At 69.3% G+C, this 55,707-nt stretch carries 59 protein-coding genes and 1 riboswitch (2 of these 60 running past the window's edge); of the genes, 25 read left to right on the top strand and 34 right to left on the bottom strand.

All coding sequences use genetic code 11. The annotated features are described in order from the left end of the window. Positions 1 to 797: the 3' portion of an NAD(P)-binding protein gene (locus tag LOK44_RS07995; protein WP_237569445.1), read on the top strand. The gene continues 604 nt to the left of window position 1, outside the view; only the last 797 of its 1,401 coding nucleotides appear in the window; its start codon lies off the left edge, out of view; the stop codon is at positions 795 to 797. Here the strand turns inward: LOK44_RS07995 and LOK44_RS07990 are convergent. Beyond that, on the bottom strand, positions 786 to 2,408 hold the full coding sequence (locus tag LOK44_RS07990; RefSeq protein ID WP_237569789.1) for an AMP-binding protein: 1,623 nt from the start codon (positions 2,406 to 2,408) through the stop codon (positions 786 to 788). The two genes, LOK44_RS07995 and LOK44_RS07990, sit on opposite strands and share 12 nt — an antisense overlap. Before the next feature lie 29 nt (positions 2,409 to 2,437). Next, complete coding sequence (locus LOK44_RS07985) at positions 2,438 to 4,135, bottom strand: AMP-binding protein (protein WP_237569444.1); 1,698 nt, start codon at positions 4,133 to 4,135, stop codon at positions 2,438 to 2,440. Between the two features lie 57 nt (positions 4,136 to 4,192). On the opposite strand from LOK44_RS07985, the gene LOK44_RS07980 reads away from it, so the two are divergent. Next, complete coding sequence (locus tag LOK44_RS07980) at positions 4,193 to 5,008, top strand: helix-turn-helix transcriptional regulator (RefSeq protein ID WP_237569443.1); 816 nt, start codon at positions 4,193 to 4,195, stop codon at positions 5,006 to 5,008. Positions 5,009 to 5,056: 48 nt separating this feature from the next. Here LOK44_RS07980 and LOK44_RS07975 read toward each other — a convergent pair whose 3' ends face one another. The 7 genes from LOK44_RS07975 to LOK44_RS07945 all read right to left on the bottom strand — a co-directional run bounded on the left by LOK44_RS07975 (position 5,057) and on the right by LOK44_RS07945 (position 13,237). Next, the gene (locus tag LOK44_RS07975; RefSeq protein WP_237569442.1) at positions 5,057 to 5,395 is read right to left on the bottom strand and encodes a hypothetical protein; all 339 of its coding nucleotides are present in this window, start codon (positions 5,393 to 5,395) and stop codon (positions 5,057 to 5,059) included. A gap of 135 nt (positions 5,396 to 5,530) precedes the next feature. Next, positions 5,531 to 7,351, bottom strand: coding sequence for an ABC transporter ATP-binding protein (locus LOK44_RS07970; protein WP_237569441.1), 1,821 nt, complete (start codon positions 7,349 to 7,351; stop codon positions 5,531 to 5,533). After that, complete coding sequence (locus tag LOK44_RS07965) at positions 7,348 to 9,159, bottom strand: ABC transporter ATP-binding protein (RefSeq protein ID WP_237569440.1); 1,812 nt, start codon at positions 9,157 to 9,159, stop codon at positions 7,348 to 7,350. The genes LOK44_RS07970 and LOK44_RS07965 overlap by 4 nt, the downstream gene beginning before the upstream one ends. Then, complete coding sequence (locus tag LOK44_RS07960; protein ID WP_237569439.1) at positions 9,156 to 11,033, bottom strand: ABC transporter ATP-binding protein; 1,878 nt, start codon at positions 11,031 to 11,033, stop codon at positions 9,156 to 9,158. The genes LOK44_RS07965 and LOK44_RS07960 overlap by 4 nt, the downstream gene beginning before the upstream one ends. A 107-nt stretch (positions 11,034 to 11,140) precedes the next feature. Continuing rightward, positions 11,141 to 11,686 (bottom strand): chromate transporter, encoded by a 546-nt coding sequence (locus tag LOK44_RS07955; RefSeq protein ID WP_237569438.1) that lies wholly within the window; start codon positions 11,684 to 11,686, stop codon positions 11,141 to 11,143. Beyond that, on the bottom strand, positions 11,683 to 12,243 hold the full coding sequence (locus LOK44_RS07950; RefSeq protein WP_237569437.1) for a chromate transporter: 561 nt from the start codon (positions 12,241 to 12,243) through the stop codon (positions 11,683 to 11,685). The genes LOK44_RS07955 and LOK44_RS07950 overlap by 4 nt, the downstream gene beginning before the upstream one ends. Continuing rightward, positions 12,236 to 13,237, bottom strand: a complete 1,002-nt coding sequence (locus tag LOK44_RS07945) for a phospholipase D-like domain-containing protein (RefSeq protein ID WP_237569436.1) — start codon at positions 13,235 to 13,237, stop codon at positions 12,236 to 12,238. Before LOK44_RS07945 ends, LOK44_RS07950 begins: the two co-directional genes overlap by 8 nt. Before the next feature lie 115 nt (positions 13,238 to 13,352). Between LOK44_RS07945 and prrA the strand changes: the two genes are divergently transcribed. Beyond that, positions 13,353 to 14,072 carry a two-component system response regulator PrrA gene (prrA, locus tag LOK44_RS07940; protein ID WP_198339363.1) on the top strand — a complete coding sequence of 240 codons (720 nt, stop codon included), beginning with the start codon at positions 13,353 to 13,355 and terminating at the stop codon, positions 14,070 to 14,072. 9 nt (positions 14,073 to 14,081) lie between these two features. Further along, positions 14,082 to 15,434, top strand: a complete 1,353-nt coding sequence (locus LOK44_RS07935; protein ID WP_237569435.1) for a HAMP domain-containing sensor histidine kinase — start codon at positions 14,082 to 14,084, stop codon at positions 15,432 to 15,434. On the opposite strand, the gene arfC is transcribed toward LOK44_RS07935, so the two are convergent. From arfC to LOK44_RS07915, 4 genes are read right to left on the bottom strand one after another with little or no spacing between them, the layout of a single operon-like run. Next, on the bottom strand, positions 15,431 to 15,844 hold the full coding sequence (gene arfC / locus LOK44_RS07930; RefSeq protein WP_237569434.1) for a channel accessory protein ArfC, sunset domain variant: 414 nt from the start codon (positions 15,842 to 15,844) through the stop codon (positions 15,431 to 15,433). The genes LOK44_RS07935 and arfC overlap by 4 nt on opposite strands. Further along, the gene (arfB, locus tag LOK44_RS07925) at positions 15,841 to 15,996 is read right to left on the bottom strand and encodes a channel accessory protein ArfB (RefSeq protein ID WP_237569433.1); all 156 of its coding nucleotides are present in this window, start codon (positions 15,994 to 15,996) and stop codon (positions 15,841 to 15,843) included. Before arfB ends, arfC begins: the two co-directional genes overlap by 4 nt. 9 nt (positions 15,997 to 16,005) lie before the next feature. Next, positions 16,006 to 16,599: a channel-forming protein ArfA/OmpATb gene (arfA, locus tag LOK44_RS07920; protein ID WP_237569432.1), complete on the bottom strand. Its 594-nt coding sequence runs from the start codon at positions 16,597 to 16,599 to the stop codon at positions 16,006 to 16,008. A gap of 12 nt (positions 16,600 to 16,611) precedes the next feature. Beyond that, entirely contained in the window at positions 16,612 to 16,923 is a 312-nt protein-coding gene (locus LOK44_RS07915) for an FKBP-type peptidyl-prolyl cis-trans isomerase (protein WP_237569788.1), read from the bottom strand. 87 nt (positions 16,924 to 17,010) lie between these two features. Here LOK44_RS07915 and LOK44_RS07910 point away from each other — a divergent pair, with 87 nt between their 5' ends. Beyond that, positions 17,011 to 17,259 carry a DUF2630 family protein gene (locus LOK44_RS07910; protein ID WP_237569431.1) on the top strand — a complete coding sequence of 83 codons (249 nt, stop codon included), beginning with the start codon at positions 17,011 to 17,013 and terminating at the stop codon, positions 17,257 to 17,259. Positions 17,260 to 17,272: 13 nt separating this feature from the next. Then, positions 17,273 to 18,817: a phytoene desaturase family protein gene (locus LOK44_RS07905; protein WP_237569430.1), complete on the top strand. Its 1,545-nt coding sequence runs from the start codon at positions 17,273 to 17,275 to the stop codon at positions 18,815 to 18,817. Between the two features lie 22 nt (positions 18,818 to 18,839). Here the strand turns inward: LOK44_RS07905 and LOK44_RS07900 are convergent, their stop codons facing one another. The 7 genes from LOK44_RS07900 to pdxH all read right to left on the bottom strand — a co-directional run bounded on the left by LOK44_RS07900 (position 18,840) and on the right by pdxH (position 25,511). Next, positions 18,840 to 19,259 (bottom strand): MarR family winged helix-turn-helix transcriptional regulator, encoded by a 420-nt coding sequence (locus tag LOK44_RS07900; RefSeq protein WP_237569429.1) that lies wholly within the window; start codon positions 19,257 to 19,259, stop codon positions 18,840 to 18,842. Then, positions 19,249 to 20,709: an MFS transporter gene (locus LOK44_RS07895; protein ID WP_237569428.1), complete on the bottom strand. Its 1,461-nt coding sequence runs from the start codon at positions 20,707 to 20,709 to the stop codon at positions 19,249 to 19,251. The genes LOK44_RS07900 and LOK44_RS07895 overlap by 11 nt, the downstream gene beginning before the upstream one ends. A 110-nt stretch (positions 20,710 to 20,819) precedes the next feature. Next, positions 20,820 to 22,121, bottom strand: coding sequence for a citrate synthase (locus LOK44_RS07890; RefSeq protein ID WP_237569427.1), 1,302 nt, complete (start codon positions 22,119 to 22,121; stop codon positions 20,820 to 20,822). Positions 22,122 to 22,183: 62 nt separating this feature from the next. Further along, a complete protein-coding gene (locus LOK44_RS07885) occupies positions 22,184 to 22,864 on the bottom strand; it encodes a TetR family transcriptional regulator (RefSeq protein WP_237569426.1) in 681 nt (226 codons plus the stop codon). After that, the gene (locus LOK44_RS07880) at positions 22,857 to 23,525 is read right to left on the bottom strand and encodes a TetR/AcrR family transcriptional regulator (RefSeq protein ID WP_237569425.1); all 669 of its coding nucleotides are present in this window, start codon (positions 23,523 to 23,525) and stop codon (positions 22,857 to 22,859) included. The genes LOK44_RS07885 and LOK44_RS07880 overlap by 8 nt, the downstream gene beginning before the upstream one ends. A 34-nt stretch (positions 23,526 to 23,559) precedes the next feature. Further along, complete coding sequence (locus LOK44_RS07875; protein ID WP_237569424.1) at positions 23,560 to 24,834, bottom strand: MFS transporter; 1,275 nt, start codon at positions 24,832 to 24,834, stop codon at positions 23,560 to 23,562. A gap of 2 nt (positions 24,835 to 24,836) precedes the next feature. After that, a complete protein-coding gene (pdxH, locus tag LOK44_RS07870; protein ID WP_237569787.1) occupies positions 24,837 to 25,511 on the bottom strand; it encodes a pyridoxamine 5'-phosphate oxidase in 675 nt (224 codons plus the stop codon). Between the two features lie 104 nt (positions 25,512 to 25,615). Between pdxH and LOK44_RS07865 the strand changes: the two genes are divergently transcribed. The 4 genes from LOK44_RS07865 to LOK44_RS07850 all read left to right on the top strand — a co-directional run bounded on the left by LOK44_RS07865 (position 25,616) and on the right by LOK44_RS07850 (position 28,161). Beyond that, complete coding sequence (locus LOK44_RS07865; RefSeq protein WP_237569786.1) at positions 25,616 to 26,734, top strand: citrate synthase 2; 1,119 nt, start codon at positions 25,616 to 25,618, stop codon at positions 26,732 to 26,734. Further along, a complete protein-coding gene (locus LOK44_RS07860; protein WP_237569423.1) occupies positions 26,734 to 27,339 on the top strand; it encodes a maleylpyruvate isomerase N-terminal domain-containing protein in 606 nt (201 codons plus the stop codon). Before LOK44_RS07865 ends, LOK44_RS07860 begins: the two co-directional genes overlap by 1 nt. Before the next feature lie 46 nt (positions 27,340 to 27,385). Further along, positions 27,386 to 27,634, top strand: a complete 249-nt coding sequence (locus LOK44_RS07855; RefSeq protein ID WP_237569422.1) for a hypothetical protein — start codon at positions 27,386 to 27,388, stop codon at positions 27,632 to 27,634. Between the two features lie 71 nt (positions 27,635 to 27,705). Beyond that, positions 27,706 to 28,161, top strand: a complete 456-nt coding sequence (locus tag LOK44_RS07850) for a VOC family protein (protein ID WP_237569421.1) — start codon at positions 27,706 to 27,708, stop codon at positions 28,159 to 28,161. Here the strand turns inward: LOK44_RS07850 and LOK44_RS07845 are convergent. From LOK44_RS07845 to LOK44_RS07835, 3 genes are all read right to left on the bottom strand, one after another. Continuing rightward, on the bottom strand, positions 28,156 to 30,822 hold the full coding sequence (locus tag LOK44_RS07845) for a family 1 glycosylhydrolase (RefSeq protein ID WP_237569420.1): 2,667 nt from the start codon (positions 30,820 to 30,822) through the stop codon (positions 28,156 to 28,158). The genes LOK44_RS07850 and LOK44_RS07845 overlap by 6 nt on opposite strands. 74 nt (positions 30,823 to 30,896) lie before the next feature. After that, complete coding sequence (locus LOK44_RS07840) at positions 30,897 to 32,555, bottom strand: FAD-dependent oxidoreductase (protein ID WP_237569419.1); 1,659 nt, start codon at positions 32,553 to 32,555, stop codon at positions 30,897 to 30,899. Positions 32,556 to 32,565: 10 nt separating this feature from the next. Further along, entirely contained in the window at positions 32,566 to 33,606 is a 1,041-nt protein-coding gene (locus LOK44_RS07835; protein ID WP_237569418.1) for an AurF N-oxygenase family protein, read from the bottom strand. A gap of 246 nt (positions 33,607 to 33,852) precedes the next feature. On the opposite strand from LOK44_RS07835, the gene serC reads away from it, so the two are divergent. After that, on the top strand, positions 33,853 to 34,965 hold the full coding sequence (gene serC / locus LOK44_RS07830; protein ID WP_237569417.1) for a phosphoserine transaminase: 1,113 nt from the start codon (positions 33,853 to 33,855) through the stop codon (positions 34,963 to 34,965). Between the two features lie 89 nt (positions 34,966 to 35,054). After that, on the top strand, positions 35,055 to 35,852 hold the full coding sequence (sepH, locus tag LOK44_RS07825; protein ID WP_237569416.1) for a septation protein SepH: 798 nt from the start codon (positions 35,055 to 35,057) through the stop codon (positions 35,850 to 35,852). A 7-nt stretch (positions 35,853 to 35,859) separates the two neighbouring features. Here the strand turns inward: sepH and LOK44_RS07820 are convergent, their stop codons facing one another. The 3 genes from LOK44_RS07820 to LOK44_RS07810 are packed head-to-tail and all read right to left on the bottom strand — an operon-like array spanning position 35,860 to position 37,459. Further along, positions 35,860 to 36,132 carry a DUF2537 domain-containing protein gene (locus LOK44_RS07820; RefSeq protein WP_237569415.1) on the bottom strand — a complete coding sequence of 91 codons (273 nt, stop codon included), beginning with the start codon at positions 36,130 to 36,132 and terminating at the stop codon, positions 35,860 to 35,862. After that, a complete protein-coding gene (locus LOK44_RS07815; protein WP_237569414.1) occupies positions 36,132 to 37,031 on the bottom strand; it encodes a TrmH family RNA methyltransferase in 900 nt (299 codons plus the stop codon). Before LOK44_RS07815 ends, LOK44_RS07820 begins: the two co-directional genes overlap by 1 nt. Continuing rightward, a complete protein-coding gene (locus tag LOK44_RS07810; RefSeq protein ID WP_237569785.1) occupies positions 37,028 to 37,459 on the bottom strand; it encodes an Rv0880 family HTH-type transcriptional regulator in 432 nt (143 codons plus the stop codon). Before LOK44_RS07810 ends, LOK44_RS07815 begins: the two co-directional genes overlap by 4 nt. Positions 37,460 to 37,565: 106 nt before the next feature. On the opposite strand from LOK44_RS07810, the gene LOK44_RS07805 reads away from it, so the two are divergent. Both LOK44_RS07805 and LOK44_RS07800 read left to right on the top strand, forming a co-directional pair. Beyond that, positions 37,566 to 37,841 (top strand): DUF2530 domain-containing protein, encoded by a 276-nt coding sequence (locus tag LOK44_RS07805; RefSeq protein ID WP_237569413.1) that lies wholly within the window; start codon positions 37,566 to 37,568, stop codon positions 37,839 to 37,841. 23 nt (positions 37,842 to 37,864) lie between these two features. Continuing rightward, a complete protein-coding gene (locus LOK44_RS07800) occupies positions 37,865 to 38,320 on the top strand; it encodes an SRPBCC family protein (RefSeq protein ID WP_237569412.1) in 456 nt (151 codons plus the stop codon). 8 nt (positions 38,321 to 38,328) lie between these two features. Here the strand turns inward: LOK44_RS07800 and LOK44_RS07795 are convergent, their stop codons facing one another. After that, entirely contained in the window at positions 38,329 to 39,156 is an 828-nt protein-coding gene (locus tag LOK44_RS07795) for a DUF3027 domain-containing protein (RefSeq protein WP_237569411.1), read from the bottom strand. Positions 39,157 to 39,226: 70 nt separating this feature from the next. On the opposite strand from LOK44_RS07795, the gene LOK44_RS07790 reads away from it, so the two are divergent. Both LOK44_RS07790 and LOK44_RS07785 read left to right on the top strand, forming a co-directional pair. Beyond that, entirely contained in the window at positions 39,227 to 40,948 is a 1,722-nt protein-coding gene (locus LOK44_RS07790; RefSeq protein WP_237569410.1) for an MFS transporter, read from the top strand. Positions 40,949 to 40,958: 10 nt separating this feature from the next. After that, a complete protein-coding gene (locus LOK44_RS07785; protein WP_237569409.1) occupies positions 40,959 to 41,459 on the top strand; it encodes a DUF2771 domain-containing protein in 501 nt (166 codons plus the stop codon). Between the two features lie 10 nt (positions 41,460 to 41,469). Here LOK44_RS07785 and LOK44_RS07780 read toward each other — a convergent pair whose 3' ends face one another. After that, positions 41,470 to 42,474 carry a glutathione S-transferase family protein gene (locus LOK44_RS07780; protein ID WP_237569408.1) on the bottom strand — a complete coding sequence of 335 codons (1,005 nt, stop codon included), beginning with the start codon at positions 42,472 to 42,474 and terminating at the stop codon, positions 41,470 to 41,472. Between the two features lie 130 nt (positions 42,475 to 42,604). Between LOK44_RS07780 and LOK44_RS07775 the strand changes: the two genes are divergently transcribed. Beyond that, positions 42,605 to 43,483, top strand: a complete 879-nt coding sequence (locus tag LOK44_RS07775; RefSeq protein WP_237569407.1) for a hypothetical protein — start codon at positions 42,605 to 42,607, stop codon at positions 43,481 to 43,483. Between the two features lie 33 nt (positions 43,484 to 43,516). Here the strand turns inward: LOK44_RS07775 and LOK44_RS07770 are convergent, their stop codons facing one another. Further along, positions 43,517 to 43,936 carry a cold-shock protein gene (locus LOK44_RS07770; RefSeq protein WP_237569784.1) on the bottom strand — a complete coding sequence of 140 codons (420 nt, stop codon included), beginning with the start codon at positions 43,934 to 43,936 and terminating at the stop codon, positions 43,517 to 43,519. A gap of 154 nt (positions 43,937 to 44,090) precedes the next feature. On the opposite strand from LOK44_RS07770, the gene LOK44_RS07765 reads away from it, so the two are divergent. The 4 genes from LOK44_RS07765 (at position 44,091) to LOK44_RS07750 (ending at position 47,596) form a co-directional block, all read left to right on the top strand. Further along, positions 44,091 to 44,495 (top strand): YccF domain-containing protein, encoded by a 405-nt coding sequence (locus LOK44_RS07765; RefSeq protein WP_237569406.1) that lies wholly within the window; start codon positions 44,091 to 44,093, stop codon positions 44,493 to 44,495. Then, positions 44,492 to 45,547 carry a GTP 3',8-cyclase MoaA gene (gene moaA / locus LOK44_RS07760; RefSeq protein WP_237569405.1) on the top strand — a complete coding sequence of 352 codons (1,056 nt, stop codon included), beginning with the start codon at positions 44,492 to 44,494 and terminating at the stop codon, positions 45,545 to 45,547. Before LOK44_RS07765 ends, moaA begins: the two co-directional genes overlap by 4 nt. After that, on the top strand, positions 45,540 to 45,833 hold the full coding sequence (locus LOK44_RS07755) for a MoaD/ThiS family protein (RefSeq protein ID WP_308192722.1): 294 nt from the start codon (positions 45,540 to 45,542) through the stop codon (positions 45,831 to 45,833). Before moaA ends, LOK44_RS07755 begins: the two co-directional genes overlap by 8 nt. Positions 45,834 to 46,080: 247 nt before the next feature. Next, a riboswitch (cyclic di-AMP (ydaO/yuaA leader) is annotated at positions 46,081 to 46,249 on the top strand. Positions 46,250 to 46,258: 9 nt separating this feature from the next. Then, positions 46,259 to 47,596, top strand: a complete 1,338-nt coding sequence (locus LOK44_RS07750; RefSeq protein WP_237569404.1) for a transglycosylase family protein — start codon at positions 46,259 to 46,261, stop codon at positions 47,594 to 47,596. Positions 47,597 to 47,617: 21 nt separating this feature from the next. Here the strand turns inward: LOK44_RS07750 and LOK44_RS07745 are convergent, their stop codons facing one another. From LOK44_RS07745 to LOK44_RS07730, 4 genes are read right to left on the bottom strand one after another with little or no spacing between them, the layout of a single operon-like run. Continuing rightward, positions 47,618 to 48,043, bottom strand: coding sequence for a molybdenum cofactor biosynthesis protein MoaE (locus LOK44_RS07745; protein ID WP_237569403.1), 426 nt, complete (start codon positions 48,041 to 48,043; stop codon positions 47,618 to 47,620). Continuing rightward, positions 48,040 to 48,543 carry a MogA/MoaB family molybdenum cofactor biosynthesis protein gene (locus LOK44_RS07740; RefSeq protein WP_237569402.1) on the bottom strand — a complete coding sequence of 168 codons (504 nt, stop codon included), beginning with the start codon at positions 48,541 to 48,543 and terminating at the stop codon, positions 48,040 to 48,042. The genes LOK44_RS07745 and LOK44_RS07740 overlap by 4 nt, the downstream gene beginning before the upstream one ends. Then, positions 48,540 to 49,013, bottom strand: a complete 474-nt coding sequence (gene moaC, locus LOK44_RS07735; protein WP_163922398.1) for a cyclic pyranopterin monophosphate synthase MoaC — start codon at positions 49,011 to 49,013, stop codon at positions 48,540 to 48,542. The genes LOK44_RS07740 and moaC overlap by 4 nt, the downstream gene beginning before the upstream one ends. Positions 49,014 to 49,015: 2 nt before the next feature. Further along, positions 49,016 to 49,201, bottom strand: a complete 186-nt coding sequence (locus LOK44_RS07730; RefSeq protein ID WP_179973518.1) for a hypothetical protein — start codon at positions 49,199 to 49,201, stop codon at positions 49,016 to 49,018. 65 nt (positions 49,202 to 49,266) lie between these two features. On the opposite strand from LOK44_RS07730, the gene LOK44_RS07725 reads away from it, so the two are divergent. The 4 genes from LOK44_RS07725 to LOK44_RS07710 all read left to right on the top strand — a co-directional run bounded on the left by LOK44_RS07725 (position 49,267) and on the right by LOK44_RS07710 (position 55,181). After that, positions 49,267 to 51,513 carry a helicase-associated domain-containing protein gene (locus tag LOK44_RS07725; RefSeq protein ID WP_237569401.1) on the top strand — a complete coding sequence of 749 codons (2,247 nt, stop codon included), beginning with the start codon at positions 49,267 to 49,269 and terminating at the stop codon, positions 51,511 to 51,513. A gap of 40 nt (positions 51,514 to 51,553) precedes the next feature. Then, the gene (locus tag LOK44_RS07720) at positions 51,554 to 53,203 is read left to right on the top strand and encodes a DNA repair helicase XPB (RefSeq protein WP_237569400.1); all 1,650 of its coding nucleotides are present in this window, start codon (positions 51,554 to 51,556) and stop codon (positions 53,201 to 53,203) included. 45 nt (positions 53,204 to 53,248) lie between these two features. Next, on the top strand, positions 53,249 to 53,872 hold the full coding sequence (locus tag LOK44_RS07715; RefSeq protein ID WP_237569399.1) for a hypothetical protein: 624 nt from the start codon (positions 53,249 to 53,251) through the stop codon (positions 53,870 to 53,872). 85 nt (positions 53,873 to 53,957) lie between these two features. Continuing rightward, positions 53,958 to 55,181, top strand: coding sequence for a YbfB/YjiJ family MFS transporter (locus LOK44_RS07710; RefSeq protein ID WP_237569398.1), 1,224 nt, complete (start codon positions 53,958 to 53,960; stop codon positions 55,179 to 55,181). Here the strand turns inward: LOK44_RS07710 and LOK44_RS07705 are convergent. After that, on the bottom strand, positions 55,090 to 55,707 hold the 3' portion of the coding sequence (locus LOK44_RS07705) for a LysR family transcriptional regulator (RefSeq protein ID WP_237569397.1). The gene runs 300 nt beyond the window's last position; the window shows 618 of its 918 coding nt (coding positions 301–918); its start codon lies off the right edge, out of view; its stop codon occupies positions 55,090 to 55,092. The genes LOK44_RS07710 and LOK44_RS07705 overlap by 92 nt on opposite strands.

The raw sequence follows: 55,707 nt of genomic DNA, 5'->3' as shown, positions 1-55,707 counted from the left end.
TGCGCCACGGCATCACGCCCGACCGCATCACCTGGATCAAGCCCCGCGACTCCTGGCTCCTCGACCGCGCCGCCGTGCAACCCGGCACGCAGTTCGCGCGACGCGTGCTGGCCGACTTCTCCGCGCAGTCGCGTGCCATCAAGAAGGCCACCTCGATCGACGACCTCTACCTCCAACTCGAGGCGTTGGGCTGTCTGCTGCGCATCGACCAGACCGTCGAGCCGACGATGTACCGCTGCGCGATCGTCTCCCAGGGTGAGCTGGAGAACCTGCGCCGTATCACCAACGTCGTCCGGATGGGCTACGTCGAGTCGATCGATCCGGGCCGAATCACGCTGCAGCACGGCACGATCGACACCGCGCCCGACACCCTGTACCTCGACTGCACCGGTGACGGCATCGGACAGCGCGAGCCCACCGCCGTCTTCTCCCCCGGTGCCATCACGCTGCAGTCGGTGCGTACGTGCCAGCCGGCGTTCAGCGCGGCCGTCATCGCCCGCGTCGAGTCGATGGACGCCGACGACGACGTGAAGAACGACTACTGCGAACCCGTGCCGCATCCCACGAAGCCGATCGACTGGATCACCATGACGGTCGCCTTCAACCACAACCAGCTGCGTTGGTTCACCGACCCCGAGCTGATGCACTGGCTCAACCGCGCCCGCCTCAATGCCGTCAGCCACATGCAGACCGACGACGACGACGCCCGCAAGGGCGCAGAGATGATCGGGCCGCGACTGAAGGCCGCCAACGAGAAACTGGCCGAACTACTCGCCGAGGCCGAGCTATCCGTCTGAGAGACCGAGCATCTCGACGCTGCGCTCACGCATCTCGACCTTGCGGATCTTGCCGGTGACCGTCATCGGGAACTCGTCGACCAGCTGCACGTAGCGCGGAATCTTGTAGTGGGCCAACCTGTCCTCGGCGAATTCGCGCAACCCTGCGGCATCCAGTGGCGTCGTGCCCGGCTTCATCCGGATCCAGGCGCAGATCTCCTCGCCGTACTTCGCGTCGGGCACGCCGATCACCTGAGCGTCCTCGATGTCGGGATGGGTGTAGAGGAACTCCTCGATCTCCCGCGGGTAGACGTTCTCACCGCCGCGGATCACCATGTCCTTGATGCGGCCGACGACGTTGCAGTAGCCGTCCTCGCGCATCACCGCGAGATCACCGGTGTGCATCCACCCGTCGGAATCGATTGCCTGAGCGGTCTTCTCGGGCTCGTCCCAGTAGCCGAGCATGACCGAGTACCCGCGCGTGCAGAACTCCCCCGGCTCGCCGCGTTCCACGGTGGCGCCGGTTTCCGGGTCGACGACCTTGATCTCCACGTGCGGATGGGCGCGGCCTATCGACGACGTGCGGCGCTCCAGATCGTCGTCGATGAGCGTCTGGCACGACACCGGCGAGGTCTCGGTCATTCCGTAGGCGATGGCCACCTCGGACATGTTCATGTCGTTGACGCAGTGCTTCATCACCTCGACGGGACACACCGCCCCGGCCATGATGCCCGTCCGCAACGTCGACAGATCGCGTCGAGAGAAGTCGGGATGATTCTGCATCGCGATGAACATCGTCGGCACGCCGTAGACACCCGTGCACCGCTCCGACTCGACCACTTCGAGCGTCACCCCCGGATCGAAACCCGGTGCGGGGATGACCATCGTCGCCCCGTGCGACGTGCAGCCCAGGTTGCCCATCACCATGCCGAAGCAGTGGTAGAACGGCACCGGGATGCACAGCCGGTCTGATGGACCGAGCTTGATCAGTTCCGTCGTGAAGTAGCCGTTGTTCAGGATGTTGCGGTGCGACAGCGTCGCACCCTTGGGAAAGCCCGTCGTGCCCGACGTGTACTGGATGTTGATCGCCTCGGTGTTGACCAATCCTGCCATCCGCAAGGTCAATTCATCCGCGGACACATCGGCGGCGCGCTCCCGCAACCCCGACCAGTCGTCGGTGCCGAAGAAGACCACCTCCGTCAGCGACGGCACGTCGCCGCGGACCTCGTCGACCATCGCCACGTAGTCCGACGTCTTGAACTCCCGTGCCGCGATGAGCATCCGTACACCGGACTGGTTGAGCACGTACGCCAACTCGTGCGTGCGGTAGGCGGGGTTCACGTTGACCAGGATCGCGCCGATCTTGGCGGTCGCGTACTGGACGATGGTCCACTCGGCCCGGTTGGGCGCCCAGATGCCCACCCGGTCACCCTTGGCGATTCCGACCGCCATCAAACCCCGTGCAACGACGTCGATCTCGGCGTTCAGCTCCTCGTAGGTGTAGCGCAACCCCTGCGCCACGTCGACGAGTGCGTCGACGTGCGGGCGCTTGGCGACGGTGCGTTCGAAGTTGGCCCCGATCGTCTCTTCGAGGATCGGGACGTCGGTCGGTCCTGCGTCATATGCCTCCACCCGATCCCCCGTCGCTTCGCTCGCCCCGGTCACAGCAGATCCTCGTAGCGGTGCTCGGTGCCGATCGGCGTGCCCGACCGGTGGGCCTCATCCTCCCGCGTACGCAGTTCGACGCGACGGATCTTGCCCGAAATCGTCTTCGGCAGTTCGAGGAACTCGACGCGGCGCACCTTGAGGTAGGGGGCCAAGTGGTCGCGCGCGTACTCCATGATCGCCTTGGCGGTGCCTGCGTCGGCGGGCCACCCGTGCGCCAGCGACACGTAGGCCTTCGGCACCGACAGCCTGGTGTCGTCGGGTTGCGGCACCACCGCGGCCTCGACGACTGCCGGGTGCTCGATCAGCACGCTCTCCAGCTCGAACGGCGACACCTTGTAGTCCGAGGACTTGAACACGTCGTCGGTGCGCCCGATGTACGTGATGTAGCCGTCCTCGTCGCGGCTGGCCACGTCACCGGTGTGGTAGTACCCACCTGCCATCACGTGGGCATTGCGCTGGGGGTCGCCGAGGTAGCCGGTCATCAGGTTCAACGGTTCCTGCGCCAGATCGAGACAGATCTCGCCTTCGTCGGCGAGTTCGCCCGTCACCGGGTCGACGAGCACGACGGGCACGCCCGGCATCGGCCTGCCCATCGACCCGGCCTTGACCGGCTGACCCGGGGTGTTGCCCACCTGCAGCGTCGTCTCGGTCTGACCGAACCCGTCCCGGATCGTCATCCCCCACGCCTTCTCGATCCGAGCGATCACGTCGGGGTTGAGCGGTTCACCGGCGCCGAGCACCTCCCGCAGCGCGGCGGGACGGTCGCCCAGGTCGGTCTGAATCAGCATGCGCCACACAGTCGGTGGCGCGCAGAACGTGCTCACCTCGGCCCGGCGCAACTGTTTCAGGAGCGCGGCGGCATCGAACCGGGTGTAGTCGTAGACGAAGATCGTGGCCTCGGCGATCCACGGTGCGAAGAAGCAGCTCCACGCGTGCTTGGCCCACCCCGGCGAACTGATGGCCAGGTGCACGTCGCCCGGCCGCGCGCCGATCCACGCCATCGTCGACAGGTGGCCCACCGGATACGAGACCTGCGAGTGCTCGACGAGCTTGGGCCTGCTGGTGGTGCCGGAGGTGAAGTAGACGAGCATGGCGTCGTCCACGTCGGTGCGCGCGGTGAACGGCCCCACCGAGGCGACGTCGCGGGCGTCCGAGTAGGCATGCCATCCGGGCGGCGCATCGCCCACGGCGATCCGTTGGTAATCCCCCGGTACGTCGGCGAACTTGGGCGCGTCCGCGGCGTTGGCGATCACGTAGCCCGCACCTCCGCGGCCGATCCGGTCGGCGAGATCGGCCGGACCCAGCGCTCCGGTCGTCGGCATGATCACTGCGCCCAGCTTGGACACGGCGAGCATGGCCTCCCACAGCTCGACCTGGTTGCCGAGCATCAGGATGACCCGGTCGCCCTTGCCCACGCCGAGGCGCTCGAGCCACGTCGCGACACGGTCCGACCGCTGCGCCATGTCCGCGAACGTGACCTTCTGCTCGGTGCCGTCCTGCTCGACGATCCACAGCGCGGTGCGCTCGGCGGTCTGGGGATCGCTCGCGATGACGTCGAACCAGTCGGTTGCCCAGTTGAACCGCCCGGTCAACCGCGGCCATGTGAAGGTCTCGACGGCCTTGGCGTAATCGCCGATCACGGCCACCAGGTGATCGCGTGCGGTGCGATACAGATCGGTGTTGGTCGTCATGCCGACTAGGATCTACGTCACAGTCACCCGTCCGCTACCCCCGAAAGAGGGTGCCACGTGCTCCGTCCCCGGGACGCCGACGCGCTACGTGCCGAGCTGCGGCACCTGGCGGTCGACGGCGGCGTGCCGGTGCTGTTCGGCGGGGAGGTGCACGGCAACGCGCTGCTGCTCAGCGAGTTCGTCGGCACCAGGACGGGGCTGCTGCGCGGCCTCGTCGTGCGCTCGAACTCCGGGCTCGGCGGGGCCAGCATGGTGGCCGGCAGGCCGTTGGCGGTGGCCGACTACCGCAGTGCGGCGAGCATCACCCACGACTACGACACCCCCGTGCTATCCGAGGGCATCCGCAGCGTGCTCGCGGTGCCGGTGGTCGTCGACGGCGCGCCGCGGGCGATGCTCTACGGGGCCTACCGCGCGAGCGCGCCGATCGGTGGCCGCGCCGCCGACCTGATGGTGGCGGCGGGGCGACGGCTGGCCGAGGAGATGCGGATCCGCGACGAGGTCGACCGCCGGCTGCGGCTGCGCGACGCGCAGGTCGCGACGGCCACGCAGTCCGAGACGGTGCGAGAGGTGCACGCCGAACTGCGCCGCCTCGCCGCTGCCGACGAGCCCGTGACGAAGCAGGAGCTGCAGCAGCTCGCCGAACGGCTCTCCGGCCGCGGCGACGATGTCGCCGACGAAGCGCCGCTCACCGCGCGCGAACTCGACGTCCTCGCCCAGGTTGCGCTCGGGTGTACGAATGGTGAAGTGGCGAGGCGTCTTTCATTGCGGCCCGAGACCGTGAAGAGCTACCTGCGCAGCGCGTCGGGCAAGCTCGGGACTCGGACCAGGCACGAAGCGGTTTCGCGGGCGCGCAGCCGTGGGCTGTTGCCCTGAGAAATGCTCGCCTCTGAGCGACAAGTCGCGACAATGCGAGCCGCACGGTCAATCGAAGAGCCACCGTGGATTGGTCGGTGCGCCTCCTGGCCGGTGCGAAAGCGCACGTTCGCGCAACTCCGCGACGCGGCGCTCGATGCGCCACTCGGTCGCCCGCGGTGTGTATCCGGGCCCGTAGAGTGCCCGGCCACGCCGCTGGACGCGACCCAGTCGCACCTCCCAACGCAATGCATCGGAAATGGCCTTGGACGGGCGACCGGGGAGCCCGAAGCCCAGTCGCTGCACGGCCTGCGCCAACTCTGCGACCGTGCAGTCACCGTGCAGGGCGAGATAGTTGGTCAAGACGTAGCGCAATTCGATTCCATGTAGCTGCACTGAGTCGGTCATGATCACAGCGTCACGCGCGAGACCGACGAGAGCCGGGGCGCAAGCGATACCGAGAGCGTGCCCTGTGGATGAACGCGTCCCCGATTGTCGCGAATTGTCGCTCAGAAGCGGGCACTTCCGGCTTAGCCTCCCCGGTTAAACCAGCGACTCCACCCACGCACGGTGAAGGGCGGCATACTGACCATCGCCGGCGATCAGTTCGGCCGGTGATCCGTCCTCCACGATCCGGCCGTGCTCGAGCACCAGCACCCGGTCGGCGATCTGCACCGTCGACAGCCGGTGTGCGATCACCAACGCGGTCCGCTCGGCCAGGACGGTCGCCAACGCACGCTGAACCATCCGCTCGCTCGGGATGTCGAGCGACGACGTCGCTTCATCGAGGATGAGCACTGCCGGATCGGCGAGGAACGCCCGCGCGAACGCGATCAACTGCCGCTGCCCCGCCGACAACCGACCGCCGCGCTTGGCCACGTCGGTGTCGTACCCCTCGGGCAGCGCGGCGATGAACTTGTCCGCGCCAACGGCTTCCGCGGCCTCGCGCACCTGAGCATCAGTGGCGTCGGGGCGGCCGAACCGAATGTTGTCGGCCACCGTTCCCTCGAACATGAAGTTCTCCTGCGTCACCATCACGACGTGACGACGCAGCTCGGCCTGCGGCAGGTCGCGCAGGTCGTGACCGTCGAGCGTCACCGCGCCCGACGTCGGGTCGTAGAACCGGGCGATCAGCTTGGCGATCGTGGTCTTGCCCGCACCCGTGGTGCCGACCAGCGCCACCGTCTGTCCCGCAGGAACCTCCAGGTTCAGCCCCGGCAGCACCGGCCGGTCCCGCACGTAGGAGAACTCGACGTCACGGAACGCGACGTCGCCCTTGACCGTCGGCAGCGCAACGGGTTTCGACGGATCCTCGATGGCGGGCCGCTGCGCCAGCACGCCTGCGATCTTCTCCAGTGCGGCCGACGCCGACTGGAAGGTGTTGAAGAACTGCGAGATCTCCTGCATCGGCTCGAAGAACATCCGCAGGTACAGCAGGAATGCCGCCAGCGTGCCGATGGTCATCTCGCCGTGCAGCACGCGATACCCGCCGTAGAGCAGCACGGTCCCGGTGGTCACGTTGCCGACGAGCTTCACCGCGGGCATGAAGATCGCGAGCAGTTTGAACGCCCGCTCGTTCACGTCGCGGTACTGGTCGGCGACCTCCTCGAAGATCTCCTGGTTCCGCGGCTCCCGGCGGTAGGCCTGCACGGCCTTGATGCCCGTCATGGTCTCGACGAACTGCACGATCACCAGCGCCGCGCTCTCGCGGACCTTCAGGTACACCTTCGACGACTGGGTGCGAAACCACCAGATGAGCCCGACCAGTAGCGGGAACACTCCCAGGCAGACCAGCCCGAGGTGGACGTCGAGCACCACCAGCAGGACAGCCGTTCCACCGAGGGTCAGCACCGCGGTGATCAGGCTGTCGAACCCGGTCTGCAGCATGTCCTGGATGGCGTCGACGTCATTGGTCGAGCGGCTGACCACCCGGCCCGAGGTGTAGCGATCGTGGAACGCCACGTCGAGACGCTGGAAGTGGCGGTAGATCTGCTGCCGCAGCGACAGCAGCACGCGTTGGCCGATGCGGCCCGACCGGCGCAGGAAGTACAACCTGCTGGTGGCTTGCAGCACCACCACGCCGCACAGCGCGGCGACGATCTTCAGCAGCTCACCGGTGGCACCGCCGTCGACGATTGGCGGGATGCCGTGGTCGATCCCGCGCTGCACCAGCAGCGGCACCGACAGCCGGGCGGCGTTCTCGACGACGACGACGATGGCCAGCAGTGCCACCGTGACCCGGTACGGCCGCAGCAGCGAGCCCAGCAGCGAGCGGGCCTCGCGACGGCGCGACACCGTCTCGTCGATGGGCAGGTCGCCGGTCTCGTCGGAGACCGTGCGTCCGCGCCAGTCCATGACGCTCATGGCAGGGCCTCGGCGAAGTCGTCGTCGGCGGCCAGCAGGTAGCGGTACTCCGGCACGTCGGCGAGCAGCTCGGCGTGCGTGCCGACGTGGGTGATGGTGCCGCCCTCGAGCAGTGCGACGCGATCGGCGAGCAGCACCGTCGACGCCCGGTGGGCCACGACGATGCCCGTCACGTCGCCGAGCACGCGGCCCAGCGCCTCGGTCACCTGCGCCTCGGTGTGCACGTCGAGTGCCGACAGCGTGTCGTCGAGCACCAGGATCGCCGGCTTCGCCAGGATCGCGCGGGCCAGCGAAAGCCGTTGCCGCTGACCGCCGGACAGGCTCATGCCCTGCTCGCCGATGCGCGTGTCGAGGCCGAACGGCAGGTCGTAGACGAAGTCGGCGGCAGCGACGTCTATTGCCTCGGCCAGCTGCTCGTCGGTGGCCGTCGGGTTGCCCAGCCGCAGGTTCTCCGCGACGGACATCGAGAACAGCGTGGGATCCTCGAACGCCGTCGCCACCGCCCGGCGCAGCGTCGACAGCGACAGGTCGCGAACGTCGATGCCGTCGAGCATGATTCGGCCCTCGGTGACGTCGTGCAGACGCGACAGCAGCGCCGCCAGCACCGACTTGCCCGAACCCGTCGAGCCGACCAGCGCGAGGGTCTCCCCCGGTTCGACGGTGACGGTGACGTGGCGCAGGGCCCACCCGTCAGAGTCCGTTGGATGGTCCGCCCCGGACGCCGGGAACCGGAACCCCACGTTGGCCAACTCAAGCTTGCCGCCGCGCGGCACCTCGTCGATCGGGCCGTCGTGGATGTCGCGTGCGGCGTCGAACACGTCGGCCACGCGGTCGGCGGCAGTGAACGACTCCTGCGTCATCGACAGCAGGAAGCCCAGCGACGCGATCGGCCAGACCAGCGACAGCATCATCGTGATGAACGCGACCAGCGTGCCGAGGGTGACCTGCCCCATGCCCGCGGCGTAGGCGCCGAACCCGAGCACCACGATCAGCGTCAGGTTGGGGATCACCTCGAGCAGCGTCCAGAACTTCGCCGACACCGCGACCTTGTCGACCTCGGTGTCGTAGAGCGCGCGGGCCTTCTCGTCGAAGCGTTCGTACGAGTAGTCCTCACGGCCGAACGACTTGACCACCCGCATGCCCAGCGCAGCCTCCTCGACGTCGGTCGCCACGTGACCGGCCTGGTCCTGCGACAGCCGCGAGAGCTTGGTGAACTTGCGCTGGAAGTGCAGCACCGTCAGCGTGATCGGCACGACCGACACCACGACCACCACGCCGAGCGGCCAGTACATCGACAGCAGGATTGCGGTCACCACGACGATCTGAATCCCGTTGAGCACCAAGAACAGCAGACCGAACGACAGGAACTGCCGAATGGCGCTCAGATCGTTCATCACCCGGGACAGCAGCTGCCCCGACTGCCACTGACCGTGGAACGACATCGGCAGGATCTGCAGTCGGGCGTAGAGGTCCTTGCGGATGTCGGCCTCGACGCCCAGCGTGGCACGGGCGACCAGCCAGCGGCGAATGAACCACAGCGCCGCCTCGGTGACCCCGATGCCCATCGCGGCCGCGCCAAGGACCCACAGCCCCTGCTGATCCTGGTTGCGGATCGGGCCGTCGATCACCGCGCGCGTCATCAGCGGGATCACGATCGTCGCGCCGGTGCTGGCGAGCGCGATGACCGACATCACGATCCAACGCCACCGGTACGGCAGCAGATAGGGCAGCAGGCGGACGAGCGACGACGATCCGCGCTGCTTCGACGGCGGAGGCGAGATGGCTGGCTCGCGTGAGATCCGCGTCATGCAGCGGCCCCGTCGCGGAACTGCGTCTCGTAGAGGCGCGTGTAGCGGCCGCGGCGGGCGAGCAGCTGGGTATGGGTGCCACGTTCCACGACGCGGCCGTCCTCCACGACGAGGATGACGTCGGCAGCGCGGATGGTGGACAGCCGGTGGGCGATCACGATCGACGTCCGGCCGGCGAGCGCCTCAGCCAACGCTTGCTGCACGGCGGCCTCCGATTCCGAGTCCAACGATGCCGTCGCCTCGTCGAGGACGACGACGCGCGATCGGCCGAGCAGCAGCCGCGCGATGGTCAGGCGCTGCCGCTGCCCACCGGACAGACGGTAGCCGCGCTCACCGACAACGGTGTCCAGACCATCGGGCATGTCAGCGACCACGTCGGCCAGCCGGGCGCGCCGCAGCGCGTCCCACAGCTGGTCGTCGGTGCGGTAGGACTCGCCGAGCGTCAGGTTGGCGCGGATGGACTCGTGGAACAGGTGACCGTCCTGGGTGACGACGCCCACGGTGTCCTGAAGCGAGGCGAACGTCAGGTCACGGACGTCGACGCCGGCCAGACGCACCGCGCCGGACGACACGTCGTACAACCGGGCCACCAGTGAGGCGGTCGTCGACTTGCCCGCACCCGACGAGCCGACCAATGCCACCATCTGGCCCGGTTCGGCGCGGAACGAGATGCCGTGCAGCACCTCGTCTCCGCCGCGGTCGTCGAGCACGGCGACCTCCTCGAGCGAAGCCAGCGACACCTCGGTCGCCGACGGGTAGGCGAAGCGGACGTCGTCGAACTCGACGGCGACCGGGCCGTCGGGCACCGCGCGGGCGTCGGGCCGCTCGCGGATCAGGGGCTCCAGGTCGAGGACCTCGAAGACCCGCTCGAAACTCACCAGCGCGCTTGCGATCTCGACGCGGGCGTTGGCCAGTGCCGTCAGCGGCGCGTAGAGCCGGGTGAGCAGCAGGGCCAGCGACACGATGGCACCGGCTTCCAGCTGTCCACCGATCGCGAGCACGCCGCCCAGTCCGTACACCAGTGCCAGCGCGAGCGCCGACATCAGCGTCAGCGAACTCATGAACGTGGCCTGCAGCATCGAGGTCTTGACTCCGATGTCGCGGACCCGGCCCGCGCGCACCGCGAACTCGCGCGATTCCCGCGCGGGGCTGCCGAACAGCTTGACCAGCGTCGCGCCGGGCGCGGAGAAGCGTTCGGTCATCTGGGTGTTCATCGTGGCGTTGTTGATCGCGCTCTCGCGGCTCAGCTCGGCCATGGAGCGGCCGATGCGGCGCGCCGGGAGCAGGAACAGCGGCGTCAGCAGCAGCGAGAGCAGCGTGATCTGCCAGGAGATGCCGAGCATGACGACCAGCGTCAGCGTGAGGGTGACGACGTTCGACACCACGCCGGACAGCGTGTCGGAGAAGGCGCGCTGTGCGCCGATGACGTCGTTGCCGAGCCTGCTGACCAGTGCGCCGGTGCGGGTCCTGGTGAAGAAGGCCACCGGCATGCGCTGCACGTGGTCGAACACCGCGGTGCGCAGGTCGAGGATGAGGCCCTCGCCGATCGTCGACGACAGCCAGCGGGTCAGCATCGTGACCGCGGTCTCGGCAAACGCCACGCCCGCGATGATCAGGGCCAGCACCACCACGGTGCCGGGGGCGCCCCCGTTGACGATCGCGTCGACGACCTTGCCCGCCAGCAGCGGGGTCGCCACGGCGAGCAGGGAGCCGACGACGCTGATCGCGACGAACCCGCCTAGCCTGCGGTGGTGGCGCGCGGAGAACCGCCAGATGCGTCCGAGCAGGCCGCGGTTGGCCAACTCGCGCAGTTCGCCGCCGCGTGCCCGGGTCTGCCGGTACAGCGTCTGTCGTGCGACGGTTTCCAAGTTCATGTAATCACCGTAAAACCTCAACAATTGATGAGGTCAAACCATTTCCTCCCGCAAAGGGAGCGTTGACCTCGGATGAACTGAGCTGGATTACCCGCGGCGAGCCCGGTTCAGACGAACCCGAGGTAACCGATCACCCCGGCGCAGGCCACCACCAGCAGGGGGTTCAGCTTGGTCCGGACGAAGATCACAGTGCAGACCGCGGTCAACAGGTACGCCCGCCAGTCGTGATCCGCGGCACGACTCATCACCAGCGACGACGCCAGGATGAGCCCCACGGTCAGCGGAGCGAACCCCTTCTCGACCGCGATCCGCCAGCGCGACTCCTCCGCACGCTGCCAGAACAGCGTGATCGCGTACACCAGCGACGCCGCGGGCAGCACCATCGCCACCGTCGCCACCACTCCGCCGAGGAGGGCGCCGGGCACGCCGCCCACCTCTAGGCCTGCGGCGTAGCCGACCATCCCGACGATCAGGATGCTCGGCCCCGGCGCGGTCTGGGAGATGGAGAACAGGTCCGCGAATTGGCCGTTGGTCAGCCAATGGTGCTGGTTCACCGCGCGCAGGTGCATCTCGGGCAGCACTGCGTTGCCGCCACCGATCGACATCAGCGACAGCGAGCCGAACAGCACGACCAGCTGGACGTAGGTACTCACGTCGCGGGTGCGGAGCGGTCCCTGGGCCAGGCCCACAGCAGAGCCAGCGGCGCGACGATCGCCAGCACGCCCAGCAGCGGCCAGCGCAGGATGCCGTTGAGGACGAAGGCCAGTCCGAACAGAGCGACCGGGATCACGCCGGTGAGGCAGTTGCGACCGGTCTTGATCACCATGGCCACCGTCAGCGCGACCGCCGCGGCGGACGCACCGTGCAGCACCCCGGCGACGGCAGGCACCTCCTTGAACCGGAAGTACAGCCACGACAGGAACAGCACGATCGCCAGCGGCACCAGGCACAGCCCCAGCACGGCGGCTACCGCACCGGGGACGGCCCGCATCTTGGTGCCGACGAACACCGCCATGTTGACCTGGTTGGCGCCGGGCAGGATGCGGCACATCGTCATCGCCGAGAGGAACTCCGCCTCCCCCAGCCACTGCTTCTCGACGACGAGCACCTCCCGCGACCACGCCGACAGTCCGCCCCCGAAGGAGGCCAGCGCGATGTGGTTGAACGTCCAGGCGACGTCGAACAGGGAGGGTGGCCGGGCCTCACTCATGGACGAGCGTTGAGTCCGATGGGAAGTCGGACCCGTCGTCGTCGTCGTGGTGCAACTCGGGGTGCAGCGGGTCCGGCGGCGCGTAGTGGTGCGACAGTTCCCAGTCCTCGTCGAAGACGGCCTTGAGGCGCTCGACGATCAGCGGGTCGGACGTCGTGATGCCCAGTTCGCGACGGAGGTCGAACGCGCTGCGGTCGATGTTCATCGAGCCGACGAGGGCGCGTTGGTCGTCGACGATGATCAGCTTGGCGTGCACGCGCAGGTTCTTCTGCTTGTGCACCTTCACCCCGAACCGGCGCAGCGTTCGCAGCGAGGCGAACGTGTCGAGCACGTCCCACTCGCTGATGCCGTGCCTGCCGCCGCAGAGCACGTGCACCTTGACGCCGCGGTCGGCGGCGGCCGCGAGGTGGTCGAGTATCACCGCGTCGACGTACTTGGGGTGCTGCACGTCGATGCGCTTGGTGGCCGTGTCGATGAAGCGGGCCATGTGCAGGCGCGAGTTCGCGTTGCTCCACAGCAGGCCGTTGCAGGGCGACGGCTGCCAGTCCGCCTCGTTCCAGTCGGCGTCGAAGACCTCGGTGATCTGGGCGATCTGGGCCGGATCGACGGTGACGACGCCGTAGTCGCGCGTCCGGGTGAAGTACTTCTCGCACAGATTGAAGGTCGCGATCAGGGCTGCCGTGCCGTCGACGACGATCGACTTCTCGTGGGTGACGTAGAACGACGGGTTCGCCCACTTGACGTCGATGCCCGCGGCGCCCAACCGTCGATGCGTCTCGTCGTTGGCGCGGTCGCCGCCGGATCGCTTGGCGTTCAGCATCACCCGCACGTCGACGCCGGCGCGCCTGCGCTCGATGACGGCCTCGATCAGCGTCTCGTCGGTGAAGGTGAACTGCTTGATCAGCAGCGTGTGCGTGGCCGAGGCGATGAACGCCCGGACCGGTTCGACGCCGTCGTCGGGCTGGACGATCACGCCCGGAGCGTTCGGTTGCACGACTGCCGAAGCTAGCAGTGCAGACGTGGTTTCTGCGTTGCAAGCGCGCGATCTCGGGTTTGGTGTCACCTGGCGTTCACGCGCCTCCCGCATCGTGGGAGGGGTATCGGGCAAGATTGGCCGCATGGACTCTGGCGCAGGGAGTGGTTCGTCTCCCCGGGTACTCGTGGTCGACGACGATCCCGACGTGCTCGCGTCGCTGGAGCGGGGGCTGCGGCTGTCCGGTTTCGAGGTGTTCACCGCGGTGGACGGCGCCGAGGCGCTGCGCAGTGCGACCGAGACGCGACCCGATGCGATCGTCCTCGACATCAACATGCCGGTGCTCGACGGCGTCAGCGTCGTGACGGCGCTGCGCGCGATGGACAACGACGTGCCGGTCTGCGTGCTGTCGGCGCGCAGCTCGGTCGACGACCGGGTGGCGGGGCTGGAGGCCGGCGCCGACGACTACCTGGTGAAGCCGTTCGTGCTGGCCGAGCTGGTGGCGCGGGTCAAGGCGCTGCTGCGCAGGCGCGGATCGACGGCCACGTTCTCCTCGGAGACCATCTCGGTGGGGCCGCTCGAGGTCGACATCCCCGGCCGCCGCGCGCGCGTCAACGGCACCGACGTCGACCTCACCAAGCGCGAGTTCGACCTGCTCGCGGTGCTCGCCGAGCACAAGACGGCCGTGCTCTCGCGGGCACAGCTGCTGGAGCTGGTCTGGGGTTACGACTTCGCCGCAGACACCAACGTCGTCGACGTGTTCATCGGGTATCTGCGCCGCAAGCTGGAGGCCGGCGGCGCTCCCCGGTTATTGCACACGGTGCGCGGCGTGGGCTTCGTGCTCAGGCAGCAGTAAGGCGGGCGCGTGAACGTCTTCTCGCGGTCGTTCAAGCGCACTCCGTCGCTGCGGACGCGCGTGGCGTTCGCGACGGCCATCGCCGCGGCGATCGTGGTGGGCATCGTCGGCGCGATCGTGTGGATCGGCATCACCAACGATCGCAAGGAGCGGCTCGACCGCAGGCTCGACGAGGCGGCAGGCTTCGCGATCCCGTTCCTGCCGCGCGGGCTCGACCAGATCCCGCGCTCGCCGAACGACGAGGACGCCATCATCACCGTCCGCCAGAACGGCGAGGTGACGTCGAACACGACCGTCGTGCTTCCCCAGCTCGAACCCGGCTATGCCGACACCTACGTCAACGGCGTGCGCTACCGGGTGCGGACCGTCGACATCGCGGTGCCGGGGCCGGATCCGACCTCGATGTCGGTGGCGGTTGGTGCGACGTATGACGCGACGATCTCCGACACCAACAACCTGCACCGGCGGGTGATCATCATCTGCTCGTTCGCGATCGGCGCTGCCGCGGTGGCGGGCTGGCTGCTGGCCGCGTTCGCGGTGCGACCGTTGAAACGGCTGGCGCAGCAGACGCGGGCCATCGACGTGGGCGGTGACGAACCCGACGTCGAGGTGCGTGGCGCCACCGAGGCCGTCGAGATCGGGGAGGCCGTCAACGGTCTCATTCAACGGATCTGGGACGAGCAGGACCGCACCAAGAACGCGCTGGCGTCCGCACGCGACTTCGCGGCCGTGTCGTCACACGAACTGCGCACGCCGCTGACCGCGATGCGGACCAACCTCGAGGTGCTCGACACCCTCGACATGTCCGACGATCAGCGCAAGGAGGTCATCGGCGACCTCGTCCGCACGCAGTCGCGCATCGAGGCGACGCTCGCGGCGCTCGAGCGGCTGGCCCAGGGGCAGCTGACCACGTCTGACGACCACGTACCCGTCGACATCACCGAACTGCTGGACCGCGCGGCGCACGACGCGATGCGGGTCTACCCCGACCTCGAGGTGTCGCTGGTGCCGGCGCCGACGGTGATCATCCTTGGCCTGCCCGTCGGTCTGCGGCTCGCCGTGGACAACGCGATCGCCAACGCCGTCAAGCACGGCGGCGCGACGCGGGTGCAGTTGTCGGCGGTCAGTTCACGCGCCGGTGTCGAGATCGCGGTCGACGACGACGGCGTCGGCGTCCCCGAGGAGGAGCGCACCGTGGTGTTCGACCGGTTCTCCCGCGGCTCCACCGCGTCGCACTCGGGTTCGGGACTGGGGCTGGCGCTGGTGGCGCAGCAGGCCGAACTGCACGGCGGGACGGCGACATTGGAGTCGAGTCCGCTGGGCGGGGCGCGGATGCTGCTGCGCCTGCCCGGGCCGTCCTAGCCGGAGAAGCCTGCCCGCTCGGCGGCCGCGACGTCGCTGAAGAACACGTCGGCGACCATGTCCTCGTAGCCCGCGCTGCCCGGCGCGTGCAGGGTCGTCGCCGCCTCGTCGATCTTGACGGGGTAGCCGACAGGAGCGTCGGCCGTGCCGATCGCGAGCCGCACCGATCCGGGACCGTAGGGCTCGACGACGTCGGACTCCTCCGCTTCGTGGGAGTCGCCGGTGACGTCGACCCGCCTCGGCGTCGTGGGCGGCTTGGGTTGCGCGGCGTCGAGGATCGCCGCGCCGGCACTGATGCGGAGCTCGTGGATCGGGACCTCGCGCCGGACACGGTGCACCATCAGCGCCCACGTGAGCGCGGCCCCCAGCACGAACGCCACGGCGAACAACCACCAGTTCGGTCCGGTCACGAGCGGCCCCTCGGCTCGCGGGCGCCAGGCATGGCCTCGAGCGCCTCCTGTTCGCTGACGTAGCCGATGGTCACCGCAGCCACGACCCACGCGGCCAGCGAGCCGAGCAGGAACGCCGCCAGGTACCAGATCCACTGGATCAGGAAGTCCATCGCTGCTCCTCAGCCGACTCGGATGTCGTTGACGACCCGCGTGCCCGGCCACGCGTCGCCGACCGCGGACGTGACGTCTGCCTTCTGCTTCTCCGACTGCGCGGTGCCGGTCACCCGGACCGTGCCGTTCGCCAGCCGGAGGTCGAAACCGGTGACGTCGGGCGTCACGCTGAACACCCCGCCGAGCAGCGCGGCGTCGGGTGCCCGCACGTTCGGGTTGACCTTGATCTGGTCGACGACCGTAGCGCCGGGCAGCGCGAAGCGGATGGCGTCGACGAGTTCACGCTTCTGGTCCTCCGGCATCTCTCCGCCGAGGGTGTAGCCGTTGCCGGTGCGTGCCATCGAGAACGCCCCGAACGGCCCAGCGGGCGGCGCCGACGCGGAACTCGGCGGTGCCGGCGCGGCAGTGGCACTGGGCACCGGCGGCGGGGCCGACGGTTGCGCCGCGTCGTCCGACCCGCTGGAACCGGCCCAGCCAATCGCCGCGAGCACCAGCGGAACGATCAGCGCCCCGAGCACCCAGCGGATGCCCGGCGGCCTACGGTAGAGCTTCGACTCCGGCCGCCAGTCGCCGACGACGCGGTCCTCGCCGCTGTCCGACACGGGCGCCCTCGACTAGCGGACGTCGAGCAGATCGATGACGAAGATCAGCGTCTTGCCCGACAGCCGGTGTCCAGAGCCGGCCGGGCCGTAGGCCTGGGCAGGCGGGATGACGAGCTTGCGCCTGCCGCCGACGCGCATGCCGGGGATGCCGTCCTGCCATCCCTGGATCAGCCCGCGCAGCGGGAACTCGATGGACTCGCCACGGTTCCAGGAGCTGTCGAACTCCTCACCGGTGTCGTACTCGACGCCCACGTAGTGCACCCGGACGTTGCCGCCGGGCACGGCCTCGGCGCCGTCACCGACCTCCACGTCGGTGATGACCATCTCGCTGGGCGCGGGGCCTTCGGGGAATTCGATCTGAGGTTTCTGGTCGCTCGCCACGACTCAACCGTAGTCGGGCAGACTGAACGGATGGACAAGGACCACGACATTCTGAGCCGCGTCGACGAACTGGTCGCCGAGGAGCGCACGCTGCGCGAGAAGCTTCAGCACAAGGACATCGACGAGACCGAGGAGCACCAGCGGCTGAAGGCCGTCGAGGTGCAGCTCGACCAGTGCTGGGACCTGCTGCGCCAGCGTCGCGCCCTGCGCGAGTCGGGCCAGAACCCCGACGACGCCAGCGTGCGGCCCCCCGGCACGGTCGAGGGCTACCTGAACTGATCGGGGTGCCGGGATGACGCGGCACGACCGGTACGACGCCGTCGTCGTCGGTGGCGGCCACAACGGCTTGGTGGCCGCGGCCTACCTCGCCCGCGCGGGCAAGCGGGTGTGCGTGCTCGAACGTCTCGACCACGCGGGCGGTGCCGCCGTCTCGGCCCACGCCTTCGACGGCGTCGACGCTCGCCTGTCGCGGTACTCCTACCTCGTCAGCCTGCTACCCAGACGGATCGTCGACGACCTCGGTGCCGACGTCCGACTGGCTCGGCGCCAGTACTCGTCGTACACGCCGAACCCCGCCGACGGCGGCCGCACCGGCCTGCTCATCGGCGCCCAGAGTTCGTTCGACGCGATCGGCGCGGGCCGCGACGCCGAGGCATTCGCCGACTTCTACCGGCGTTGCGCCGAAGTGACGCACCGACTTTGGCCGACGCTACTCGAACCATTGCGTACCCGCTCGCAGGCGCGCGCGCTCGCCGCAGGCGACCCGGGCACCGACGCGACGTGGTCGGCGCTGATGGACCGGCCGATCGGCGAGACGATCACGGCGGTGGTCGCCGACGACGTCGTGCGGGGCGTCATGGCGACCGACGCCCTGATCGGCACCTTCGCCCGCACCGACGAATCGTCGCTGGTTCAGAATGCCTGCTTCCTCTACCACCTGGTGGGCGGCGGGACGGGCGACTGGGACGTGCCGATCGGCGGCATGGGCGCCGTCAGCGGGGCGCTGGAGGCGGCGGCATCCCGGTTCGGCGCCGAGATCGTCACCAGCGCAGAGGTCTTCGCGGTGACGCCGGACGGTGACGTCTCCTACCGCGACGCCTCGGGCGAGCACCGGGTGCACGGCGACGTGGTGCTCGCAGGCGTCACGCCCACCGTGCTGGCCGGGTTGCTCGGCGAGGCTGCGCCGGACTCGGCACCCGGCTCGCAGCTGAAGGTCAACCTGATGCTGCGACGGTTGCCGCGGCTACGCGACGAGTCCGTGCACCCGGAGCAGGCGTTCGGCGGCACGTTCCACGTCAATGAGGCGCTATCACAATTGGATTCGGCCTACGACGCGGCGGCGGCGGGCGGCATTCCCGACCCGCTGCCCTGCGAGATCTACTGCCATTCGCTGAGCGATCCCAGCATCCTGTCCGATGACCTGCGACGCTCGGGTGCACAGACGCTGACGGTGTTCGGGCTGCACACCCCGCACCACCTCGGGGCTTCGAGCCGGGTTCTGACCGATGCGGTGCTGGAGTCGCTGAACGCCGTTCTCGCCGAGCCGATCCAGGACGTCATCCTCGCCGACGGGCACGGGGAGCCGTGCATCGAGACCAAGACCACGGCCGACCTGGAGGACACCCTGGGCATGACGGCGGGACACATCTTCCACGGCGGGCTGTCGTGGCCATTCACCGAGGACGACGATCCGCTGGACACACCCGCGCGCCGGTGGGGCGTGGCGACCGGTCACGATCGAATCATGCTGTGCGGGTCGGGATCTCGCCGCGGCGGCGCGGTGTCGGGCATCGGCGGCCACAACGCGGCGATGGCGGTGCTGGAGGGCTTTCGATGAGCGCTCGCGCGAAGAGCGAGGGCTAGCGCGCCGTCAGCTTGGCCAGGACGTCGCGCAGCGCCCGCAGGTCGTCGTCGTCCAGCGCGGCGATGGACGGCGGCGCGGGATCCTCCACGCGGTCGATGCGGGCCACGACGTCGCAGCCCGCCTGGGTCAGGGAGACCAGCTTCGAGCGCCGGTCGGCCGGATCGGGCGTGCGGACCACCAGACCACGGTCCTCCAGATCGTTGATCGCCACCGTCGCGGCCGGGGCATCCATCATCGTGACCTCCGCGATCTCGCGCAGCGACATGGCCTTTCGCGCCAATCGGCGTAGCACCCGGATGCGGCTGAACGGCAGGCCGGAGGTCTCGATGACGTCGCGCTTCCAGCCGTCACGGTTGTCGAACACCACGGCCGCCATCGCGCGCCACACCTCGTCGGCGAGTGGGTTAGCGGACACGGGCGTCCTCCTCGGCGGTCGCCGGCTTGCCCGCGATCAGCGGTGCCAGCCGCTCGGCGGAACGCAGCGCCCGCGGTGACGTCGACACGACGCCGATGCCGAAGACCACGACACCCAGTGCGACGCAGACGAACCACAGTGGCCGCGCCGCGGACGCGAAGTCGATGCCGCTACCGGACAGCGCTCCCCCGGCCACCGATCCACACAGCGCCACGCCGATGCTCACGCCCACCTGACGACTCGTCGACGTGACCGCGGACGCGGCGCCCGCCCGGTCCAGGGGCATACCGCTCACCGCGGCATTGGTGATGGGCGCGTTGACCATCGAGAAGCCGATGCCGAAGATGGCGAACACCACGATCAGCTCCCACACCGGCGTCGTCGCGGTCAGGAAGGTCAGCATGATCGCCGCCGTCGTGATCAGCACGCCGGCCGCCAGCAGGGACGGCCGTGCGCCGTAGCGGCCCACCAGGCGGCCGGACAGGGGCGAGAACACCAGTGCGCCAATGGCGATGGGCAGGTAGATCAAACCGGTGTGCATCGCCGAGTAGCCGCGTTCGCCCTGCAGGTAGAGCGACATCATGAACAGGAACGCACCCCACGCCGCGAAGGCGCAGATCGCGGTCACCGTCGCTCCCGTGAACGGGATGCTGCGGAAGAAGCGCAGGTCGATGAACGGGTCGTGCCGTTGCGCCTCGTAGCGGACGAACGCGGCCAGCGCGGTGGCGGCCACCACGGCGATCGCGATCACCAGCGGATGGGCCCACCCCAGGCCCGGGCCCTCGATGAGCGCGAACACCACGCCGAACAGGAACACCACCGCCAGCGCCTGGCCGATCGGGTCGACGTTGCGCATCGTCAGCGACTTGGTCTCGGGCACGAAGACGGCGGTCAGCACGATCGCCAGGGCGCAGATCGGCAGGTTGATCCAGAACACGGCGCGCCAGCCGACCGTCTCGATCAGCAGACCGCCCACGACCGGGCCGAGAGCCATCGAGATGCCGACCACCGCACCCCAGAAGCCCAGCGCCCGAGCCCGCTCCACGCGGCCGGTGAACACCTGCGAGATGATGGATAGCGCAACGGGATTGAGCATGGATCCGCCGATCGCCTGGAGCAGGCGGGCAACGATCAACGTCTCGATGTTGGGGGCGAGGCTGCACAGCAGCGACCCGATGGCGAAAACCGTCAGACCGATCTGGAACACCCGCCGCCTGCCGAACCGGTCGCCCATCGCACCCGAGAGCATGAGCAGCGACGCCAGCACCAGGGTGTAGACGTCGACGATCCACTGCAGCTGCGACGAGGAGGCGTGCAGGTCGTCGCGGATCGCCGGGATCGCGACGTTCACGATGGTGGCGTCCATCGACACGATGAGCAGGCTCAGGCAACAGGAGACCAGGACGATGGCCTTGCGCCGAGGCGTCAGCGTGCCAATGGTTTCATTCACACAACCATTGTGTATTTACAACTATCTAGATCGCAACCAGGTGTGGCCGAGCAGACACCAACTCGCACTCGAAGGGCCCCGATAGTGCGAGTTGGTGTCTGCTCGCGGTGCTAGCGGCCGCCGATGTCGGCGTAGTCGCGCTCGGTGTACCCCGTGTAGATCTGACGCGGGCGGCCGATCTTGCTGGGCTCGTCGTGCATCTCACGCCAGTGCGCGATCCAGCCGGGCAGCCGGCCGAGCGCGAACAGGACCGTGAACATGCGCGTCGGGAAACCCATCGCGCGGTAGATCACGCCGGTGTAGTAGTCGACGTTCGGGTAGAGCTTCCGCTCGACGAAGAAGTCGTCGGTGAGCGCGATCTCCTCGAGTTCCTTCGCGATGTCGAGCAGCGGATCCTGCACGCCGATCTTGGCGAGGATCTTGTCGGCCTGCTCCTTGACGATGCGGGCGCGCGGATCGTAGTTCTTGTAGACCCGGTGGCCGAAGCCCATCAGCTTCACGCCGTCTTCGCGGTTCTTGACCTTCTTCACGAAGGTCGCGACGTCGTCGTCGCCGTCGCGGATCTTCGACAACATCTCCAGCACAGCCTGATTGGCGCCGCCGTGCAGCGGACCCCACAGCGCGTTGATGCCGCCCGAGATCGAGGTGAACAGGTTCGCCTGCGACGAGCCGACGAGGCGCACCGTCGACGTCGAGCAGTTCTGCTCGTGGTCGGCGTGCAGGATCAGCAGCATGTCCAGGGCCCGGACGATCTCGGGGTCCACCTCATAGGGCTCGGCGGGGAAGCCGAACGTCATCCGCAGGAAGTTCTCCACCAGGGTCAACGAGTTGTCCGGGTACAGGAACGGCTGCCCCTCGGACTTCTTGTACGCGTACGCGGCGATCGTCGGGAGCTTGGCGAGCAGTCGGATGGTCGACAGTTCGACCTGGCCCTTGTCGAGCGGATCCAGCGAGTCCTGGTAGTACGCGCTGAGCGCGTTCACCGCGCTGGAGAGCACCGGCATCGGGTGCGCATTGCGGGGGAATCCGTCGAAGAACCGCTTGAGATCCTCGTGCAACAGGGTGTGCCGCTGGATCTGGTTGGTGAACTTCTCGAGCTGATCGGCGGTGGGGAGTTCCCCGTAGATCAGGAGGTAGCTCACCTCGATGAAGGTCGACTTCTCGGCGAGCTGCTCGATCGGGTAACCGCGGTAGCGCAGGATGCCCGCGTCACCGTCGATGTAGGTGATCGCACTCTTGGTCGACGAGGTGTTGACGAACCCGCCGTCATAGGTGGTGTAGCCCGTCTTGGCCAGCAGCGATCCCAGCGCGATCGCGTCGGATCCCTCAGTCGCCTTGACGATGTCCAGGTCGATTTCGCCGCCCGGGTAACGGAGCGAGGCGACCTCGTCGGAACTGGCGTTTTCGGGCACGTTAACCCCTTCTACGGTTGTCGACCGGATCTAGGCTGTCCGTCACCACAGAAAGGTAGTCGCTATGCCACGGGCGCGCTCGTGTGGGGTTCGCTCTCGGGGTCCTGCTGGCCGACCGACGGCTGCCAGGTCCTGCGGAACACTGCGACGGTCGCGCACAGGCGATCACGGATGATCTTGGGTTCGATCGGGTCGTTGCCCGGTCGGCCGAGGCCGGCGAACGAGTCGGAGAACAGGATCGCCCACGTATCGGTCACCAGCGTGACGGCCCGGTCGCCCTCGGGCACGCCCATCCGCCGCGCCATCACGCCCATCGTGGCCCTGTTCGTGACGTCGTGCCGCAACGCCAGCGCCGACGCGCGGTAGGACGTCGAGCCGTTGATGATTCGGATGAGCATCGCCATCCGGCGGAACCCGGGCGTCTCGTACTCGTCCCTGCCGGTGAACACCTCAAGCGACGCACCGAGCAGCGCCTCGTACTCCGTGATGCCGAGCGGCTGCTTCTCCATCGCCTCGGCCATCAGGTCGTCGAGGTCGTCGGTGATCGCCGCGACGACGGACTCCTTGTTGGGGAAGTACCGGCTGAACGTGCGGGGCGCCACGTCGGCGGCCGCCGCTATCTGGTCGACCGTGGTGTTGTCGAAACCCTGCCGCACGCACAGCTCGGCCGCCGCCTCGATGAGCGCGGCGCGGGTCCGACGTTTCTTCCGTTCGCGCAGCCCGTCGAGCGGCAGGTCAGGCATGCCCCAGGCCCGGATCCGTCGGCCGGGGCAGATCCGCAGCGAACATCGCCACCTGTTCGAAGGCGTCGTTCAGGCGGTCCACCATGACCTGGGGGCCGAGGCGCACGGTGTCGGTGTCGGCGATCAGGTCTCCGCAGGCAGTGACGATCGTCGAGGCGAACACCGCGCTGACGAGCCGCCGACGCCGGTCCTCGATGTCGACGCCCATCCGCTTGGCGATCAGCACCTCGGTGGCGTCGTGCTTGAAGTCGAACGCGGCCTGCTTCAGCGCATCCGAGGCGTTGATGACGCGCAGCATGAGGATGATCCGGTCGGTGGTCAAACGGCCCACCTGACGCGCCGCGACGCGGGTCAGGACGGCGACGTGCGCCTGCCGCTGCGCCTCGAGCGGGCCCACCTCCGCGGGAATGGTCTCGAGTTCGACCGCGACCTCGTCGGAGTAGTCGGAGATCAGCGTGAGGAACACCGCGTCCTTGGTCGCGAAGTAGCGGCTGAACGTCCGCGGCGACACGTCGGCCGCAGCCGCGATCTGCTCGACGGTCGTGCTCTCGTAGCCATGCTTGAGGCAGAGGTCCATGGCGGCATCGATGAGTGTGGCGCGGGTGCGCTGCTTCTTGCGTTCACGCAAGCCGGGGACGATGTCCTCCGCCAGTTCAGACACGCGCGAAATCGTAATCCGGTTTGATGTGATTTCCCTAAGTCGTCAGCCCGGATACGCGGTACCGCACGAACGCGGGCACCGCGAGCGTCGCGATCACCACCCCCACCACGACCAGGACGCCGCCCCCGGCTGCTGCCGCCGTGGTGCCGACCGCGGCCGCCGCAGCACCGTGCAGTGTGTCGGCGACCCGCGGCCCGCCCGCCACCACCACGATGAAGACCCCCTGCAGCCGGCCGCGCAGTTCGTCGGACGCCGCCTGCTGCAGGATCGTGTTCCGGAACGCCGACGACACCATGTCCGCGGCCCCGCCGACCACGAGGAACGCCACCGCGAACCAGAGCAGGGTGCCTGCACGGCCATCACTGAGACCGCACGCGAGCCCGAAGCCCACCATCGCCGCGCCCCACACCACGATCGCGGTCACCACGGCGAGGCCCTGGCGACGGATGCGCGGCAACCAGCCGGAGAACACCCCACCCGCGACCGCGCCGATCGAGATGCCCGCCGCCAGCAGCGCCATCGTGGTGCCGCCCTCGATCGGGCCGCCGAAGCTCTCGTGCGCGATTTGCGGGAACAGTGCCCGCGGCATGCCGAAGATCATCGCGATCAGGTCGACCACGAACGACATCAGCACCACCGTGTTGCCTGCGAGGTACCGAAAGCCGTCGAGGACGGCGCCGACGCCCCACCGCGACGACCCCCGTTCCAGCGACGTCGCCGGGATGCGGCTGAGCCGGTACGTCGCCCAGATGGGCAGCACGCAGGTGACGGCGTCGATCAGATACAGCGTTGACAGGTCGACCCAGCTCAGCATGATGCCTGCCAGCAGTGGCCCCACGATCGAGCCGAACTGCGTCACCGTCATGTTGAGGGCATTGGCCGCGGGCAACTGGTCACCGGGCAGGATGCGCGGGATCGCGGCCGCCCTGGTCGGCGAGTTGATGGCGTAGAACGCCTGCTGAAAGGCCAACAGGCACAACACCAGCCAGACGTTGTTCACCTGCAGCGCCGCCTGCAGCCACAGCAGCACCGACGCGACCGCCAGCCCGCAGGAGGCGATCAGCAGCAGCGTCCGGCGGTCCATCGCGTCGGCCAGGGCACCGCCCCACAGCCCGAACACGACGAGCGGGACGAGCGCGAAGACGCCCGCAAGCCCGACGTATGCGGAGTTCTGGGTCAGTGCGTACAGCTGCACCGGAACCGCGAACAGCGTCAGCCCGGCGCCGATGACGGTGGGAATGCCCGCCCACCACAGCCGCGCGAAGTCCTGGTTGCGCAGAGGGGTGGTGTCGGCGAAGAGCCGCGCCACCGCTAGGGCTGGAGCCGGGTCACCCGGCCGCCCGCGACGTGAATGCGGTTGTGCAACCGGTTCTCCCGGCCCTGCCAGAACTCGATTTCCTCGGCCGCAACGTGGTAGCCGCCCCAGTGTGGCGGCACCGGGACGACGTCGTCGTCGGCGAACCGGGCGGTGACGTCGGCCAGCTGCGCCAGGAGCGCCTCACGCGAGGCGATCGGGCTGGACTGGTGTGAGGCCCACGCCCCGAGTTGAGACCCGCGCGGCCGCTTCGACCAGTACTCGGCGGTGACCTCAGGCGCGACCTTGGTCACCGTGCCGCGGACGTGGACCTGGCGGCCCAGCCCGTACCAGGGGAAGGTCGCCGACGCCTGGGGATGGGCGTTCAGCTGCGCGCCCTTGGCCGAGTCGTAGTTGCTGTAGAACACGATGCCGGTCTCGTCGACGCCCTTGCACAACACCGTGCGGGTGACGGGCCATCCCCGCTCGTCGACGGTGCCGACCACCATGGCGTTGGGCTCGACGACCCCGGCCCGCTCGGCCTCGGCGATCCAGGTGCGCAACAACGTGATCCAGCCGGTCGCGGGATCGTCGCCGAGCCAGTCGACGTCGAGGTCGGCACTGCCGTCCTTCTCCACCGAGCCGTACTCCACCCGCATCCTGACCAGGTGTTCGCGATCGTCGTCGGGCATGGGTTTCGGCACCCACCAGACGCTACGCCCGCACGTTCGCCAACCCGTTACCGGCCGGTAGCGGTGGCGCGGCACACGGGTGCGAGAATTCGGCCATGAGCGGCATGCCAGGGGTTCCCGACGACTTCGTCGAAGGCTTGGAAGGCGTGGTGGCCTTCACCACGCAGATCGCAGAACCCGACAAGGACGGTGGCGCACTGCGCTACCGCGGGGTCGACATCGACGAGCTGGTGAGCCGTCGCGTCACGTTCGGTGACGTGTGGGCCCTGCTCGTCGACGGCGAGTTCGGCAACGGGCTGCGGCCCGCCGAGCCGTTCCCGCTGCCGATCCACAGCGGCGACGTGCGCGTCGACGTACAGGCGGGGCTCGCCATGCTGGCGCCGATCTGGGGGTATGCCCCGCTGCTCGACATCGACGACGCCACCGCCCGCGACCAGCTGGCTCGCGCGTCGGTGATGGCACTGTCCTACGTCGCGCAGTCGGCGCGCGGAATCCACCAGCCCGCAGTGCCGCAGCGCAACATCGACGAGTGCGACACCGTCACAGCGCGTTTCATGACGCGATGGAAGGGTGACCCCGATCCCCGCCACGTCGAGGCGATCGACGCCTACTGGGTGTCGGCGGCCGAGCACGGGATGAACGCCTCGACGTTCACCGCCCGCGTGATCGCCTCGACCGGGGCGGACGTCGCCGCCGCACTGTCAGGAGCGGTGGGCGCGATGAGCGGACCGCTGCACGGCGGGGCACCCGCGCGCGTGCTGCCGATGATCGAAGAGGTTGAGCGCAGCGGTGACGCCCGCGCGGTCGTGAAGGGCATCCTCGACCGCAAGGACAAGTTGATGGGCTTCGGGCACCGGGTGTACCGGGCCGAGGACCCGCGGGCGCGCGTGCTGCGGGCCACGGCGCAACGGCTCGCCGCGCCGCGGTTCGAGGTGGCCGCCGCGCTCGAACAGGCCGCGCTCGCCGAGCTGCGGGAGCGCCGCCCCGACCGCGCCATCGAGACCAACGTCGAGTTCTGGGCAGCAGTCATCCTCGACTTCGCAGGCGTGCCGCCGCAGATGATGCCCGCGATGTTCACCTGCGGCCGCACCGCCGGGTGGTGCGCGCACGTCCTCGAGCAGAAGCGGCTCGGCAAGCTGGTGCGTCCGGCCGCGATCTACGTCGGGCCCGAACCACGCAGCGTGGAGACCGTTGCCGGCTGGGACCGCGTCACGACGTCGTGATGGCGCCGACGTACACCGCTGCGGCGGAGGCGATCACGGATCTGGTGCGACGGATCCCGGACGACGCGTGGGACGGTCCCGGCCTCGGCGACTGGGACCTGCGGTCGCTCGTCGGGCACGCGTCGCGGTCATTCGTCACGGTCAGCACCTACCTGCGCGCCCCAGCCGAACGCGAAGACCTCGCCAGCGCCGTCGACTACGTCGCACGCCTGCGTGAGATGGCCGCAGGCCTCGGCGCGGCCGACGTCGTCGAACGCGGCAGACAGGCCGGCCGAGACCTCGGCGCCGACCCCGCCGCTGCCGTCGACGCCCTGGCGCGCGCTGCTCTGTCCGATACTGCGGATGCGGGTGACCCGCTGATCACCGTGATCGGTGGCCTCGGCATCCGGCTGAGCAACTACCTGCCGACCCGGACCTTCGAACTCGCGGTACACGGGCTCGACATCGCCCGGGCCGCAGGCATCTCACTCGTCCTTCCCGACGAGGTGCTCGAGGAGGCCACCGTGTTGGCCACCCGGGTCGGCGTCGCGCTGGGCCACGGCGAGACGGTGCTGCTTGCGCTCACCGGGCGGGCGCCGCTCACCGAGGGTTTCTCGGTGGTGTGACGGCCGGCCGGGTGTGACCCGCCGTTCGATGGGCATACCCCGGGACATGACGATTACGAGTGGCGACGTACGCCAACTGTTGGAGTCCGACGACGACGCGGTGCTGGTGCTCATCGAGGGGCGGGCCGAGGTCGTCCGGGGTGACGAGGTCGACGACGACGCTCATCGCGGCGCACTACAGGTGATCTCGCGCGCCGATCTGCTCGAGCGCACCGGCAGCGCCGAGCTGTCCGAGCACGAGCTGGAGGAGCAGGCGGGGACCCTCGACGCGACGGTGTCGGAGCTGGGCGGCTGAGCCGACCATTGCGATGAGTTTCCGGCGTCGGCAGGGTCGGTAGTGGTGAACCTCCTCGAAAGGAACCAGCCATGACCCAACCCGCCACGTCCTACATCGCCCCGCACCTCGTCGTCGACGACGCGGCCGCCGCCATCGACTTCTACGTCAAGGCCTTCGGCGCCACCGAGTACGGTCGCGTCCCGGGTCCCGGCGGCAAGCTGATCCACGCCGCCCTCGACATCAACGGCTCGATGGTCATGCTCAACGACGACTTCCCCGAGATGAGCGACGGCAAGTCGACGACGCCGACGTCACTCGGCGGCACCCCGGTGACCATTCACCTCCAGTTCGCCGACGACGTCGACGCGAGGTTCCAGCGCGCGCTCGACGCGGGCGCCACGGTCGTCATGCCGCTCGAGGAGCAGTTCTGGGGCGACCGCTACGGATTGGTGCGCGATCCGTTCGGCCACCAGTGGTCGCTCGCGCAGACCGTCCGCGAGGTCAGCATGGAGGAGATGACCGAGGCGATGAAGCAGGACTCATAGCTGGGGCACGTAGCTGCCGAGCAGACCGGTCGGCAACGCGTTGGCGGTCGTGATCGAACTGATCGCCTCGATGCTCGCCGGCTTCGGAGTCCGCTCCAGTTCGGGCGTGGTCGGATCGGATCCGTACAGCCCGAACTGGAGGTGGTACCCGTCGGCCCATTCGAGGTTGTCGACGAACGACCAGTAGGTGTAGCCGCGGATGTCGGTGCCGTGCGCAAGCAGGTCCTGAACCACCGCGAGATGGTTGACGATGTAGCCCGGCCGCTTCGTGTCCTCGTCGTCGGCGATGCCGTTCTCGGTGATCCACACCGGCTTGCCGTACGACGCCGCGATTTCGAGCACCTCGCGGAAACCACCCGGATCGATCGGCTGGTTGAAGTCGCTGCACGTCGGCGACTCTGCCGCACACCGGATCGGGAGGCCGCGCAGGAACGGGAAGCCCGGCACCGGCGCGAGGCCGAAGCCCTGCATGGGCTGGGACCCGTAGTACTGCACGCCCAGCCAATCCACCTTGTCGGTGAACTCGGCGTGGACTTCGTTGACCGTCTTCACGCCGTCGAGGTTCGCGTCGACCCAGCCGTCGATCACCGCGTTCGGAAACCAATCGTTGTAGAACTGATTCCACGCATCGGCAGCCTGCACGTCCAGCGGATTCCTCGGGTCCGAGGGGCGCGCCGGAATCATGTTGTTGGTGAAGCCGACGAACGCCGCCTGCTGGCCCGCCGTGGCGACCGTCGTGTCCCACTGGTGGAGTGCGTCGTATGCACCGACGTGACCGGCGGCCTGGTTGACCAGGAACGTCGCGGCGAGGTCCGGCCGGATCACGCCGGGCGGCCACGCGGGCACCAGACCCGGGATCGCGAAGAACTGCGTCAGCACCGGCGGGAACGGCTCGTTGATCGTGGCCCAGTTGTCCACCTGGTCGCCGTACTTCCACGCCAGATAGGCGGCGTACTTGCGGAATTCGATGGGTGTGCTCGGCGACAGCCAGCCCGCGGCCTGCGCGGGCAGACCGAGCTGGATCAGCGGCCGGGCCGCGATCGGATCGTGGATCCACGACGGCAGCGCGAAGTGGACGACCGTGACCATCGGTTCGAGATCGTGCGCGCGCAGCGAGGTGAGGACGTCACGGTAGTGCGCAACCTCCGCCTGATTCGCCAAGGCGTCCATCGCCTGCAGATCCGCGAGGGTGATCTCCCCGCCCTGGTCCGAGACGTTGACCTGCGCAGTCGAATTCGGGAAGATGCGGCTCCACTCGATGCTCATCCGGAACGTGTTCATGCCCAGTTCCTCGCGCGCGAGCTGGGCATCGCCGTCGTACTTCACGTAGGCGCCGGGACCGTTCTCGGGAACGCCGTTCGTCAGCCCGAGGAACTGGATGATCGGGTCGTGCACCCACTTGTACCAGTCCGAGTTGGGGTCGACGGGTGAGCCAGGGCCGCCCTCGGCCTGGAATCCTGCGTGTGCGACACCCCAGTGAAAGCCGTCGGGGAACGACAGGTCGATGCCGTCGACCGGGCTGACCGTCACCGTGATGGTCTTCGCGACGCGATGTCCCGCACCGGGATTGAGGAAGTTGCCGAGGATCGGCACGAACTGCAGTAGGCCGAGCGGACCGTGCACGTGCAGACCGGCAGCCGCGTCGTCGACGACCACGGTGAACCGGTCGACGCCACCGACAGCGGCCATTGCGTTGGTGGGCCGGTAGGTGAACGTGCCATCCGCCGCGACGGAGACCACTCCGCCGTTGAGCGGCCTGCCCACGACGTCGATGGTGTGGGCGTCGCCGTCACCGTCGCCGATTCCGAGGTGACCGGTCACGACGACGTCGCCGTCGACGTTGAGGCTCTGGGTGTTCTGGCTCGCGTTGTAGGTGATGGTGGGCGTCTGATTGAACAGCTCGCGCCGGACCCACGCCAGCAGCGCCCACGGTGACGGGTCGGCGGGCAGGGCGGGCATTCCCGCGGCGAACGGACTGAGCACCGCGCTGACGAGACTCGACACCACCCCGGTGACGTACGTGACCACGCTGATCGGATCGAACGCCGTGGGCCACGGCCGCAGCGATGGCACGGCGGGTGGAGGCGTCACGGCAAGTGCCGTCGGCGCGACTCGAAGGGTCGTGGGATGGTCGGGCGCCGCGCGGGTGACCACCTCGGTGGCCACTACCGAAGTGACGGGCTCGGCTGCGGGCGGGGACACGTCGTCGGTGTCGGGCTTGGAGGGCGATGACTGCTCGCGCGCCGGCTCCCGTTCGACGGTGGGCGTCTGAGTCGGCGCCGGGTCGTTCTCGTCTTCCTCTTCGTCTTCGTCGTCCGTCGAGCCGCTGGTGACGGCGCCGCCGGTACTGACCGTCACGCCGGGCGGCGCCTGACTGGTCGTGGCACCGGTCTCGGGGTCCGCCTCGGTGTCGGTGTCCAGGTTGGTGTCCAGGTCGGCGTCCGGGTCCGGGTCGGGCTCGGCATCGGAGTCCTGGTCGGCTGCCGGGGAGTCGACGGGGTCGGACTGTTCCGCCGCGTCCCGAGTCGACTCCGAGGACGTCTCCGACGACTCCGAGGTGGGCTCGGCCCATGCCACTCCGGGGGCGGTCAGCACGGCTGCCCCGACCCCCAGCGCGACGGCCAGCGTGCCCACCCGACCCACGTATGCCGATGCACTCATGCAGTCTTGCTATACGCCCGATCGCCGAGGCAACGGGTGTTTCGCAAAACTCGCCGGGTGCTACAGGCCGGCTGCTATAGACCCAGGCCGGCCAGGAGGCGTTCGCGCATGGACGGTTTCGGCGCCGTCGCGGCGGCGGCGAGCATGTCGGAGATCTCGGTGAACTTGTCCCGCGGCCGGTCGTCGCCACCACGGGCGACCTCGGCCGCGTCGATGGCCTTCCAGCCCGCGACGTCGACCAGTTCGGGCTGGCGAGCCCGAATCAGCCGGTCGAGGTGGACCGACCTGCCACGCGGATCGCGAAGCGCGCCGGCGTTGAAGTCGGCCACCAATTCGTGGACGGTCTGCGCCGCGCAGGACTTGTTCGTGCCGATGAAGCCCGTCGGACCTCGCTTGATCCAGCCGGCCACGTAGGTGCCGGGTGCTCCGACGACGCGACCGGATTCGTTGGGCACGACCCCGGACTCCTCGTCGAACGGGAGGTCGCGGATCGCTCTGCCGCGGTAGCCGATCGAGGTGAGCACCAGCCCGGCGCGCAGGGTGCGCACGTCGTCGCCACCGGTCACGGCGAAGGCCATGCCCTCGACGCGATCGGTGCCGAGCACCCGCTGCGGCGTCATCCGGTAGGCGAACCTGATGCGCGGACGGGTGGCGGGGGCGTCGGCGTCACCCAGCTTGGCGAGCACCTCGAGCTTGTTGCGGGTCAACGGATCCGTGCAGTCGGCGAGGTCCTGCCGAACCAGTTCGTGGTCGTCGCGGTCGAGCACGACCTCGTGGGTGGCCGTCAGCCCGATGAGTTCCGGAAGCGTGAACGCGGAGTCGGCGGGGCCTCGGCGGGCCGCGATCACCACCTCGCGCACCTTCGAGTCGCGCAGCGCCGCCAACGCATGGTCGGCGATGTCGGTGCGGGCGAGGTCGTCGGGATCGGTGGTGAGGATCCGCGCGACGTCCAGCGCGACGTTGCCATTGCCGATCACCACGACCCGCTCGTGGCCGAGATCGACCGGCAGATCAGCGAATTCGGGATGTCCGTTGATCCACGCGACCATCTCGGTCGCCGTCCCGGTACCCGGCAGGTTCATGCCCTCGACGTCGAGCCGCTTGTCGTTGGGCGCACCCACCGCGTACAGCACGGCGTGATGGTGTTCGAGCAACTCGCGATGACTGACGTGGTTGCCGACCTCGACGTTGAGGTAGAACGTGAACCCCGGCAACCGCGTCGTCCCGTCGAACAGCCGGGTCACGCGCTTGGTCGTCTGATGATCCGGGGCCACCCCGGCGCGGACCAGACCATAGGGCGTCGGCAGCTTCTCGAATACGTTGACCTCGACGCCCTGCTGGGTGAGCAGCTCGTCGGCGGCGTACATCGCCGCGGGGCCGGAGCCCACGATCGCCACTCGCAGCGGCCCGTCGCCACGCTCCACCCTGGGTGCCTCGAGCACCGGCGCCAGCTTCGACGTCGGCGGCAGCTTGCCCTCCCGCTTGGGATAGAACGCCGCGTTCAACTCAACGAACGGAAGCTGCGCGGGCTCCAGCTTCGTGTCGGGCGAGATCGCCCCCACCGGGCACGCCGACACGCACGCCCCGCAGTCGACGCACGCCACCGGGTCGATGAACAGCATCTCCGCGGTCGCGAACCCGGGCTCGTCGGGCGACGGATGGATGCAGTTGACCGGACACGCGTACACGCATGACCCGTCACTGCAACACGATTGGGTGATCACGTGGGGCATTTTTAGACCCCTACGCGACGGCGACGACGTGCTGGCGCTGCGGCTCGCTGCGGTAGCGGCTCGCCGGTCCGTCGATCTTGCAGATCCGCCAGATCAGCTTGGCCAGCGGGTTCATCAGGCCAGTCTCGTGGCACAGCATCCGGACGTCACCGAACGTGTCGCGCAGGAACTGGCGGCCCTGCGGAAGGTCGAAGAAGATCTCCTTCTTCACGGACTTCGGGATGTCGAACTCCTCCCAGAAGGCCTTCGGCGGCACGACGATCGCCTGACACAGGACGCGCATGATGATCGGCACGTGCAGCGACAGCACGAAGCGCTTGAAGCGACCGGTGCTCGTCACCCGCTTGTGCAGGTACTCGTGGGCGAACGAGATGTGGCGGGCTTCCTCGGCGACGTGAATGGCCATGACGCGCTCCATGATGGGGTGCAGCGCCTTGCCCTCGCGCAGGACGTTCTTCTGGATGTGGTCGATGGGCTCCTCGCCGGCGAGCACGCCGAAGAAGAACACGATCGGCAACGGGCCCGCGGCGAGCGGGATGAGCTGCGACAGCCACTTCAGCATGCGGGGCATGCCGGGCACGTCGATGCCGATGCGGTTGACCATCTCCTGGAACATCAGGGTGTGGTTGCACTCCTCGACGGACTCGTGGAGACAGTAGCGGTACTCAGGCGAGCCGTTGGGCACCCAGAACGCGTAGTTCATCAGGCCGCGGATGAGGATCGACTCGAAGTGCAGGCCGACCTTCGCGACGTTGGCCTGGCGCCACATGCCGATCTCGATCTGACGTTCCTTGGACTGCGCCTGGTACCAGGGGTGCCTGCCGAACGGGTCGGTGGCCGGAAGGATCCAGCGCTCGTCGTTGGGGATCACCGCGAACTCGGGAGAATCCCAGTCGATGTCGCCGTAGGGGTTGAAGTTGCGTCGCACCGAGCCCGCGGAGAGCGTCTCGAGCTTGTTGACGTACGCGGTGTCGTCGGTGACGTCCATGTTCTTGCGCCACCGCCGGATGAGGCGGGTGCGTGCGGGCTTGGGTGGGGTCTTGACGACCATGATCAGCCTCCGATGTCTCGTGGAACGATTTACATTCGCCTGCTGCTTGTCTAAGACGGTACCGGAGGTCCCAGGAATTGAACAGGGCGTTCGCGGCGATGTGGCGTCGCCGCGTTATCCACATCACATGTGACTCAGTTCACACGCTATGAGCGTCGAGCGTGGGCCGTGCGTACGCTCACGGACCGTTTCGCGTGCGTAGGACCCACGCTCGACGGCGAAGCAGCCGGAACTAGGCTTGACCGCATGTCCGACGCCGATCTGACCATCCCCGCCGACCTCAAACCCGCTGACGGACGGTTCGGATGCGGTCCGTCCAAGGTGCGGCCCGAGCAGCTGCAGGCGCTCGCCGCGGCCGGTGACCTGTTCGGCACGTCGCACCGTCAGGCCCCGGTGAAGAACCTCGTCGGCCGGGTCCGCGACGGCGTCCGGCAGCTGTTCTCGGTGCCCGACGGCTACGAGGTCATCCTCGGCAACGGCGGGTCGACGGCGTTCTGGGACGCGGCCGCCTTCGGCCTCGTCGACAAGCGCTCGCTGCACCTGACGTTCGGCGAGTTCAGCGCGAAGTTCGCCTCCGCCGTGAAGGCGAACCCGTTCGTCGGCGACCCCATCGTGATCAAGGCCGACGCAGGCAGCGCGCCCCAACCACAGTCGGATCCGTCGGTCGACGTCGTCGCCTGGGCGCACAACGAGACCTCGACGGGCGTCGCGCTGCCCGTGCAGCGGCCCGAGGGCGACGCCCTGGTCGTCATCGACGCAACCTCAGCCGCAGGTGGCCTGCCGGTCGACATCGCCGACACCGACGCCTACTACTTCGCGCCGCAGAAGAACTTCGCCTCCGACGGCGGGCTGTGGCTTGCGGTCATGAGCCCCGCCGCACTCGCGAGAGTCGAGGCCATCGCCGCCTCCGGACGCTGGGTGCCCGACTTCCTGTCGCTGCCCATCGCGATCGACAACAGCCTGAAGAACCAGACCTACAACACCCCGGCGATCGGCACCCTGGTCCTGATGGCCGAGCAGCTCGACTGGCTCAACGGCAATGGCGGCCTGGACTGGGCCGTCGCGCGAACCGCCGACTCCTCGCAGCGGCTGTACTCCTGGGCCGAGGCGACGAGCTACGCGACGCCGTTCGTGACCGATCCCGGCCTGCGGTCGCAGGTCGTCGGCACCGTCGACTTCAACGACGACGTCGACGCGGCGGCAGTGGCCAAGGTGCTGCGGGCCAACGGCATCGTCGACACCGAGCCGTACCGCAAGCTGGGCCGCAACCAGCTCCGCATCGCGATGTTCCCCGCGGTCGATCCCGACGACGTCAGCGCGCTCACGGCGTGCGTCGACTGGGTCGTCGAGCGCCTCTGACCTCGTGCAATACCCCGGGGGCCAGCGTGTCGCCACGGTTACGAGTCGATAACGCAGTAGGGTCACGCGTTAGCCCCTAGGAGGTGGATATGCGCGAATTGAATGTCGTCGGACTCGACGTGGACGGCAAGAGCGTCATCTGCGAATCAGCCGAATCGGGCGAGAAGTTCCTCCTGATCCCCGACGGACGGCTGCACGCTGCCCTCCGCGGCGACAGGGTGGGTTCGAGCAAATTCCAACGCGAGGCCGAGGACTCAGACGTGTTGCGTCCCAGAGACATTCAATCCCGCATCCGGGCAGGCGCCTCCCCAGAGCAGGTCGCCGAGGCCGCTGGCGTCGACCTCGCCCGGGTCGAGCGGTTCGCCCACCCCGTGCTGCTGGAGCGCTCACGGGCAGCCGAACTCGCCACCGCCGCGCACCCGGTGCTGGCCGACGGCCCCACCGTGATGACACTGCTCGAGACCGTCACCACCGTGCTCATCTCGCGGGGTCTCGATCCCGACGACACCAACTGGGATGCCTGGCGCAACGAGGACGGCCGCTGGACCGTGCAGCTGTCCTGGAAGGCAGGCCGCTCCGACAACGTGGCGCACTTCCGGTTCAGCCCGGGCTCGCACGGCGGCACCGTCACGCCGTTCGACGACTCGGCCGCCGAGCTGGTCGACCCCAACTTCCACCGGCCGCCGCTGCGCGCGGTGGCACCGGTGCCCGCAGCCATCGCGGCCGAAGCCGAGCCCGAACTCCCGCTCGAGGTCCCCGTGCCTGCACCCGCTCAACCGGAGCCGCAGGAGCAGCCGGCGAAGCCCGCACGCGCACGGCGTCGCAAGCCCGAAGTGCCCGCCTGGGAGGACGTCCTGCTCGGCGTCCGCTCGGGCACGCAGCCCTGATCGCGGGCTAACCGCCCAGTGTGATCGCGAGCAGCGCCAGCCACGCGGCTGCCACGCCCACACCGCCGCCCAGCACGAACCACCGCCACACCGGACGGGCGCGCCACCCCCACACCGTCGGCGCCAGACCGCCGACGGCCACCACGTTCAGTCCCAAGGCCAACATCGGGTGGACGCGGATCAGGCCGAGGCTCAACACGATGAGCGCCGCCGCCGTCACGGCCGCGACGAACGCGGCCACGGTCAGGCCGGTGCCCCACGGTGTCGCTTCACCCTCCATCACCTGTCATCACTCCCCTGGTCGCTGCGCTCCTGCCCGCCGGATTGATTCCCCGGGTCGCTGCGCTCCTGCCCACCGGACCAAACCCTAGCCCGCTCATAGAACGCCAACGCCGCAGCCGTTGCGACGTTCAGGGAGTCCGTGCCACGCGACATCGGGATGCGCACCCGTTCGTCGGTGGCCCGCATCGCCCGCTCGCTGAGCCCCGGTCCCTCGGCCCCGACGAGCATGGCCACCCGGTCGTCCGTCAGGTCGGCCATCGCATCGGCCAGCGTCCTGGCAGCTGGGTCCGGCGTCATCGAGAGCAGCCGAAAGCCCTTGTCGCGCAACGTCGCCAACTCGTCGGGCCACTCCGGCGCCCACGCATACGGCACCAGCAGCGCGTGTCCCATCGACACCCGCACCGCGCGCCGGTAGAGCGGATCGGCGCAGCCGGTGCCGAACACCACCGCGTCGACGTCCAGGCCCGCCGCGTTGCGGAAGATCGACCCGAGGTTCTCGTGGTCGTTGACGCCTTCGAGGACGGCGACGGTGCGCGCGTCGGCGATCACCTCGTCGACGGTCAGTTCGCGGGGCCGCGGCGCCGCGCCCAGCACGCCCCGGTTGAGGTGGAACCCGATCACCTCGGCCATCACCTCGGCGCTCGCCCGGTAGAAGGGAGCAGCCGTGACCCGCAGGTCGTCGGCCAGTTCGCGCAGCCTGCGGTCGGTGCCGAGGAACGCCCGCGGCGTGAACCGGGAAGCGAGCATGCGCTGCACCACCAGCACGCCCTCGGCGATCACCAGACCCTTGCCGCTGGGCAGATCCGGTCGGCGGTCGATGCTGTTGAGGTCGCGGAAGTCGTCGAGCCGCGGATCGGCGGGATCGTCGACGTCGACGACGTTCGGTTGCCCGGTCACGCGCCTTCGTCGACGATCGCGCGCATGAGGTCGGCGGCCTCGAGCAACGTCTGACGTTGCGGCGCAGACAGTTCCGCGAGCCGCTGCTGCAGCCACTCCCGGCTGGCGCGCCGTTCCGCCTCGATCAGATCGGCTCCGGCGTCCGACACCGACACCAGCACCTGGCGCCCGTCGTCCGGATGCGGGGTGCGGTCGACGAAGCCGAGATCGACGAGCGAGGCGATCACCCGCGTCATCGACGGCGGGCGCACCCGCTCGCGCACCGCCAGCATGCCCGGCGTCATCGGCCCCTCCTTGGACAGCGTCGCCAGCGCCGACAATTGCGATAGGGAGACCGGAGAGTCGGGCCTGCGGAACCGGAGTTGCCGCGCGAGCCGCACCACCGCCAAGGACAAATCGCTGGCCAGGCGTGCGTCGGCGTCGCTCACGAGCATTGACAGTACCGACAGCACTTTCTCGGCGGTCGCAACCACGCTCGATTCGCCTCTGTCGCCGGTGCGGTCCGTCGGAATGCATCGACTACGTTTGGTCCAAATGGCCGAGCAAACCCCCAGCACCGAATCCAGCGCCGAAGCCCCGCAGCCGCCGCCGCTGCCCGCCGGGCTGCTGCGCGTTCAGCCCGCCATCGCGGCCATCGCCGTGGGCTGGCTCGTCGCCGTGATCCTGGCGTTCACGGTGCCCGCCCTGCACGACTGGCGGCCCGTCACGATCGCTGGACTCGGCGTGGGAGTGTTTGGCACCTCGCTGTTCTTGTGGCAACGTGCCGCGGTACGACGCGGCTCCCGTGGCGCGCAGACCGGCCTGAACTGACCGGGCCAGACCAGGAGAAACCGATGGCAGAACCACTGTTGCAAGCCGAGATCGAGATCGCCGCACCGCCGGCCAAGGTATGGAGCCTGGTCTCCGACCTCCGCAAGATGCCGCAGTGGAGCCCGCAGTGCCGGCTGATGAAGTCGTTCGGCCCGCTGCGCCAGGGCGCCAAGACCATCAACCTGAACCGGCGCGGCCTGCTGTTCTGGCCGACGACCAGCCAGATCACCGAGTTCATCCCCGGGCAGAAGTTGGCGTTCCGCGTCAACGAGAACAACACCATCTGGTCCTACGAGCTGGAGCCCACCGCCACCGGCACGCGCCTCGTCGAGACGCGGCACGCCGAGAATGGCGTCAAGGCCGTGTCGAACGCCTTGGTCAACGCGGTGATGGGCGGCGTCCCCAGCTTCGAGCGGGAGCTGCTCGAGGGCATGAACCAGTCGCTGACGCGCATCAAGGCCGCCGCCGAAACGGGCTAGGCCCGAGTTCAGGACTCGGTGAGGTCCAGCACGCCGTCGTCGTACGGGTCGAACATCGGCGACCCGATCTGCGCGGGTGGCGGCGTGTCCGAGTGCGCGCCACAGCCGTAGTCGATGGCGACGACGTGCCCGTCGGCCGACATCTCGTTGGCGCACACGCCGAACAGCGTGCCGAGCGACCCCGTCAGCTTCATGTAGTACGCGCAGTCGCGGCACACCCGTTTCGTCGAGCGGGCCATCGCCGACTGTGGCCCGTAGTCGCCGTCGTACCACCGCTGCGCTGCCTCGGCCCGACCCAGCGGGCTGAGCAGCTGCTTGCGGCCGAGTCCGATCTCGCCTTCGAGGTCGTCCAGCTCGTCGTCACCGGTCGACTGGTATCCCGGCACCAGGCGCGGGTCGTCGATTGGAGGCGCAAGCAGGTCCCCCGGGCTCAGGTCGCCCGGCTGGACGCGTTCGTGCCAGGGCACCCATGCAGGCGCGAGCAGCGCCGTCGGCCCCGGGACGAGCACGACCTCGCTGACGGTCGCGTGGTCGGCACCCGGATACGCGGCCACGACGACCGCCCACTGCCACCCCTGGTAGCCCGGCATCACGGCCAGGAAGCGGTGCGTCGCTGCGGTCGGATCCTCGAAGCTCGCGCCGAGGTATTCGCCGACCTGCTCCTCGCCGTCGACACCACCTTCGATGATCGCCGCGCGGGCCAGGTCGACGGCGCCCGTCAGCACCGCGGTCAGTTCCGCGGGTCGCTCGGTCTCGTCGCGTCCAGGGTCCTGCTCGCCGCCGTCCGGCGAAGCGGACGCGGCGTCATGCTCGGCGGGTTCGGTGATGCTGTCCATCGCGGTCGATTCTGCCTGACATCAGCAGGGCAAAGCCACACCGGCTGCCCTACGGGCGCCCGTCACACCGATGGGGAACAATCGTGGCGTGAGCGGACCACGTCGCGACCCCGGCAGTTCCGGGGACCCACGTGACCGTCAGTACCACCCGCCGCGCCCGCCTTCGGGTGGCGACGAGCGCGGCGGGGGCGAGCACCCGGGCATGGCCAACTACCCCAGTGACGACCCCCCGTACGGGCGCCGACCGCGCGGTGAGGCGACGTCCAGCGCCAACAGGTGGCTGCCGCCGCTGAACGACGACGGGTCGCAACGCGGCCGCACCCACCCGTCGGACCCGCAGTACGGCGCCGGTCCGCGTGAACGGATCACGGTCACCAGGGCGGCGGCTTACCGCAGCCGCGAGATGGGCTCGCGGATGTACGGCCTGTTCCACCGGGCGGCGACGGCGGACGGGGCGGACAAGTCCGGCCTGACCGCGCTCACCTATCCCGTGATGGCCAACTTCGCCGCCGACTCCGCCATGGCGGTCGCGTTGGCCAACACGCTGTTCTTCGCCGCGGCCTCGGGTGAGAGCAAGAGCAAGGTCGCGCTGTATCTACTCATCACGATTGCGCCGTTCGCGGTCATCGCCCCGCTGATCGGGCCCGCGCTCGACCGGCTGCAGCACGGCAGGCGGGTGGCGCTGGCGCTGTCGTTCGGTCTGCGCACCGTGCTCGCCGTGGTCCTCATCGCGAACTACGACGGCGCGAACGGCAGCTTCCCGTCCTGGGTGTTGTATCCCTGTGCGCTCGGGGCGATGGTGCTGTCGAAGTCGTTCAGCGTGCTGCGTAGCGCCATGACTCCGCGCGTGCTGCCACCGTCGATAGACCTGGTTCGGGTGAATTCACGTCTGACGGTGTTCGGGCTGCTCGGCGGGACGATCCTGGGCGGCGCCATCGCCGCAGGCGTCGAGTTCTCGCTGAACATGCTGCACCTGCCCGGCGCGCTGTACGTCATGGTGGCGGTGACGGTGGCCGGCGCGGTGGCGGCGATGCGCATCCCCAAGTGGGTAGAGGTCACCGAGGGCGAGGTGCCGACCACGCTGACCTACCACGGGCCGACGACCCAGACCCCGCGGCCGAAGGGGCTCAAGCGCCGCAAGGCCGAACGGCAGCCGCTGGGCCGCAACATCATCACCTCGCTGTGGGGCAACTGCACGATCAAAGTGATGGTGGGGTTCCTGTTCCTCTACCCCGCATTCGTGGCGAAGTCCCACGACGCCAGCGGCTGGGAGCAGCTGCGCATCCTCGGGCTGATCGGGGCGGCGGCGGCGATCGGCAACTTCACCGGCAACTTCGCGAGCGCACGCCTCAAACTCGGCCACCCGGCGCAACTCGTGGTGCGGGCCACCGTCGCGGTCACCCTCGCAGCGCTGGCCACCGCGGTCACCGGCAACCTGCTGGTGGCCGCGGTCGCCACGCTCATCACCTCGGGAGCCAGCGCCGTCGCGAAGGCCTCGCTGGACGCCTCGCTGCAGGACGACCTTCCCGAGGAATCCCGGGCATCGGCGTTCGGCCGCTCGGAGTCCCTGCTGCAGCTGGGCTGGGTCGCAGGCGGCGCCACCGGCGTGCTGATCTACACCGATCTGTGGGTCGGCTTCACGGCCATCACCGCCGTGCTGATCCTCGGCCTCGCGCAGACGCTGGTGAGCTACAACGGTGACTCGCTGATCCCCGGCTTCGGCGGCAATCGTCCCGTCGTCGCGCATACCGAGGGCGGCACCCTCGACGCCTCGGCCGCGGCGCGAGGGTAGGAAGGACCTCGTGAAGGCCACGGCACGCAACGTCATCATCTCGCTCGTCCTCGTCACCGTGGTGTCGGTGGCGCTGACCGCCGTCCTGGTCTGGCGGACGAGCCGCGACGTCGAGCCGTCACACCCCGAGATCAGCGCCTTCACCGCCGGCCAGCTGGTGCGGGTCGGGCCCTACCGGTTCTGCGACGTCTACGAGATCACCAAGTGCGACGTGTCCGGCGCGAGCGGAGAACTGCGGGTGAACACGCGCGACACGATCCAGCTCTCCGTGCCGCCGCGGATCGCCGAGGCGCCGTGGGTGCTGCTGCGGTCGTTCGAGGATGGCGGGCCCGCGGCGGTCGAGGAGTTCCGGCCCGACACCGCGCTCGCCGCCACCATCCCGACGGTCGACCCTCGGCGCGGCAAGCTGACCGGCTTCGCGGTGATGTTGCCGACCCTGGTGCGCGACGAGGAGGGCAACGAGTTCCCGTGGCCGCACGCCGAGTGGTCGGTCAGCACCGTCTGGTCGTGACCGACCGCGCCTAACCCGCGCCGTGTCCCTCGGGGACCCGCTCGCCCTCTGGCGTCTCTCCGGGTGGCGTGCCGTCGCCGAAGGGCCTGCCGCCCAGCTGCTCCCGACCGTGTGGGGTCAGCCAGTTCGTCAGGTCGGGCCCCTTCGGGACGACGCGGGTCGGATTGATGTCGGTGTGGACCATGTAGTAGTGCTGCTTGATCTGCACGAAGTCCGTGGTGTCGCCGAACCCCGGCGTCTGGAACAGGTCGCGGGCGTACGCCCACAGCACCGCCATCTCCGAGAGCTTGCTGCGGTTGCACTTGAAGTGCCCGTGGTAGACGGGGTCGAAGCGTGCGAGCGTCGTGAACAGCCGGACGTCGGCCTCGGTGATGGTGTCGCCGACCAGGTACCGCTGATCCTCAAGCCGCTCGGACACCCAGTCCAGCGCGGTGAACAGCCGGTCGTAGGCCTTGTCGTAGGCGCCCTGTGACCCGGCGAAGCCGCAGCGGTACACGCCGTTGTTGATCTCGGTGTAGATGCGCTGGGCCACCTCGTCGATCTCGTCGCGGTGCTTCTCGGGGTAGAGGTCCGGGGCGCCGTCGCGGTGGTACTGGGTCCACTCGGTGGAGAAGTCGAGCGTGATCTGCGGGAAGTCGTTGGTGACCACCGCGCCGGTCGGGACGTCGACGATCGCGGGGACGGTGATGCCCTTCGGGTACTCGGGGTCGCGCTTGAAGTAGGCGTCCTGCAGGCGCGGGATCTTCAGCACTGGATCGAGGCCGTCGGGGTCGAGGTCGAACGTCCAGCTGCGCTCGTCGTGCGTCGGCCCGCAGAAGCCAATGGAGAGAACGTCTTCCAGGCCGAGCAGCCTGCGCACGATGATGGATCGGTTCGCCCAGGGGCACGCCCGCGCGACGACCAACCGGTAGCGGCCCGGCTCGACGGGATACCCGTCACGGCCGTCGGCGGTGATCCTGGTGGTGATGTAGTCGGTGTCGCGGTCGAAGTCGCCCTTGGGGTTCACGTAACTCACGACGCCAGTCTTCCCGTTTCGGTCGTGCGCCGAACGTCGAGTTCTCGTGGAAGATCCCTGGTCGCGTCCACGAGAAGTCGACGTTCGCGCGCCGTGGAACCGATGGGGCATGTCGACGAGTCCAAATGTCATGACCTCGTTGCGGTGGCCGTTCGTCGGCACCGAGGCCCTCGCCACGGGCTCGGTGACGAATCACCAGCTCCGCACCACCTACGTCGCCATACATCGCAACGTCTACGTGCCGCGTGGCGCCGAGCTGGACGCTGTCGACAAGGCCGTCGCGGCATGGCTGTGGTCGCGACGCCGGGCCGTCATCGCGGGAACCTCCGCAGCCGCTCTGCATGGCACTCGATGGATCGATGCCGACCTGCCCGCCGAACTGAATCGACCTGGTCGCGACAAGGTGAGCGGGATAGTCCTGCACAGCGACGCCCTCGACGAGGGCGAGATCTGCCGCGTCGGAGGGATGCCCGTCACGACGCCCGCGCGCACCGCCTTCGACGTCGGCCGGGCGCCGGGCCTCGAGACCGCAGTGATCAGACTCGACGCACTGCGCCATGCGACCGGGGTGAGCGTCGAGGCCGTCGAGGCCGTCGCAGAACGACATCGCGGGGCGCGAGGCGTGGTCCAATTGCGCCGCGCCCTCGCACTGAGCGACGCGGGGGCTGAGTCACCGCAGGAGACACGCACCCGACTGCTGCTGGTGAATGCGGGGCTCCCACGGCCCTTGACGCAGATCGAGGTGCGCGACCCGGCCGGACGCTTCGTCGCGCGCCTCGACATGGGCTGGCCCGCGGCGGAGGTGGCCGTGGAGTTCGACGGCGCTCACCACTGGACTGACCCACGCCAACGAAGCAGGGACATCGATCGCATCGCCGAACTCGCCGCACTGAACTGGATCATCGTCAGGGTGAGCGGCGAGATGCTGCGTCACCGACCGGCCGTCATCCTGCAGCGAGTACTGGCAGCTCTACGCGAACGTGGAGTTTTCGTCGTCCAAAGTGTCTGAACGCGACGGAAAGTCGACGTTCGCGCGGCCGACTCAGGCGTCGAGTTCCTGCGCGACTGCCTTGACGACCTCGGACACCCGGCGGGCGATCTTGCGATCGGGGTAGCGACCCTTGCGCAGCTCGGGCTGCACTGCACCCTCGAGCAGCGTGATCATGTCCTCGACCATGCCGTGCAGCTCGTCGGGGGTGTGCTTGTGCTCGGGGCGCTCGGCCCGACCGGCCTCGCGACGGGTCTTGGCGAGGCTGGGCGGCGGCTCGATGACCTTGAGACTCAGTGCCTGCGGACCCCGACGACCGGCGGCGATGCCGAACTCGACCTTCTGGCCGGCCTTCAGTTCCGCGACACCCGAGGGCAGGGCCGACGAGCCGACGTACACGTCCTCGCCGTCCTCCTGGGACACGAACCCGAAGCCCTTCTCGGCGCTGTACCACTTCACCTTGCCGGTAGGCACTCGTCTCACCCGCTCGTCATATCGCTGGACATCGAACACATAATTGAAGCGTCCCGCCTGCGCAGGACGCCACTGGTATCGATCCTACTCGGACACCGCCCCGACCAGCGAACCCTTTGGCCGGTAGCCTGGGAACCACCGCTGGAGGAGTCACATGCGCCTGATCCTGAACGTCATCTGGTTGATCTTCGGCGGGCTGTGGCTCGCCCTGGGTTACTTCCTCGCCGGGATCATCTGCTTCATCCTCATCGTGACCATCCCGTTCGGCTTCGCGGCCTTCCGGATCGGCGTGTACGCGCTGTGGCCGTTCGGCTACACCGTGGTCGACAAGCCCGGTGCCAGGCCCGGCGCGATGATCGGCAACGTCATCTGGATCATCGTCGCCGGAATCTGGCTGGCCATCGGCCACGTGCTGACCGCCATCGCGATGGCGATCACGATCATTGGAATCCCCTTGGCAATAGCCAACCTGAAGCTCATTCCCGTCTCGCTGCTACCGCTCGGCAAGGAGATCGTTCCCGCCGACGGCCCCCAGGCCCGGTTCGGGGTGCGGCAATGACCGTCACCGCGCTGGGCCTTCCGATGCCCCGCGCGGCGGTGCCCGCGGGCATGCCGAGCGAGGGTCCGCTGCTCGACACCCATGGCCGCGCGGCGACCGACCTGCGCGTCTCGCTGACCGACCGGTGCAATCTGCGCTGTACCTACTGCATGCCCGCCGAAGGCCTGAACTGGCTGCCGGGCGAGGAACTGTTGAGCACCGCCGAACTGACCCGGCTGCTCGAGATCGCCATCACCCGGCTCGGCATCACCAACGTCCGGTTCACCGGCGGCGAGCCGCTGCTGTCGAAGCACCTCGAGGACGTGATCGCCGCAGCGGCAGCGCTGACGCCGCGGCCCGAGATCGCGTTGACCACCAACGGCGTCTCGCTCGCCCGCCGGGCCCAGCGGCTGAAGGACGCCGGCCTGAACCGGGTCAACGTCTCCCTCGACACCGTGGATCCGAACCGCTTCGAGCACATCACCCGCCGCGACCGCCTCTCCGACGTCCTCGACGGCCTTGCCGCCGCGGCCGACGCCGGACTGACCCCGGTGAAGGTGAACGCCGTCCTGGACGCTGCGACGGGGCTCGACGATGCGGTGGAGCTGCTGCGGTTCTGCCTCGGCCACGACTACCAGCTGCGCATCATCGAGCAGATGCCGCTCGACGCCGACCAGCACTGGCGGCGCGAGGAGACGCTGAGCGCCGAGCAGATCCTGGCCGCACTGCGCCGCCACTTCGACCTGCAGCCAGACTCGGCACCCCGTGGCTCGGCTCCTGCGCAGCTGTGGCGGGTCGACGGCGGACCGGCCACCGTGGGCGTCATCGCATCGGTGTCCGAGGCCTTCTGCGCCGCATGCGACCGCACCCGACTCACCGCCGACGGGCAGGTGCGCAGTTGCCTGTTCTCGGCCGACGAGACCGACCTGCGGAAGCTGCTGCGCTCGGGCGCCGACGACGACGCGATCGAGGCGGCGTGGCGCGGCGCGATGTGGGCCAAGCCGGCGGGTCACGGCATCAACGACCCCGACTTCATCCAGCCTGCCCGGCCGATGAGCGCCATCGGTGGCTGACGTGGCCCCCTCCGACGGGGTCGACGGCGTTGCGCCGGCCCGCGTGACCGTTCGCTACTTCGCGGCCGCACGCGCGGCGGCGGGAACCGAAGACGAAATCGTCGAGATCACAGAGGAAACGACGATCGACGGCCTTCTCGAGAGGCTGCGCGAGCGCGGTGCGGACCTCTCCCGGGTGCTGGAGAGATGCTCGTTTCTCTGCGACGGCGTGGCGGTACGCGATCGATCGATCCGGTTGACAACAAACCAGACCGTCGACGTGTTACCCCCGTTCGCCGGCGGATGACGGTGATTTACATCACATCACGGAATGGTCACGAACTGGCGGTGGCGTGTCGTCACCCACACCCGCTCCTGCGAAAACGTCAACTTCGCCTGCGGCTTTAAGGTCCTCATAATATTTGCTGGAGGCGGAAACGCCGAGGTCGGCGCGAAGTGACGGGACCGGAGCCAGCCGTTACGGTCTGACCCAAGCCACACGACCCAAATCACGTGGCCCGCTGTGCCCGATAGCGCCGAACTCCATCCGTTGGGCACAGCCGATACCGACCACCTGGATGGAGGCGGGGGACCCACCGGTCCACCGAAGGACCTGGGGCTGCAACTGCAGCTCCTTGGGGTGAAGCCGACATACGTGCCGGCCGGGCAACCTCTCCAGCCCGAACCCGACAGCTGACCTCGCGGGCGCCTACGAGAGGAATTTCTGCACCTATGACTGGACGCCACCGCAAGGCTGCCCCAATCACGTCCGCTGCAAACGTCGCCAAGATCGCCTTCACCGGCGCGGTCCTCGGTGGCGGCAGCATGGTCCTCGCCAGCCAGGCTGGCGCTGCGACTGACGGCGAATGGGACCGGGTCGCTTCGTGCGAGTCCGGCGGCAACTGGGCCATCAACACCGGCAACGGTTACCACGGCGGTCTGCAGTTCTCGCCCAGCACGTGGTCCGGCCACGGTGGCGGCGAGTACGCCCCGACGGCGTACATGGCCACCAAGGACGAGCAGATCGCGGTCGCCGAGCGCGTTCTGGCCAGCCAGGGCAAGGGCGCATGGCCGACGTGCGGCCGCGGCCTGTCCGCCTCGACGCCGCGCAACGTGGTCGCCGACGCTCCGCAGCCTCTCGACAATCCCGCGCTTAACGGCGAGCTTCCTCCTCCGCCACCATTCGAGCTGTTCGCGGCTCCCGCGCCCCCACCGCCGCCGCCGGCTCCCGAGCTGCTGCCGCCGCCTCCGCCGCCGCCCTTCGAGGCCATCGGCCCGCTGAACATGCCGCTCCCTCCCCCGCCGCCGCCTGCCCCCGAGCTGCCGCCGCCCCCCGCTGCCGCGCCGCTGGACGCGCCGTTGCCCGTGGACGCCGCCGCCCAGACCATCGGTGCACCCATGCCGGTCGGCGCCCCGCTGCCGCCTCCGCCTGCAGACCTTCCGCTACCTCCCCCGGTCGACGCACCCCTGCCTCCTCCGCCCGCACCGGAACTGCCTCCCCCGCCGCCCGCACCGCCGATCGTCGCGGCCGCCAACTGGGACGTCGCGCCCGATGGACCGGCTCCCGCCGACCAGCCGCAGGTGTGGTCGCTCGGCCGCGCGGACGTTCCGCTCGAGCCGGTGCTGCCGGCCCCGCCCGCCCCGGCGCCTGCCCCCGGTCCGCTGGCACTGGGCGCCGAGGCTCCCCTGCCCGCACCCGCTCCCGCTCCCGACGTGGCAGTCCAGCCGGTCAGCGGCGAGGTTCCTGCGCCGCCCGCCGAGGGTGTCCCGCACCTCGCCAGCCCGGAAGCCCTTCCGCCCGGCTCGACCCTCGACCCCACCGCGCAGGGCACCGAGAGCCCGAACGCGAGCTACATCAAGGATCTGTGGCAGGCCGTGCAGAGCCAGGAGATCAGCGGCAAGGAAGCCCTGATCATGGGTCTCGCGCAGCGCGGCATGAACACGCCGTACCCGGAGCAGGCCGCAGGGCCCAACGTCCCGGTCACGCCCGGCGATGCACCGGCACCCGCACCCGGTGCTCCCGTGCCCGCGCCGGTCGGTGGCCCGCTGCTGCCGCCGCCCGCCGCGTAACGCAGGCGCGCGCCGCGTAGGTCAGGCCGAGCCGACCCACTCCTCGGAGCCGTCGGCGAAGAACTGGTGCTTCCACACCGGTAGCCGCGCCTTCACGGTGTCGACGAGCAACGCGCACGTCTCGAACGCAGCCCTGCGGTGGTCGGCCGCCACGGCGGCCACCAGGGCGGCGTCGCCGATGTGCAATGTCCCGATGCGATGGCTCACCGCGATGGCGCGCACGCCGTCGGCGGTTCGTGCGATCTCCTCGGCGACCTCGGTGAGCACGTCCAGCGCCGTCGGATGCGCGGAGTACTCGAGCCGCGTCACACCCCGGCCGCCGTCGTGGTCGCGTACGACGCCGGAGAAGCCGACCACCGCACCTGCTGCCTGGTGAGCGACGAGCGCCTCGTGCTCCGTCAGATCGATCAGTTCCTCGGTGAGCGCGATGCGCACGATCGACGTCATCGTTGATGGTCTCCGCCCTCGAGTTGATCCAGCGCATGGTCGAGCACACCGTCCAGGACGCCGAGACCGTCCTTCACTCCGCCCGTCGAGCCGGGCAGGTTGACGATCAGCACGCCGTCGCGGACGCCGCAGACGCCGCGGGAGAGCACCGAGGTCGGTACGTGCGGTAGGCCGGACCGCCGGATCGCGTCCGCGAGTCCGGGAATCTCGTAGTCGACGATCGCCGCCGTCGCATCCGCCGTGCCGTCGGTCGGCGAGATGCCTGTGCCGCCCGAAGTGAGGATCACGTCGACGCGCTCGCCGACGGCGGCGAGCAGAGCGCGGCTGACGTCGGTGCCGTCGGCCACCACGACGGGTTCGGGGACCTCGAACCCGCGGGCCGTCAGCCACTCGACGACGACGGGTCCGCTGCGGTCGGAGTAGACCCCGGCCGCAGCACGGGTCGAGGCGACGATCACCCGTGCGGTTCTGCCCGACCGAACCGATGGCTCGCTCGTCACGTCCGCTCCCACGTCCCCGTCTTGCCGCCGTCCTTGCGCACCACGGCGATGCCGTCGATGGTGGCCGCCGGATCGACGGCCTTGAGCATGTCGTAGAGCGTCAGCGCCGCCACGCTGACGGCCGTGAGCGCCTCCATCTCGACGCCGGTGCGGTCGGTGGTGCGCACGGTCGCCGTGATGTCGACAGCCGTTGTGCCGATGGCGAATTCGACGTCCACGCCGGTAAGCGCCAGTTGATGGCACAGCGGGATGAGGTCACTGGTCCGCTTGGCCGCGAGGATGCCCGCGACGCGCGCGGTCGCCAGCGCGTCGCCCTTGGGCAGCCCCTTGGAGGCGATGAGGTCCACCACGTCGGGACGCGTCCGGAGCGTGCCCGTCGCGACCGCGGTGCGCTTGGTGGCGTCTTTCGCCGTGACGTCGACCATGTGTGCCGCACCCTCGTCGTCGAGGTGCGACAACCGATCGGTCACGGCTACTTGTTTACGACGGTGACCGGGTGCGTGTACGGCAGTTCCGTGGCCGGCAGCGGGAACGTGACGTCGCCGAACGGGGACAGTGCACCCGTGCGGTCTGCCGCGAGTTCGCTGACCGCGTGGTCACCGTCCTCGGTGACGGGCCAGCCATTGTCGACGTAGTGGTTCTTCTTCTTCTCAGCCACGCAGACATTGTGGCAGGCCAAGCGTTGACTGGCGAGACCGGTCACCTGGCTTACGCTGGGTGTCGATGACCGAACCCAACCCCGCCATGCCGCTGGGCGCCTGGTTGGCCGGCCTGCCCGACGAGCAGCTGATCCGGCTGCTCCAGTTGCGACCCGACCTCACGCAGCCGCCGCCCGGCTCCATCGCGGCCCTCGCCGCCAGGGCGCAATCCCGTCAGTCGGTGAAGGCTGCCACCGACGACCTCGACTACCTGCGGCTTTCCGTGCTCGACGGCCTGCTGCTGTTGCACGCCGACGCCTCCGCGGTGCCGGTGGCCAAGCTGCTCTCGCTGTTCGGTGACGACGAGCGGGTCAGTGCCGCGATCGACGATCTGCGGGACCGGGCGCTGGTCTGGGGCGACACCAGCCTCCGGGTGACGGCCGAGGCGGCGTCGGGTCTGCCTTGGTACCCGGGTCAGGTGACGGCGGAGACGGCCGCACCCGACCCTGCTGCCATCGCGGAGCGCCTCACCGGCCTGGACACCCCTGCGCGCGAACTGCTCGAGCGCCTGGTCGAGGGCTCGCCCGTCGGGCGGACGCGGGATGCTGCGCCGGGGACGCCGCCCGACCGCCCGGTGCAGCGCCTGCTCGCTGCGGGGCTGTTGCGGCAGCTCGACGACGACACCGTGATCCTGCCGCGCACGGTCGGGCAGGTCATGCGCGGTCAGCAGCCCGGTCCCACCGGTCTGGCGCCGCCCGACCCGACGGTCGCCAAGCTGAAGGTGGGCGACGTCGACGCCGCTGCCGCGGGCGCCGCCATCGACGTGCTGCGCGAGGTCGAGGTCATCCTCGAGACGCTCTCGGCCGCGCCGGTCGTCGAGTTGCGCAACGGCGGCCTCGGCGTGCGCGAGGTGAAACGGCTCACCAAGGCGACGGGCATCGACGACCACCGGCTCGGCCTCATCCTCGAGGTGGCTGCCGCCGCCGGGCTGATCGCCTCGGGCATTCCGGACCCCGAACCGCAGGACGGCGCGGGACCGTTCTGGGCGCCCACCGTGGCGTCCGACCGGTTCGTCGAGTCGCCGGCGGCAGCGCGGTGGTACGCGCTGGCGTCGGCGTGGCTCGACCTGGCGGCCAGGCCCAGCCTCATCGGCGAACGCGGACCCGACGGCAAACCCTATGCTGCACTGTCGGATTCGCTGTACTCGACCGCGGCACCGCTGGACCGCAGGCTGCTCCTGCAGGCCATCGCCGACCTGCCGTCGGGCTCCGCGGTGGACGCGAACTCCGTCGCCGCGGCCATGGCCTGGCGCAGGCCGCGGTGGTCGACGCGCCTGCAGCCCGCCCCCGTCGGCGCGCTGTTGACCGAGGCGCACACGTTGGGGATGGTCGGGCGCGGTGCGATCGCGACGCCGATCCGTCGCCTGCTCGACGGTGCGGAGGAAGCCGCCGTCGTCGCGTCGATGGAGAAGGTGCTGCCCGCGCCGATCGACTACTTCCTGCTGCAGGGCGACCTCACGGTGATCGTGCCGGGTCCGCTGGAGCGCGAACTCGCCGAGCGGCTCGCCGCGGTCGCGACCATCGAGTCGGCGGGCGCAGCGACGGTCTACCGGATCAGCGAGGCCACGATCCGCCGGGCGCTGGACACCGGCGCCACGGCGAGTGAGTTGCACACGCTGTTCGAGCGCCATTCCAAGACCCCGGTCCCCCAGGGACTGACGTACCTCGTCGACGACGTGGCGCGGCGGCATGGGCAACTCCGGGTCGGCATGGCGTCGTCGTTCATCCGTTGCGAGGACCCGGCGCTGCTGGCCCAGGCCATCGCGGCACCTGCGCTGGCGAACGTCGAGATGCGCAGCCTGGCGCCGACGGTCGCGATCTCAGCGGCGCCCATCGCCGACGTTCTCGCGGCGTTGCGCGCAGGAGGCTTCGCGCCGGCGGCCGAGGACTGGTCGGGTGCCATCGTCGACATCAGCGCCCGCGGGTCCAGGGTGCCCGCGCCCGTCCGCAGACGCGGCTACCGGCCGATGTCCACGCCCAACGCGCAGACCCTCGGCGCGATTGTCGCGGTGTTGCGCAAGATGGGCGGCGGACACGCCTCGGGATCGCGGCTCGACCCCGCCGAGGCGATGGCGCAGCTGCAGTCCGCGGCGCATCAGCAGACCTCGGTCGTGATCGGCTACGTCGACCCCGCGGGGGTCGCGACCCAGCGCGTCGTCTCGCCGATCAACGTCCGCGGGGGGCAGTTGACGGCCTACGACCCGGCTGCCGGCCGGGTCCGCGAGTTCGCGATTCACCGCGTGACGTCCGTGGTGTCGGCGGACACGGGATAATGGGACGAATGACCTCCCACAACTGCAGCGGGGATCGCTCGTGACCGACGGCCCCTTGATCGTGCAGTCCGACAAGACACTGCTGCTCGAGATCGACCACGAGCTGGCGGGTGCCGCCCGCTCGGCCATCGCGCCGTTCGCCGAGCTGGAGCGTGCCCCCGAGCACGTCCACACGTACCGCATCACGCCGCTGGCGCTGTGGAATGCCCGTGCCGCGGGCCACGACGCCGAGCAGGTGGTCGACGCGCTGGTGTCTTTCTCGCGCTACGCCGTGCCGCAGCCGCTGTTGGTCGACATCGTCGACACCATGGCCCGGTACGGGCGCCTGCAGCTGGTGAAGAGCCCCGTGCACGGGTTGATGCTGGTCAGCACTGACCGCGCGGTGCTGGAAGAGGTGCTGCGCAACAAGAAGATCGCCCCAATGCTGGGCGCCCGCCTCGACGACGACACCGTGATCGTGCACCCGAGTGAGCGCGGCCGCGTGAAGCAGATGCTGCTCAAGATCGGCTGGCCGGCCGAGGACCTCGCCGGGTACGTCAACGGCGAGGCCCACGCCATCGAACTCGATCAGACCGGCTGGGAGCTGCGCGACTACCAGGAGATGGCGGTCGACTCGTTCTGGGCCGGCGGTTCGGGCGTCGTGGTGCTGCCCTGCGGGGCGGGCAAGACACTGGTCGGCGCCGCAGCGATGGCCAGGGCGGGCGCCACCACGCTGATCCTCGTCACGAACACCGTCGCGGGACGGCAGTGGAAGCGCGAGCTGATCGCGCGTACGTCACTGACCGAGGAGGAGATCGGCGAGTATTCCGGCGAACGCAAGGAGGTCCGGCCGGTCACCATCGCGACCTACCAGGTGATCACCCGTCGCACCAAGGGCGAATACAAGCACCTCGAGTTGTTCGACAGCCGCGACTGGGGCCTGATCATCTACGACGAGGTGCACCTGCTGCCCGCGCCCGTGTTCCGCATGACCGCCGACCTGCAGTCGCGCCGCCGGCTGGGGCTGACCGCGACGTTGATCCGCGAGGACGGCCGCGAGGGCGACGTGTTCAGCCTGATCGGACCCAAGCGGTACGACGCGCCGTGGAAGGACATCGAGGCCCAGGGCTGGATCGCGCCTGCCGAGTGCATCGAGGTGCGGGTCACGATGACCGACAACGAGCGCATGCTCTACGCGACTGCCGAGCCGGAGGAACGCTACAAGCTGTGTTCGACGGCGCGGACCAAGATCCCGGTGGTCAAGTCGATCCTCGACCGTCACCCCAACGAGCCGACGCTGGTCATCGGGGCCTACCTCGACCAGCTCGACGAGCTGGGTCAGGAGCTGAACGCGCCGGTGATCCAGGGGTCGACGAAGAACGCCGAACGCGAGATCCTGTTCGACCAGTTCCGGCGTGGCGACATTCAGACCCTGGTGGTCAGCAAGGTCGCCAACTTCTCGATCGACCTGCCGGAGGCCAGCGTCGCTGTCCAGGTGTCGGGCACCTTCGGGTCCCGGCAGGAGGAGGCACAGCGCCTCGGCAGGCTGTTGCGCCCGAAGGCCGACGGCGGCGGTGCGGTGTTCTACTCCGTCGTCTCCCGCGACAGCCTCGACGCCGAGTACGCCGCACACCGCCAACGCTTCCTCGCCGAGCAGGGCTACGGATACGTGATCAAGGACGCCGACGACCTGCTGGGGCCGGCGATCTGATCGTGACGGCGCGGTAGGAGCCCGGAGGCGCTAGCCTCCTTGTTCATGACCGCACGTCGGCGCGACCGCGCCACCTCACCCGTGCAGGCCGCCAAGATCGTGGTGGCCGGCGCGGCGATAGGCCTTGGCGCATTCGCGTTGGGCTTGGCCGGACCCGCTGGTGCCGAGCCCCTCGTTCCCACGCCGGTGCCGGGTGACCCCGCCGCACCCCCACTACCGGGGCAGCCCGTGCCGGTCCCGCCCGGCGAACTGGTGGTTGCGGCTCCCGCGCCGCCGCCCATGGGTGAGCCGATGGTTCCCGAGATCACCGACCCCAAGTACGGGTCGGGATCCAGTTCGGGTCCGCTGGGCTTCCTCAAGGACGCGTGGAACCAGGCGAAGAACCCGTACGGCGATGCGATGCCAGTGGCGTCGGCGCCTCCGCCCGGCGCAGGTCCTGCGCCGCAGCTGCCGCCCGGATACGTGTCGACGAACGCACCGGGATCCAACGGGCCTCCTCCGATGGGCGACTACTCCGGGGGACCGGCTCTACCCGAGGGTTACTACTCGCTCAATGGCCCGCCGCCCCCCGGGTACTTCGACGGGCCGCCGCCACCGCCGCCCGTGGACCCGAATGCCTACGTGCCGGTGGTCTCACCTCCGCCGCCACCGCTGCTGCCTCCTCGCTAGCTCGAACGGCGCTGTGAGGTAACGCCTTACAGCTGCGAGCAAACGGGTCGTGGCCTCGCCGCGGCGCGCAGCCCACGATGGCGGGATGACCTGGCAGCACCCCCACGTTCACATCGCCCGCGGCGCGGCCGGCTTGGCCGCCGCCATGGGGATCGGCCGTTTCGTCTACACGCCGATCCTGCCGCTGATGACCGCCCAGAGCGGGCTCAGCCCCGCAGCCGCCGGCGGCCTGGCCACGGCCAACTACGTCGGCTACCTCGCCGGCGCGATGGCAGGTGTCGTCGCGCCGCGACTGGTCCGTACGCGGTTCACCTGGCGTGCGGCGCTGCTCCTCGTGGTCGGCAGCCTGGTCGCGATGCCGTTGTGCGACGACGTCGTCGGATGGCTCGTCATCCGCACGATCGCAGGGTTCGCGAGCGCACTGCTGTTCGTGATTGCCGTCGACTGGATGCTCGACCATGCCAGAGGCCGGTCCGCGCAGCTTCCGGGCTGGGGCTTCGGCGGGGTGGGCGTCGGCATCGCCCTGTCGGGTGCCCTGGTGCTGCTGCTGCCTGCGGCCGGATGGCGCACCGCATGGTGGTCGTCGGCGGCGATGGCGGTCCTCATCGCAGCCGTGGCATGGCACATGCGCGGTGCGACCGAAGCCGCCGGTCCAGTGACGGGTTCGCTTGCGCCGACGGCGAGTTCACGGCGCGGGATCATCGCGCTCCTCGCCTGCTACACCCTGGAGGGAATCGGTTACATCATCGCCGGGACGTTCTTGGTCGCCGCGATCGGACAGAGTTCTCCTGGCTGGCTGGGCAACAGTGCGTGGATCGTCGTCGGCGTCGCAGCCGCACCGTCGGCAGCGCTGTGGGCGGCGGCCAGCAGACGCTGGTCACACGCCACCCTGCTGGTCGCGGCGTTGGCGCTGCAGGCCGTGGGCATCGCGTTGTCAGCCGTGGCCGGCGGCGCCCTGTCTGCGTTCATCGGCGCGGTGTTGTTCGGCGGCACCTTCATCGGCGTGAGTACGGTCGCGCTGGCGGCGGGGCGCCTCCTGGCGTTCCCCCGGGCGGTGGCAGTGCTCACCACGGGCTATTCCGTCGGCCAGATCGTCGGCCCCTTGCTCGTCACTCCGCTTCTGCACCACGGCTTTCGGCTGGCACTCATCACCTCGTCGGGCGTCGTGACCCTTGCCGCGGTCGCCGCGATCTGGCTGCGGGTCGGCTCGTCGGAACTCAGTCGCGCCGGTGCGGATCGTCTGGCGGCAGCCACGTCTGCGGGTCGTCCAGGGCCGATCGGTCGGCCCCCGCGCAGAACGCCTCGATGAGAGCCAGCACTGCGGGGTCGACCTCTTTCCGCCGCCAGACCAGGGACCACGTCCACACCGGAGATGGACCGATTACCGGGCGACGCACCAGATCCGGCGGTGTCGCGTCGTTCTGGCCCCGGGGGTTGTTCAGCATCGGCCGGCGGAAGCGGCGTACGTGGTCGAAGAACGTGGTGCCGGTGACGCCGCCGTCGTCCACCCGGATGAGCCGGGCGTCGTTGACGCGCGCGAACTGTTCGGCATATCGGTTCCACGACGACCAGCTGGCGTCGTCGGCGTCGGCGAGGACGCTGGTGTCCCGTGCCGCGACGGGCGTGGTCTCCCTGCCGACGTCGAGCGCGTAGAGCCGGTCGGTGCCCACTAGGCGGGCGTTGAGGGACAGCGCGTCGAGGTCGGTGTTCTGGACCCAGCAGATGGCCAGATCCAGGCTGCCCTCGGCGACCCTCGCGGCCTGGGCGTGCGACGGCATCACCCACGTGTCGATCCGGACCTGGGCGACGCCTGCCGCCCGTTCCGCCCAATCCGT

The organism is Mycolicibacterium lacusdiani, from assembly GCF_021916785.1.
Taxonomy (GTDB): domain Bacteria; phylum Actinomycetota; class Actinomycetes; order Mycobacteriales; family Mycobacteriaceae; genus Mycobacterium; species Mycobacterium lacusdiani.
This window is presented reverse-complemented; position numbering and strand designations above follow the sequence as displayed.

Coding starts and splice junctions, on each gene's coding strand:
- LOK44_RS07985 (WP_237569444.1), bottom strand. CDS start 4,135: ATGACGACCAACACCGATCTGTATCGCACCGCACGCGATCACCTGGTG.
- LOK44_RS07975 (WP_237569442.1), bottom strand. CDS start 5,395: ATGACCGACTCAGTGCAGCTACATGGAATCGAATTGCGCTACGTCTTG.
- LOK44_RS07970 (WP_237569441.1), bottom strand. CDS start 7,351: ATGAGCGTCATGGACTGGCGCGGACGCACGGTCTCCGACGAGACCGGC.
- LOK44_RS07965 (WP_237569440.1), bottom strand. CDS start 9,159: ATGACGCGGATCTCACGCGAGCCAGCCATCTCGCCTCCGCCGTCGAAG.
- LOK44_RS07960 (WP_237569439.1), bottom strand. CDS start 11,033: ATGAACTTGGAAACCGTCGCACGACAGACGCTGTACCGGCAGACCCGG.
- LOK44_RS07950 (WP_237569437.1), bottom strand. CDS start 12,243: ATGAGTGAGGCCCGGCCACCCTCCCTGTTCGACGTCGCCTGGACGTTC.
- arfB (WP_237569433.1), bottom strand. CDS start 15,996: ATGGACTTCCTGATCCAGTGGATCTGGTACCTGGCGGCGTTCCTGCTC.
- LOK44_RS07915 (WP_237569788.1), bottom strand. CDS start 16,923: ATGGTCATCACCGACGTGGAGGTCGGTGACGGCGCCGAGGCCGTGCCC.
- LOK44_RS07910 (WP_237569431.1), top strand. CDS start 17,011: ATGGACAAGGACCACGACATTCTGAGCCGCGTCGACGAACTGGTCGCC.
- LOK44_RS07905 (WP_237569430.1), top strand. CDS start 17,273: ATGACGCGGCACGACCGGTACGACGCCGTCGTCGTCGGTGGCGGCCAC.
- LOK44_RS07885 (WP_237569426.1), bottom strand. CDS start 22,864: ATGCCTGACCTGCCGCTCGACGGGCTGCGCGAACGGAAGAAACGTCGG.
- pdxH (WP_237569787.1), bottom strand. CDS start 25,511: ATGCCCGACGACGATCGCGAACACCTGGTCAGGATGCGGGTGGAGTAC.
- LOK44_RS07865 (WP_237569786.1), top strand. CDS start 25,616: ATGCCAGGGGTTCCCGACGACTTCGTCGAAGGCTTGGAAGGCGTGGTG.
- LOK44_RS07860 (WP_237569423.1), top strand. CDS start 26,734: ATGGCGCCGACGTACACCGCTGCGGCGGAGGCGATCACGGATCTGGTG.
- LOK44_RS07855 (WP_237569422.1), top strand. CDS start 27,386: ATGACGATTACGAGTGGCGACGTACGCCAACTGTTGGAGTCCGACGAC.
- LOK44_RS07850 (WP_237569421.1), top strand. CDS start 27,706: ATGACCCAACCCGCCACGTCCTACATCGCCCCGCACCTCGTCGTCGAC.
- LOK44_RS07845 (WP_237569420.1), bottom strand. CDS start 30,822: ATGAGTGCATCGGCATACGTGGGTCGGGTGGGCACGCTGGCCGTCGCG.
- LOK44_RS07840 (WP_237569419.1), bottom strand. CDS start 32,555: ATGCCCCACGTGATCACCCAATCGTGTTGCAGTGACGGGTCATGCGTG.
- LOK44_RS07835 (WP_237569418.1), bottom strand. CDS start 33,606: ATGGTCGTCAAGACCCCACCCAAGCCCGCACGCACCCGCCTCATCCGG.
- serC (WP_237569417.1), top strand. CDS start 33,853: ATGTCCGACGCCGATCTGACCATCCCCGCCGACCTCAAACCCGCTGAC.
- sepH (WP_237569416.1), top strand. CDS start 35,055: ATGCGCGAATTGAATGTCGTCGGACTCGACGTGGACGGCAAGAGCGTC.
- LOK44_RS07820 (WP_237569415.1), bottom strand. CDS start 36,132: ATGGAGGGTGAAGCGACACCGTGGGGCACCGGCCTGACCGTGGCCGCG.
- LOK44_RS07805 (WP_237569413.1), top strand. CDS start 37,566: ATGGCCGAGCAAACCCCCAGCACCGAATCCAGCGCCGAAGCCCCGCAG.
- LOK44_RS07800 (WP_237569412.1), top strand. CDS start 37,865: ATGGCAGAACCACTGTTGCAAGCCGAGATCGAGATCGCCGCACCGCCG.
- LOK44_RS07795 (WP_237569411.1), bottom strand. CDS start 39,156: ATGGACAGCATCACCGAACCCGCCGAGCATGACGCCGCGTCCGCTTCG.
- LOK44_RS07790 (WP_237569410.1), top strand. CDS start 39,227: ATGGGGAACAATCGTGGCGTGAGCGGACCACGTCGCGACCCCGGCAGT.
- LOK44_RS07775 (WP_237569407.1), top strand. CDS start 42,605: ATGACCTCGTTGCGGTGGCCGTTCGTCGGCACCGAGGCCCTCGCCACG.
- LOK44_RS07765 (WP_237569406.1), top strand. CDS start 44,091: ATGCGCCTGATCCTGAACGTCATCTGGTTGATCTTCGGCGGGCTGTGG.
- moaA (WP_237569405.1), top strand. CDS start 44,492: ATGACCGTCACCGCGCTGGGCCTTCCGATGCCCCGCGCGGCGGTGCCC.
- LOK44_RS07750 (WP_237569404.1), top strand. CDS start 46,259: ATGACTGGACGCCACCGCAAGGCTGCCCCAATCACGTCCGCTGCAAAC.
- LOK44_RS07745 (WP_237569403.1), bottom strand. CDS start 48,043: ATGACGTCGATCGTGCGCATCGCGCTCACCGAGGAACTGATCGATCTG.
- LOK44_RS07725 (WP_237569401.1), top strand. CDS start 49,267: ATGACCGAACCCAACCCCGCCATGCCGCTGGGCGCCTGGTTGGCCGGC.
- LOK44_RS07715 (WP_237569399.1), top strand. CDS start 53,249: ATGACCGCACGTCGGCGCGACCGCGCCACCTCACCCGTGCAGGCCGCC.
- LOK44_RS07710 (WP_237569398.1), top strand. CDS start 53,958: ATGACCTGGCAGCACCCCCACGTTCACATCGCCCGCGGCGCGGCCGGC.